Here is a 44,304-nt window from a genome sequence, read left to right as displayed (position 1 = left end):
GGGCGGGCGCCGCGCGGGGGGGGGCGGGGCGGGGGCGGGGGGCGGGGGGTTACTGCTGGTTGAGCGCGTTGGCGAAGGTGTCGTTCTCGGTCTTTTGCTCGCGGCGGCGGCGGATCGTCCAGACGATGAAGAGCACCCAGGCGATCCCGGCCACCACACCGGCGAGGGTCAGACCGGTGACGAGCAGCCAGGTGGAGCCGCCGGCGGTGGAGAAGACGCCCTTACGCGCGCCCGTGTCCCGTGCGGCGGCCGTCTCCCCCGTCGACAGGGCGTCCGGGGCGTCGTAGAGGATCACGTCCGTTCGCTTGGCCCCGCTGTCGGCCACGAAGTCGCCGTGCCAGGTGCAGTTCCGGCGGGAGCATTCCTCGGAGACGGCCGTGAAGGTGCCCGTCGTACCGCCGCCGCCCTTGGCCTGCCAAGCCGGTCCGAGGTCACCAACGCCCAGCATCAGCCCGATGCCGGCGATGACGGGCAGACCGATCCAGACGAACACCTTGGTCCGCCAGTCGTTGATCTTGTTGAAAATTTCCACGGCGGGAGACCCTAACGGCCGGAAGCCGGTCCCGCTGCCCCGTTTCGACAGGCCCTGCGGCAGGGCGCGTCCGCGGGACCTACGACTGCCGCCGCTCGCTCTCGTCGGACTGCTGGTCCTCGTCGGACTGCTTGTCCTCGCCGGCCAGGGCCGCGCGGAGGCGTTCCTTCTCCGCCTTACGCCGTTCCGTGGCCTCGGCCATTTCCTGGGCCATCTCGTCACGCCAGCCGCGCAGCAGGAAGAAGGAGAGCGCGGCGGAGAACGCCAGCGCCAGGATCAGCTTCAGGAAGACGTCCACGTCGACCAGCCAGAGGGCCGCCAGTACGGCGACGAACAGCCCGATCCGGCCCAGTGTGTACTTGAGCGCCGCGCTCACGTCTATTCTCCGTTCTCCGCGCCCGTGGGCGGGTCATTCAGCCGGTCCGGCGGGCCAGCCAACGGACGCCGGGGAACCAGATCGTCGCGTACGCCACGGTGAACGCCGCCGCCGCCAACGCGCCGGACAGCAGTAGCGGCAGCCCGGCGACCAGGCCGGCGACCAACAGCCCCACGAGCACCCCGACAGCCGCCGCGACGAGCGCCGCCACCACCCGGGCCGCACCGAACCCCCAGGCCCGGAAGTCGTCCCAGAACAGCCAGGCCGGCAGGATCACCGCCAACCAACCGTTGGTGTGCCCGAAGTCGCCGGCGCCGAACGAGGAGAACGCCCACTCGAACAGCACGAGCGCCAGCATGCCGATGACCAGGCCGGCCAGGCACACCCCGAGCAGGTCGCCCAGCGTACGGACGCGCCCCTCGGCGTCCCGCCGGGGGAAGCTGCCCTGCTGCTCGGCACCACGTTGCTCGGTCATCGACTGCGAGGGTACGTGGTGCCTCAGGCCCAGACCTGCTGCGGCTCGGCGCGGCGCTCGGCCAGCGACGGCGCCTTGTCGTACTCCCGGACGACGTTGTAACGGGTGTCCCGCTCGACCGGCTGGAAACCGGCGTCCCAGATGAGGTGCAGCAGGTCGTCCCGGTGCATGGTGTTCGGGGTGCCGTACGAGTCGGCGTCGTGGGTGATCTTGTATTCGACCACCGAGCCGTCCAGGTCGTCCACGCCGAAGTTCAGCGAGAGCTGTGCCACCGAGAGGCCGTGCATCACCCAGAAGTTCTTCAGGTGCGGCACGTTGTCGAAGAGCAGCCGGGACACCGCGAACGTCTTCAGCGACTCGGCCGGCGAGGCCATCGTCGTCCGCGCCTGGATCCGGTTACGGATCTTGCCGTCCGCCGAGTCCACGAAGTCGTGCTGGTAGCGCAGCGGGATGAAGACCGCGAAACCGCCTGTCTCGTCCTGCAACTCGCGCAGGCGCAGCACGTGGTCGACGCGGTGCCGGGGCTCCTCGATGTGGCCGTACAGCATGGTCGCGGGGGTCTTCATGCCCTTGCTGTGCGCCAGGGCGTGGATGCGCGACCAGTCCTCCCAGTGGCAGTTGTGGTCGACGATGTGCTGCCGGACCTCCCAGTCGAAGATCTCCGCGCCGCCACCCGTCAGTGACTCCAGGCCCGCGTCCATCAGCTCGTCGAGGATCTCGTCGGCGCTCAGGCCACTGATCTTCTCGAACCACTGCACCTCGGTCGCCGTGAAGCACTTGAGCTTGACGTTCGGCAGGGCGGCCTTCAGCTCGCGCAGCACCTTGGGGTAGTAGCGCCAGGGCAGCGTCGGGTGCAGACCGTTGACGATGTGCAGCTCGGTGAGCTGCTCGTCCTCCATCTCCTTGGCCTTGCGGACCGCCTCGTCGATGCGCATCGTGTACGCGTCCTTCTCGCCCGGCTTGCGCTGGAACGAGCAGTACGCACAGGACGCCGAGCAGACGTTGGTCAGGTTGAGGTGCCGGTTGACGTTGAACATCACCCGCTCACCGTTCAACTCGGTGCGCCGGTGGTGCGCCAGCCGCCCCAACCAGGTCAGGTCGTCGCTGTCGTAGAGGGCGATGCCGTCCTCCCGGGTCAGCCGCTCACCGGCGTACACCTTCGCTTCGAGCTCACGCTTGAGTCCGGCGTCCATGGCACGTCCCTTCCACCTGCGGTCCTCCCGAGGGTACGTCGGCCCTCCGGTGACCCCGGCGGCACGGTCCGCGACAGCGACCCACTTCACCGGACTCTCAGCCTCCCGTAACCCGCCGATGCATCGACATCACTGCCGTCGTGCGGTAAGACAAGGTGGGGCGGAACTCACACACTGGTACCGTCCCGACGGCCGCGCCCACCGAGCGCGGCGACGAGCACCGGACGGGGAGCGGAATGGTCGACAGCGGGCGCGGGCGACGGCAGCGACGACGGAGCCCGGTGATCTCGCCGGTGCTGCGCCCGAAGCTCTGGGCCGCCCTGCTCGGCGCGATCGCCGCCGCGGTACTGGCCACTCCCGCGTACGCCGAGCCGACAGTGCCCGCGACGGTGCCGGACACCGGTGCGCGCCCGCCGGCCATCGGCGCCCCGCAGGTGCCCGGCAACCCGCCTGGCGCTGGCGTCCTGGCACCGCCGGTGGTCAACCTTGGCAGCGGCCCGCTGGCCGCCCAGATCGCCGCCGCCGAAAGCCAGGTCGGCCTGCTCGGCGACCAACTACTGCTGACCCGTCAGAAACGGACCGACGCGCAGGCGCAGCTCGTCGCTGCGGGCAAGGTGCTGGCGGCCACGCAGGACGCCCTCCTCCGTGCCCAGCAGGCAGCCGACGCCGCAGCCTCGGACGCGGTGAAGGCAGCCGCCGCCCTGCCCCCGGGTGACTTCGTCGACGACATCCAGGGGTTGAGCCGGCTCCAGCGGATCAACCGGGGCGAGAAGGTCGAGGGCGCCAGCACCGCCGTGACCGGCGAGCTGGCTCGGGCCCGCGCCACCGAGCAGTCCGCCTACCAGGCACACACGGCGGCCAAGGCCGCCGTCGACGCCGCCGAGGCGGAGTTCACCACCGGTGCGAAGGCGCTGCAGACCGCCGAGGCCAGCCTGCTCAAGCTCCGCAGGGACAACGCCACCCAGCTGATCGCGCTCGAACGCCAGCAGGAGGCCGCCGATCAGCAGTTCGGATCGGGCTACGTCGCCGGCCAGAGCAGCAGCGGGATGTCCGCGCACCCGCGGGCGCTGGCTGCGGTCCGGTACGCGCTCGCCCAACTCGGTGACCCCTACAAGTGGTCCGAGGAGGGGCCGAACGAGTTCGACTGTTCGGGCCTGATGTGGGCCGCGTACCGGTCCCCGGGCGCCGACTACTTCGACCTGCCCCGGGTCTCCCGCGACCAGTACGCCGCCACCCGGGCACGCACCGTGCGGCCGACCGAGGCGCTCCCCGGCGACCTGCTGTTCTTTGCCTCCGGCAGCAGCTGGACCACGATCCACCACGTCGCCATGTACATCGGCAACGGCAAGATGGTGCAGGCGCCCACCACCGGTGACGTGGTCAAGATCTCGGTGGTCGGCTGGTCCCGGCTCTACGCCGTGACCCGGGTGATCGGCGCGGTGCCCACTCCGAACGTGCCGCTCCCGCCCGTGCCGCCGCCCGCCACCACCAAGCCGACGCCGCCCGCGAAGCCGACGCCCACCCCCAAGCCGAGCCCCACCGGCAAGCCGACCACGAAGCCGACGCCCCCGCCGACGGGAACGGGTACGCCGACGCCCACCGGCACACCGAAGCCGACCGCTACGCCGAAGCCGACCGGCGGCACCTCGCCAACTCCGACGGGCAACCCGACCAACACGCCGACGACGCTGCCGACGCCGCCGACCACGGCACCGGCCAGCTCGTCGGCATCCGCGGGGACCACGCCGTCCACCAGTCGGAGCGGGACGAGCAGCGACAGCCCGAGCGCGGGACGCTGATCCGCCACCCGGGCTCCGGCTGTCCGCCTGGGACGATCTGTGGCACGGTGACAACCAGGCACACCCGGTCCGATGTCACGGACCGGGTGCGAGCGTGGCGCGGAGGGCGGAGATGGCCGAGCAGAAAGATCCGGCGGAGAGTGTCGACCGTGACGTCGACCGGGCCGACGCGCCGAGGCTGACGACCTCGGATCCGGCGACCGGTGCCGATACCGGCTCGGCGGCCGTTGCCCCCGGCGCCGCACAGTCCAGCGCCGCGCAATCCAGCGCCGCACAGTCCAGCGCCGCACAGTCCAGCGCCGCACAGTCCAGCGCCGGCACGGACACCGCGTCAGCCGACGCTGCCGCGCCGGACACCGCGCCCAGCGACGCCGCGACGGACAAGGCCTCCTCCACGCTGCACACCGATGCCGTCACGCCGCAGACGGGAGCGGACGCCGCGCAGTTGCAGGACGCCGTCGCCGACTCGGCGGCCGCTCCGGTCCGGGCGCGGGCCAGCGTCGTGACAGCCCCGGCACGCCCCGATGATCTCCCGGCGAGCGCTCCGGCCACCGCGACCACCTACCGTGCGACCGGCTCGGCCAGCACGCTGCCCGCGCAGCGGGACGGCTCGACCGCCAGCGCCAGCGTTCCGGCCTCGACCAGCGCCTCGGCCTCGGCGCGAGCCAGTGCCACGGTGCCCGGCAGCAGCCGGGTCGCGGCCGGCGACGAGGCCACGCCGGAGTCCCGGGCCAGCACGTCGGCCGTCTACCGGTCGGGACCGGTGAGTCCCGAACCGCCCGAGCCGGCACAGCCCCCGGAGCCGACGCAGCCACCCGCGCCGCCGACCCCGGAGCCGACGCCGCCCGGGCCGGGCGAGCCGGAGCCCGCGCCGAGCCCAGGGCCGTACCCGCCTGGTCCGGCGCCGACGCCGAGCCCCTTCCCCACGCCGCCACCGGACCCGGTACCACCCGTGCCCGGGCCGCCCCTGCCACCACCCTCGCCGCTGCCGCCTGTCCCCGGACCCCCGACGCCACCGGTCCCCGGGCCGCCGATGCCGCCGCCCGGCCCGCCGGTGCCCGCGCCACCGCCGCCGCCCGGCCCGATGCCGGCACCACCGTTCCCGCCGCCTCCGGCGACGATCGGCACGCCGGGCGTACGGGCCAGCGCGTCGGTCTCCGCGCCGCCGGCCAACTCCGCCGGATGGACCGCCGCGTCGTCGGTGCGGGCCGACTCCGACGGGTACGCCCGCAGCACGTCGGCCGACCCGCAGGGGTGGGCCGCCGCCTCGGTCTCGGCACCGCCGTCCGGTTGGCCGTCCGCGACGGACGCGGCACCGCGAACCTCCGGTGCGTCCTTCTCTCCCCCGACCGCCACCCGGCGGACGTCGGATGTCGCACCGCCAGCGCCGGGCAGCGCCTCGACCGCCCCTCCGGTGGTGCCCGCGCCCGCGCTGCCGACCTGGCCCCCGTCCACCACCACCCCACTGACCGGCGGTACGGACCACCGGACGACCACGCCGCCTGGCGGCCCCGAACGGCGGGACACGGTGGCTGGCAGTCGCGCCGGCAGCCGGGCTGGTGGCACCGGCCTGTCGGGCACGGTCTACGCCGGCGGCGACGGCCCGGGCTACACCACGATCGCCCTGCCGCCCAACGCGGCGGTGGAGAACTCCGGCTCGCTGACCGGGCACATCCTCGCTCAGGGCTGGGCGGACACCCCGGCCGAAAGGTCCCGGAACACCCGCGTGGTGATCGTCCTGATCGCCGCGTTGGGGCTCCTGATCGGGATCAGCGTGCTGGTCGTCCTCCTCGCCAACAATGCCCTGGACGGTCTGATGGGCAGCGTGCTCAACGGCTGACCCGCCGGCCGGTTGCGATGGTGAGTCCGCCCACTACGGTCGGTCAACCGACTGGCGGCTCCGCCGAAGCGCCGTACACTGGTTGGGATCACTGACCTGGCGCGCCTGTGCGCGCCCATGGGCGATCTTGCGGGCGATCCGGCGGCACAGCCGCGGCAGGCCATCGCGAAGATGCGCCCCGCTCGAAAGGCATTTGTTGACCACCTCTGCTGACCACAGCACCGTTCCGTCCGTTTTCGATTCCGCCCCGGCGGCGATCGACGCCCCCGAGACGTCCGACGCCGCCCCGGCCGAGACCGCCGAGACGATCGGCTTCGCCGATCTGGGCCTGCCCGAGCCGTTGGTTCGCGCGCTGGCCCGACAGGGCATCGCCACTCCCTTCCCGATCCAGCAGGCAACCGTTCCGGACGCCCTCGCCGGCCGGGACGTGCTCGGTCGTGGGCAGACCGGGTCGGGCAAGACCCTCGCCTTCGGCCTTCCCCTGCTGGCCCGGGTCGCTGCCGGACGTCCGGCGCGGCCCCTGCGACCGCGCGCCCTGGTCCTCGTACCGACGCGCGAACTGGCCATGCAGGTCAACGACGCGCTCCTGCCGTTGGGCAAGTCGCTCAACGTGTTCCTGAAGACCACCGTCGGCGGCGTTCCGTACGACCGTCAGATCGACGCGCTCCGGCGCGGCGTGGAGATCATCGTGGCCACCCCGGGCCGGCTCGGCGACCTGATCGAGCGCGGCGTCTGCCAGCTCGACGACGTCGAGATCACAGTGCTCGACGAGGCCGACCAGATGGCCGACATGGGCTTCCTGCCCGAGGTGACCGAGCTGCTGTCGAAGACGCCGGCCGGCAGTCAGCGGCTGCTCTTCTCCGCCACTCTCGACGGCGACGTCGACTCGCTGGTCAAGCGCTTCATGAACGACCCGGTGACGCACTCCACCGCGCCGTCGACCGCCTCGGTGTCCACCATGGACCACCACATGCTGCTGATCCCGCCGCACGACAAGTTCCCGGTGGCCGCCTCGATCGCGGCTCGGGACGGGCGGACCATGGTCTTCGCGCGTACGCAGATGGGCGTCGACCGGCTGGTCGAGCAGCTGGCCGCGGTCGGTGTACGGGCCGGCGGGCTGCACGGCGGCAAGACCCAGCGGATGCGGACCAAGACCCTGGCCGAGTTCCGCGAGGGTCGGATGAACGTCCTGGTCGCCACGGATGTGGCGGCCCGGGGCATCCACGTCGACGGCGTCACCCTGGTGCTGCACGTCGACCCGCCGAAGGACCCGAAGGACTACCTGCACCGCGCCGGTCGCACGGCCCGGGCGGGCGAGTCCGGCGCGGTCGCCACGCTGGTGCTGCCCAAGCAGCGCCGCACCACCCTCGCGATGCTGGAGAAGGCCGGCGTGGCACCGGCCGAGACCCGCGTCCGGGTCGGCGACCCGGTGCTGGCCGAGCTGATCGGTGCCCGTGAGCCCAGTGGCGTCCCGGTGCGCGTCGAGGCGGAGCCCCGCGGGTTCGGTGACCGCGGCGGGCGACGGTTCGACGACCGCTCCGGCGGCCCGCGCCGGTTCGGCGACCGGCCCTCCGGCGAGCGACGCTACGGCGACCGCCCGCAGGGCGAGCGTCGGTACAGCGACCGGCCCACCGGCGAGCGACGCTACGGCGACCGCCCGCAGGGTGACCGGCAGTACGGCGACCGTCCGCAGGGCGAGCGCCGCTACGCCGACCGGGACAGTCGGGGTTACGGCGACCGGCCCACCGGGGAACGGCGCTACGGCGACCGGCCGCAGACCGACCGGGGTGACCGACCGGCTGGCGAGCGGCGCTACAGCGACCGGCCGCAGGGTGACCGGCAGCACGGCGACCGGCCGCAGGGCGACCGTCCGCGCTACGGGGACCGACCGACCGGTGAGCGCCGTTACGCCGACCGTCCGCAGGATGACCGGCAGTACGGCGACCGCCCCCAGGGCGAGCGGCGCTACGGCGACCGGCCGCAGGCCGACCGGGGTGACCGGCGCTTCGCGGACCGGGACACTCGGGGCGGCTACCGTTCCGAGGGCCGCGGTGGGGACGACCGGCCGCGTGACGACCGGCCGCGTGACGACCGACGGGGCTTCGGCGGGCGGCCGCCGGCGCGTACCCACTGATTCGGTGGTCCACTGATCGACCCGGAACGCCGTCGCGGAGCATGTGCTCCGCGGCGGCGTTCGCGCATGCCCTGCCGATGACGCGCGGGTCGCGTAACGTCCGGCTCATGGCGACCATGAGCAAGTCGATCTTCTGGTCCCGGACGGACACCGCTGGCAGCGAGCAGGCCCTGCTCGACGACGGCGACACGTTGACGGCGCGGGGCACACTTCTCGCCGTCGATCCGATTCCGTTCACCGCCCGCTATCGGCTGACGACAGCGCCCGACCGGAGCACCGCCCGCGTCGAGGTCGAGGTCGAGGGATCAGGTTGGCTTCGCCGGGTGACCCTGGAACGGGCCACGTCCCGGTGGCGGGTGACCACCGCCGAGCAGGGCGACCTGGACGCGGCGCTGATCGCGGCCGGACACCCCCGGGCCGGTCTTCCCGGCACCGACGACCCGGACCGCCTGGCCGACGCGCTCGACGTCGACCTGAGCGGTTCGCCGCTGTTCAACGCCCTCCCGGTACGCCGGCTCGGGCTGACCGGTGGGCCGGCCGACATGCCGCGCCGGATCACCGTGGCGTGGGTGCTGCTGCCCGGCCTGGAGGTGGTGCCGGCCGAGCAGATCTACACGGCGCTGGGGCCCGGCCGGGTCCGGTTCGCCAGCGGGACGTTCACGGCCGACATCGACCTGGACGCCGACGGGTACGTGGTGCGCTATCCCGGCCTGGCCGAACGGATCGACCCGCGCTGAGGTCACACCCGCTCAGGCGGGCCAGGCCCCGCTGGTCAGGAAGCGCTCGACGGTGGCGGTGTGAGCGGCCAGGTCCAGGCCCTGGGCGGCCACCCAGTCGTCGGAGTAGTACGTGTCGGCGTACCGGTCGCCCGCGTCACAGATCAGGCTGACCACCGAGCCGGTCCGACCCTGGGCCAGCATGTCGGCGATGAGGCCGAACGCGCCCCACAGGTTGGTGCCGGTGGAGCCGCCCACCCGACGGCCGAGCACCGCCGAGCCGGCGCGCATGGCGGCCAGCGAGGCCGCGTCCGGCACCTGGACCATCCGGTCCACGACCGAGGGCAGGAAGGACGCCTCGACGGTGGGACGGCCGATTCCCTCGATGCGGGAGCCCCTGCCGGTGCGTACGGACCAGTCCGCGGCCACCCAGGCGGGATAGAAGGCGGAGTTCTCCGGGTCCACGACGCAGAGCTTGGTGGACAGGCGGCGGTAGCGGGCGTACCGGCCGATGGTGGCGCTGGTGCCGCCGGTGCCGGCGCCGACCACGATCCAGGCCGGGATGGGGTGCCGTTCCAGCTCCAACTGGGCGTAGATCGACTCGGCGATGTTGTTGTTGCCCCGCCAGTCGGTGGCCCGCTCGGCGTACGTGAACTGGTCCATGAAGTGGCCGCCGGAGTCCTCGGCCAGCCAGCGGGCCTCGACGACGACACCGGCCGGGTCGTCCACCAGATGGCACCGGCCGCCCTGGAACTCGATCTGCGCGATCTTCTCGGGCGAGGTGGACGCGGGCATCACGGCGATGAACGGCAGTCCGAGCATGCGCGCGAAGTACGCCTCGGAGACCGCCGTGGAACCCGAGGACGCCTCGACGATCGTGGTGTGCGGCCCGATCCACCCGTTGCAGAGGCCGTAGAGGAACAGTGAGCGGGCCAGCCGGTGCTTCAGCGAGCCGGTCGGGTGCGACGACTCGTCCTTGAGGTAGAGGTCGATTCCCCAGGCCCGGGGCAGCGGAAAGGGCAGGAGGTGGGTGTCGGCCGAGCGGTTCGCGTCCGCCTCGACAGTGGCGATCGCCTCGGTCACCCAGCTACGGCTGGCCTCGTCGCACCGGTCGAGATGAGTCACGCTCGGAAACCTAGCAACCAGGTCAGGCGGGCTGCGGACCGACCGGCTGCGGGCGGTTCTCCCACTTGGTGGAGAGGGCGATGGCGGTACGGGTCGAGGCGACACCGGGTGTCCGGTTCAGCCGCACGATGAGCTGTTCCAGCTCGGCGATCGTGCCGACCCTGGCCTTGAGCAGGAACGACTCGACACCCGCCATGAAGTAGCAGGACTCGATCTCGGGCAGCACCCGCAGCGACTCCAGCATGTCGTCGGAGTCCGCGCCGGAGTCCTCGACGATGCCGATGAGCGCGGTGACGCCCAGCCCGATCGCCTCGGGCGCCACGTCCGCCCGGTAGCCCAACACGACGCCGCTGCTCTCCAGCTTGCCGACGCGTTCGTGCACGGCCGGGGCGGAGAGGCCCACCTGCCGGGCCAGCTCGGCGTACGACAGACGGGCGTTGCCGCGCAGCAGGTCGACGAGGCTCAGGTCGATGGCGTCCACGGAGAGTGACCTTAACGCGTTGGGCGTAACGCGAGACCTTCGGCATCCGTTGGTCAGGACAGTGAGTAACTGTTCACAAACGGTCCGTCTAGGTAGGGGTCGCACCAGTACCATTTACTAACTTCCCACTCAGTGCATTTTTCGCGTTTGGCGGACACGCCAGGTCCCTGGTGCTGTAATTGCCATACGTCCCTCATGACGGCTCTGGGCTCGCACCAGCCGGGGGCAGTGTGTTCAGCCAGGGGCTTCGTCGACGCGAGGAGGGGGCTGTGGACACTGGAGATCGCCTGCTGACACCGGGTGAGGTCGCCGCGCTGTTTCGGGTGGACCCGAAAACTGTGACGAGATGGGCGGCGGCCGGCCGGATAGGAAGCATCCGGACTCCAGGCGGGCATCGCCGGTTTCGGGAATCCGAGGTGCGAGCCCTGCTTGAGGGGGAGGGCATGCTGGACGAGGTGGACGAGGTCGGAAAGCCACGCAACGTGGGTCCGGCCGCCTCCACCGGGCCGGGTCCGGCCAACGCCGGCATGTACTGAACTGGTGCGGACAACGTCAGGCGGACCGGGCGACAGTCCGGTCCGCGCACCACTGGAACAATCCTGACCGTTCAGCGCCGGGCCGCTTGACCGTTCAGCGCCGGGCCGCGCCGAGCTGGCCGGACCAGCGGCGGAACAGGGTGTGTGGCACGCCGAGCGCGTCCAGCACCTTGCCGGCCACGAAGTCGACCAGTTGCTGCGCGCTGGCCGCCGCGCCCGCGCCGTAGAAGCCGGGGCTGGCCGGCAGCACCACCGCGCCGGCGTCGTGCAACGCGATGAGGTGCTCCAGGTGGCTGCGGGTCACCGGGGTCTCCCGGGGCACCACCACCACCGGTCGGCGCTCCTTGAGGTTGACCTCGGCGGCGCGTTGCAGCAGGTCCTTGGAGAGCCCGATCGCGATGCCCGCGCAGGCCGCCGTGCTGGCAGGCACCACCGCCATTCCGCGTACCCGGTAGGACCCGCTGCTGGGTCCGGCGGCCAGGTCGCCCGCCGGCCAGTGACGTACGTCCGCGTCGGTCAGGTCCCGGTCGAGCCACGTCGCCAGGTCCTCGGCCCAGTGCGCGTCGCGGAACGAGCGGCCGGTCTCGTCGAGCAGGGTGAGCCGCGCCGCGCGCGACACGATGAGGTCCACCGGCTCGCCCGCGTCGAGCAGCCCGCCAACGACGGCCGCCGCGTACGGCGTACCGGAGGCTCCGGATACGCCGACCACCCATGGTTCCCGCATGCCTCCAGCCTGCCTGGTCCGCGCCGCGGGCCGCTGGGCACCCCCGCAATCCGCCGCGCCGCGGCCGTCCGAGTTGTCCGGCCGGGTACGTGACTGTCCCGCCGACCTGACATGCTGCCGATGGCGATTTGCACCGGGAGCAGTTCGCACGGGAGGCATCGGTGACGACCGGCGAGGTCCTCTGGGCGCTGCGCGCCGAGTGCCCGATCCCACCCCGACTCTCGCCACACGCCGACCGGGTTCAGCAGTGGCTCGTCGACGTCCTGCCCGAGCTGGGTATGCCGCTGGACGACGCCGCGCTGCACCGGTTGGCCCGGGGAGGCTTCGCCCGGTACGCGGGGCGCCTCTACCCGGACGCCAGCGAGGCCGACCTGCGGGTGCTGACCGCCCTGTTCACCTGGTTCTTCCTCGTCGACGACGCCTGCGACGGCCCGAACCGGCTCCACCCGGAGCAGATCCGGGCGCTGCGCGACGGGACGCTGGCACTGCTGCACGACGGTCCCCGGCTCCGGCACGGCGGTTTGACCGGTCCGCTGCGGCGGCTGCTGGTGCTGGCCTGGCGGGAGCCGCGCAGGCGGATGCCGGCGCGGTGGCGGCTGCGCTTCGCCGACGCGGTGGCCCGGCACCTCGACGGCACCTGGCGGGAGGCGGTCAACAAGGAGGCCGCCGCCCGTCCCGGCGTCGACGAGTACGTCGAGTTGCGGCGGTCCACCTCGGCGGCCGAGGTGTCGTATCCGCTGGTGGAGTTCGTCAGCGGCCGGTCCCTGCCCGATCCGGTCTACCACCATCCGCTGCTGCGGCAGATCGCCCGCACCGGCAACGACCTGCTCTCCTGGTACAACGACCTGGCCTCGCTCGAGAAGGACCGGGCCACCTCGGGCGGGCACAACCTGGTCCTGGCGACGCAGGCCGAGTGGGGCGTCTCGTCGGAGGAGGCGGTGCAGCGGGTGGCCGAGCGCTGGCGCGAGTCGATGCGGCGGTTCGTGGCGCTCCGCGCCGCCGTGCCGTCGTTTGGGCCGGCGTTGGACGAGGCCGTCACCGACCATCTCGACGGAGTCGCGTACGCCGTGCGCGGCACCATCGACTGGACGCTGGAGAGCGCCCGCTACCCGACGGCCGCCCAACCTTAGGGCCGCAGGTCCAGGCGGATCACCAGGTCGAGCAGGGCGAACACGAACAGCGCGATGCCGACGAACCCGTTGGCGGTGAAGAACGCCCGGTTGACCTTGCTGAGATCGGTCGGGCTGACCACCAGGTGCTGGTAGGCGAACGCGACGGCCGTCAACGCCAGGCCGACCCACCACAGCCAGCCGAATCCGATCAGCGCCCCGAACCAGACGAAGAGCCCGAAGGTCACCACATGCGTCACGGTGGAGGCGTGCAGGGCGAAGCGACGGCCGTACCGGGCGGGCACGCTGTGCACGCCGATCTGCTGGTCGATCTCGGAGTCCTGGCAGGCGTAGATGAGGTCGAAGCCACCGATCCACAGCCCGACCGCCGCGCCGAGCACCCAGGCCGGCCCGGAGCCGTCCAGGGTGCCGGTGACCGCGAGCCAGGCGCCGACCGGGCCGACCGCCTGGGCGACAGCGAGGATGGCGTGCGGCCAGTTGGTGAACCGCTTGCCGTACGGGTAGACGACCAGCGGCACCACGGCGAGCGGCGCGAGCACCAGGCAGAGCGGGTTGAGCAGGGCGGCGGCGGCGAGGAACACCACGAGCGCGACGGCCGCGCCGGTCCAGGCCGTCCGCACGCTCACCGCCCCGGTGACCAGTTCCCGGCCGGCGGTACGCGGATTCCGCGCGTCGATCCGCCGGTCGAGAATGCGGTTGGCGGCCATCGCGAACGTCCGCGCCCCGACCATCGCCACGGTGATCAGCAACAGGTCGAGCCAGCGAACCCGCCCACCGCGAACCTGCATGGCGCTGAGCGCCGAGAGGAACGCGAACGGCAGAGCGAAGACGGAGTGCTCGATGGCGACAAGATCCAGGAAGGCACGCACCCTCCCCCGCGATCTTGCACTTTCTGCTGGGACATATGGGGACGAAGGGCGCGAATCGTCGACAGGAAGTGCAAGATCGCGAGGAGTGTCGGGGGTCGTCATCAGATCCCGTACTCCTTCCAGCGCTTGTCGACCAGGGCGGTGACCTCGGGGGCCATGGTCATCTCCTCCGGCCAGCCGCGGGTGTAGCCCTCGGCCGGGAGCTTGCGGGTCGCGTCGACGCCCACCTTGCCGCCCCAGAACTGCTGGTACGACGAGTGGTCGAGGTGGTCCACCGGCCCCTCGGTGAGCAGCAGGTCGCGGGCGTAGTCGACGTTGCCGAAGGCGCGGAACGCGACCTCGTTGTAGTCGTGCACGTCGCAGTCCTCGTCGACGATCACGATCAGCTTGGTGAGCGACATCAGGTGCGCGCCCCAGATCGCGTTCATCACCTTCTGCGCGTGCTTCGGGTAGCGCTTGCGGATCGACACGATCGCGCAGTTGTGGAACACCCCGGCGGCCGGCAGGTCGTAGTCGACGATGTCCGGGATCAGCAGCTTGAGCAGCGGCTGGAAGATCCGCTCGGTCGCCTTGCCGAGGCCGTGGTCCTCCTGCGGCGGCTTCGAGGTGATGATCGAGTGGTAGACCGGGTTCCGCTGCATGGTCATGGCCTCGATGTGCAGCACCGGGAACGGCTCGACCGGCGTGTAGAAGCCGGTGTGGTCGCCGAACGGGCCCTCGGGCAGCCGCTCGCCGGGCTCCAGGTAGCCCTCCAGCACGATCTGCGCGTGCGCCGGCACCTGCAACGGCACGGTGAGGCAGTCGACCATCTCCACCCGCTCGCCGCGCAGGAACCCCGCGAACAGGTACTCGTCGATGTCACTGGGCAGCGGCGCGCTGGCCGCGTACGAGACGACCGGGTCGCAGCCGATCGCGACCGCGACCGGCAGGCGCTGCCCGAGCCGCTCGGCGACCGCGTGGTGTGCGGTCGAGTCCTTGTGGATCTGCCAGTGCATGCCGAGGGTGTTGCGGCCGTGCTGCTGAAGCCGGTAGAGGCCCAGGTTGCGCTTGCCGGTCTCCGGGTGCTTGGTGTGGGTCAGCCCGTAGTTGTGGAAGATCCCGCCGTCGTCGGGCCAGACCTGCAACCCCGGCAGCCGGCCCAGGTCGACGTCGTCGCCCCGGTAGACGATCTCCTGGCAGGGCGCGGTCTTGACCTTGCGCGGGGGCACCGACTTGAGCTGCATGACCTTGCCCAGGCCCTCGCGGATGCCGGACCAGCCGACCGGCAGCTCCGGCTTGATCAACGCGCCGATCCGCGCGCCGACCTCGTCCAGCGAGTCGACGCCGAGGGCCATCGCCATCCGCTTCTCGGTGCCGAACAGGTTGATCGCCACCGGCATCTCGCCCCGGGTGGGGTGCTCGAACAGCAGGGCCGGACCACCGGCGCGCACCGTGCGGGTGACCACCTCGCTGATCTCCAGGGTCGGATCGACCGGGACGTCGACCCGACGCAACTCCCCCGCGCGCTCCAGCGCCGCGAGGAAGTCCTTGAGATCGGTGTACGGGAAGCCACGAGCCATGTCGCCCAGTCTCCCGCACCGGGTGCGGCGCGGCCCACGCCGGGTGGTGTGACGCCCGCGATGGCCCGCCGTCACCTCTAGGTCAACTCGGGTTCCGTGAAGCCGCGGTGTCCCCGGCTGCCGGACACGACGACTTCGAGGAAGGCGAGTGGATCAACGCGCCCCCGGGCATGGCGGGCCGTTCAGCGGGTAGCCGGGCAGGCGGCAGCGGGCGGGACGGCGGTCGGAGGCGGCGAATGGGTGGCGATCGGGTTCCGGCAGGGTTCACCGAGCAACGGGCACGGGTCGGTCGGATCACCATGAACTATGTCCGTGGCGGCGACGGTCCACCGCTGGTGCTGCTGCACGGGTACCCGCAGTGTTGGTACATGTGGCGGCACCTGCTGCCCGAGTTGGGGCGATCCTTCGAGGTGGTCGCGCCCGACCTGCGCGGATTCGGGAGCAGCGACGCTCCGGCCGACGGGTACGACAAGAAGACCGTCGCCGCCGACCTGCACGGCCTGCTCGACCAACTCGGCGTGACCGGTGACCTGCGAGTGGTCGGGCACGACCTGGGGACGATGGTGGCGTACGCCTACGCCGCTGCCCATCCACAGCGGGTGAGCCGGCTGGTGCTCAGCGAGGCGCCGATCCCGGACGAGAGCATCTACACCTTTCCCGCGCTCACCGCGGCCGGGCCGGCGGTGTGGAACTTCGGCTTCTTCACGCTCGACAACGGGCTGCCGGAGGAACTCGTCCGTGGGCGGGAGTCGCTCTGGGTGGACCGGTTCACCGACGCCCTGATGGTGCACAAGGGCAGCATCGCCGCGCCGGACATCGAGGAGTTCGCCAGCCACCTGCGCGACCCGGCGCACCTGCGGGCGAGCTTCGCCCACTTTCGGGCGTTCGATCGGGACGTCGCCGACAACGCGACGTACCGGACCACGACGTTGACGATGCCGGTGCTGGCCGTCGGCGCGTCGGCCAGCCTCGGCGGTCAGGTCGCCGAGCAGGTACGCCGGTACGCCGACACCGTTCGCGGCGAGGTGATCGACGACTGCGGGCACTGGCTGTACGAGGAGCGCCCGGACGAGATGCTCGCCCTGCTGCGCGACTTTCTCGGGGCGGCCTGAGCGGGAGCCCCCGGGGTCAGGGGGTGCGGGCCAGGTGGACGAAGGAGCGCCACGCGGCCGGGCTGAAGGTCAGCACGCCGCCGTCGGGGTCCTTCGAATCGCGGACGTGCACCCGGCCGGGCAGGTTGTCGGCGACCTCGACGCAGGCACCAGCGTCGTTGCCGCTGCGGGTGGACTTGCGCCACTGAGCTCCGGTCAGATCCATGGCTTCACGATCTCCTCGAGCAGGTCGATGGACTGCTGCCGGGGCAGCGCGTCGCTGCGCAGACTCTCCCACCTTCCGAGCAGGGTCGCCACCTCGTTGTTCTCGTCGACGGCGGTGCCGCCGGTCTGGTTGTCGAGGAAGCCGAGCCAACTGCCGTCGGCGGTGCGGCCCAGGATGAACGGCCCGAACAGGCCGGCGTGCAGCCCGACCTTCTGTGGCAACACATGCACCCGGATGTGGGAGCGGCGGGCGCACGCCACCAGATGCCGGAGCTGACCGGCCAGCACCTCGGCGTTGCTCTCCGCGAAGCGTTGCAGGGCGGCCTCGTCGATCACGACGGTGAGCTGCGGCGGGTGCTCCCGGTCGAGGATCGTCTGCCGTTCCAGCCGGGCGGCCACCAGCTCCTCCACCCGCTCGGCGGTGAGCCCCAGGTCGAGCCGGAACACCGCGCGGGCGTAGTCGGCGGTCTGCAACAGCCCGGGAACCATCGTCGCCCCGAAGGACCGCAACTGGGTGGCCACCCGCTCGACCTCCAACCAGGGGCGGAACCACACCGGCTCGCCGTCGCGGCGGCCCAGCTCGCGTAGCGAAACGAGCAGGCCGCCAGTGTCGAGCACCTCGTCGGCCCGGGTCAGATAGGCCAGGTTGGGCACCGTCTGGCCCACCTCGACCGAGGACACCATGGACGGTGAATAGTGCGCCCGTTTGCCGTACTCCTCCTGGCTGAGCCCGGCCGCGAGCCGTGACCGCCGGAGCTGGTCTCTGATCATTTCCGCCGTGGACACCGTCGTGGTCACCGCGCCTCACCTTCCGCTGCCGAGGAGGGCCGCATCGGCTCTCCTGGCGCAAGGTAGCGAAACAGCGACCCTGAGTCAGCCCTCTACCGGCATGTTGCGGTAACGCGGCTCGCTCAGGCGGCCGGCGTCCAGGCGTAAGCGGCCAGTTGCGGGTCGAGTGGCGCGCGGGTGAGCCGGTTGGCGAAGGTGGAGATGGTGTACGCCCCGACGCCGAGCACCACGTCCAGCGCCTGCCGGGGCTGGTAGCCGGCCCCCAGGAACGCGTCGAGCTGGTCGTCGGGCACCGCGCCCCGGTGTTTGAGCACGGCCAGCGTGAACTGGCGCAGCGCCTCCAGTCGCGGCTCGGCCAGCTCCTTGCCGGCGCGCAGCGCGCTGATCAACGGGGCGCTCGCGCCGATCTCAGTGATCTTGCCGGTGTGCAGGGCCACGCAGAAGTGGCATTCGTGGGAGGTGGAGATGGTCAGGATGACCACCTCCCGCTCGACGGGCGCGAGGCTGGTCTGTTCGAAGCCCGCGCTGGCGGCGAGGAAGCCGCTGAGCAGCTGCGGCGACTCGGCCATCAGCGCCACCGGAGTGGGAAGCCAGCCGAACCGGCTCTGTACGCCCTCGACGGCCCGGCGGGCGGCGGTGGGCGCGGTCTCGGCGGTGTGGGGGGTGAAGACGGACATCGGTGCCTGCCTTAAGATGGTCAACGTGGTTGACGAAATAGTAAACGAGGTTGTCGAACGTGGCAACCTCTGATCCCGCCCGGCCCGGCTTCCAGCTCCCGCTGTTGCTGCTGGCGGGCTTCCGCACCCTGATCGACGACCTGCACGCCGAACTGGCCCGGCAGGGGCACCCCGAGCTGCGCCCCCTGCACGGCTTCGTGTTGCAGGCCGTCGGAGTGCACGGCACCACCGCCACCGAGCTGGGCCAACGGCTGGGCATCTCCAAGCAGGCGGCCGGCAAGACGGTCGACCGGCTGGTCGCCGTCGGCTACCTGGAACGGGTCGACGATCCCTCCGACGCCCGCCGCCGGCTGGTCCGGGTGACGGAACACGGCGCCGACGGGCTACGCCGCTCGGCGGAAGTTTTCGACCGACTGCGCGAGCAGTGGGCCGACGCCTTGGGCGAGGAGCGCGTCGCCGCCCTTGAAGACGACCTGCGCACGATGGCCTCGGCCAACTGGTTCCGCCTCGACGTGCCGGGCTGGTTCGGCGGCTGACCAGGATCGACACCAGATCGCCGACGTGGTGCCCTGCAGGGCGAATGATGCCGCCAGATCGTCGACCTGGAGTGGATCAAGACCGCGGGTCGACGAGACCCTGCGACACCGCTGACCACGAGCCTGAACCGCCGGATGGGAGGTGGGCGTGATCCCGGGTGTCATTCCCCCTGATAGAGGCGCGCCGGATCGACCAGGACGACATCCTGATCGCCGCCAGCTCGCCGCTGGAGGTCGTCCGTGAAGCCCGACCCGCTTACGAGCACGAGCCGGACGTGTCGCGCGTCCAGGCCAGGACGGCTGGTGAGGAGATCCCGTGCCCTCGTGAGCCGCTCCAGGTCGACCATCCCTAATGTCCTACCCCACTTGACCTCGCCAATCGCGAGGAGCGGCCGAGGGCTGTCGCCCATCGGTGGCTCACCGAACGCGACCAGATCGAGTTCCACGCTGGTTCGGCTAGCGGGGTCGGTAAGGACGGCGGCACTGGCCTCCGCGACGATGCCGCCGAGCGTGTCCGGTGCGGCAAAGCGCAGCGCCCACTGGCGGACGATCTCTTCGAAGGCCGGCCCCAGCACCGCTGCCGCGTACCGTCGCTGGGATCGACGCCAGACGTCCGCGCCGCGTCGCTGCTCCAACGCCGTCCATGCGGGTCGCATGATCGCCTGGTAGAAGCTGATGAGGGGTTCGGCGATGAGGTACCGGCTCCGGCCACTGCGCAAGGGGTCTGGTTCCCTCGTGAGGAGACCGGCGTCCTCCAACACGGTGAGTGGATGCTGTAGGTCGGTGGCCTTACGACCGATGTAGCCCGCGATTCCACCTCGGGTGCCGTTGCCGTCGGCGACCGCCGCGAGCACCGAGTGGTAGAGGGCGGTGTCGCGAAGGTCCGGATCCTCGGCCAGCAGGTAACGAGCCTCGCGGAACAGCGGACGCGCCGGGTTCAGCACGGCACGCACGACCCAGTCGTCGAAATCGGTTGGCCCGTCGGGGGCGTCGTCCTGGACGTACTCGCGTCGGTAGGCGGGTGTACCTCCGACGATCGCGAACACCCGGGCTGCGAGCAACGGATCGTCGATCCCCCAGAATCTCGCCGCCGCTCGGTAGTCAAGCGGTGCGACGGGCAACTCCAGCCCGGCCCGTCCGCGGAGTGGGGCCGAACCTGCCAGAAGCCCTCCCATGAACGAGAGCGCCGAACCGCACAGCAACAGGCGAGTTCGAGAGCCGGTGCGCTCGATCCGGCCCGGGGTGAGCGCATGCTGGATGACCGATGGGAGGTCGCGACTGGCGCGCGCCAGGTACGGGAACTCGTCGATCACCACCGTGACCGGGCGGTCCCGGCCCAGCGCGAGCAACGCGTCGACCGCGCTCGGCCAGTCGGCAAGGTGCAGTGGGCTCGGGGCTGCGGTATACCGGCCGAGCGCTTCCCCCAGGCGACGGAGCGACTCCGCCGACGTCGCCTCGGTCGCGCCGAAGTAGAAGCCCTGGGTGCTGCGGGCCAGCTCGTACAGGAGCAGAGTCTTGCCCTGCCGGCGGCGGCCGCTGACCACGCCCAGCGTCGCGCCTTGTCGATCGTCCGAGGCGAACCGGACCAGCTCCGCCCACTCGACGTCTCGGTCGAAGATCTCCGCTGGCTTGGCGAATTCCACTGTCACATCCCCACAATGTAGAACTACACTTCTAAGAAGTGTAGTTCTACATTTGCCAACTGCAGTTCAGTTCAGCCCGCCGTACGAGTGCAGACCGGTGAAGAAGATGTTCACGCCGAACAGGTTCATCAGCATGGTGAGGAAGCCGAGCACCGCGATCCAGGTGGCCACGTTCCGCTTCACGCTGGGGGTGGCCCGGGCGTGCAGGTAGCCGGCGTAGACCACCCAGGAGATGAACGCCCAGGTCTCCTTCGGGTCCCAGCCCCACGGCCGACCCCAGGCCGCCTCGGCCCAGATCGCGCCGGCGATCACCGCGAACGTGAAGACCGGGAAGGCGAACGCGTGCAGCGCGAAGGTCAGCCGCTCCAGGCTGACCGCGCTGGGCAGCCGCTTCGCCAGGGTGTACGGGAAGCTCCGCTTGCCCTGCTCGTAGCCGTTGCGCATGAGGAAGCCGACGGCCGGCACCGCTCCGAGCAGGAAGATGCCGGACGCGAAGACGATCGTCGAGACGTGGATGACGAACCAGTACGAGTTCAGGGCCGGCACCAGCGGCACGATCGGCACGTAGAGCACCAGCTCGGCGGTGGCCACCAGCAGCACCATGACCAGCGTCAGGAACAGCCCGAGCTTGCGCAGGGACGGCCGCTTCCAGAGCACCACCAGCCAGGCCGCGACCCCGATGAACGTCACCGTGAGCACGAACTCGTACATGTTGCCCCACGGCATGCGGTCCGCCGCGAGACCGCGGGTGACAAGCGCCGCGAGGTGCAACACGGCGGCGAGCGCGGTGACGCCCACCGCGACCAGCCCGGCGAGACGCGCCCGGCGCGCCGAGCCGTCCACAGGCGGCGGGACCGAAGCGGGCGGCTCGTCGGCCACACCGCCGGCACCGCCGACCCCCGCGCCGACCAGCTCGCGGGCGGGCGACGCCACGGCCACCCGGGTACGCGCGTTGCCCAACGCGTACTCGACGGCGTGGCTGATCATCGCGATCAGGTACGTCAGGATCGCGAAGGTCACCAGATTGTCGGAGAGCGCGGACATCACTCGGTCCCTTCTCGCACACCGGCCCGCTCAGCCGCCCGTTCGTCACCGTTCACAGCGGCGATCAACTGGGCGAACTCGTCGGCGAACCCTGGATAGTCGGTGCGCGGCAACCCACCGGCCTCCACCAAGCTACTACCGCCCGTCGGAGATCCATTCGCGGGGTCGGCCGGCAGCACTCGGAACCAGACCCGGCGACGCCGGCCGAACAGCGAGCCCATCAGCCCGACCAGCAGCACACCGCAGCTCACCAGCAGCGGCGTCGAGCCGGGGTCGTGCCGGACGGAGAGCGTCACGTACCGCTCGGTGCCCAGGAACTCGACGGTCGTGCCGTCGTCCAGCGTCCACTTCTCGCCCTTGCGGAGCAGCTTGCTGCCGATCTCCTTGACCTTGCCGGCGCGCACCTGCCGCTGGTCGAGCTGGTAGACCGAGCCGGGGATGCCGGCGTCCATGCCGAGGTTGCCCCGGTAGGCGACCAGGTTCAGCGCCGGGTTGCGCTCGGTCGGGTACTCGGAGCGGACGAACGGGGCCTGCTGCGGCGCGGTGGGCAGGTAGATGCCGGTGAACGCCACCTGCTCACCCGGCACCCGCTTGCCGGTGGCCGGGTCGACGTTCGCGTCCGGGAAGGCCGCCAGGCCCTCGCTGGTCAGGCCCATGTCACCGGTGGTCAGGAACGGTTCGTCACTGACCTGGCTGTTGCCGTACCGGTCGGTGTAGCGGATCACCGGTGCGTACCCGTGGCCGAGCAGGTAGACGCTCGCGTCGGCGAGGCGCAGCGGCGAGTTGACCGAGAAGTCCGCGCTGCGGGTCGGCTCGTCGGGGCCGTCCACCGTCACCCGGGCGTTGAAGAACTCCGGCTGACCGGACGGCAGGAACCGGGCCTGGAAGTCGTCCAGCCGCAGGCAGAAGCGGGGCAGGTCGGCGGTGTCCACGCGAGGGCCGAGCTTGGCCTCGGCGTACTGCTGGCGGGTGTTGCAGAACGCGTTGTCCGCGCCTGCCACCAGCAGACGGTTGCCGCTCCACCCGTACCAGGAGCCGAGCGCGACGCCGATCAGCACCGCGATGAGCGAGGTGTGGAACAGCAGGTTGCCGGTCTCCTTGAGGTAGCCCTTCTCGGCGGAGACCTCGTTTCCGCGTACCTCGACCCGCCAGCGGCGCTTGCGCAGCACCGCGGCGACGGCGTCCACGCCACCGTCCGGCGCCGGCAGCACGGTGTGCTGCGGCAGCCGCTCCATCCGCTTCGGCGCGACGGGTGGGCGGGACCGCAGCGCCCGGAAGTGGTCGCGCAGCCGGGGCGTGATGCAGCCGATCAGCGACGTGAACAGCAGTAGGTAGATGGCGGAGAACCAGACCGAGCCGAAGACCGCGAACGCGCCGATCCGGTCCAGCCGGGGCGCCCAGTCGGGGTGGTCGACGAAGTACTGGTTGACCTTCTCCGGACTGATCCCGCGCTGCGGCAGCACCGATCCGGGGATCGCGGCGATCGCCAGCAGGAAGAGCAGGATCAGGGCCGTACGCATGCTGGTGAGCTGCCGCCACGAGTTGCGCAGCAGGGCCAGCAGCCGGCTGGGCCGGTGGCGGGGCGCCGGGGCCTCGGCCTCCGGCCGCTCGTCGACGACCGTCATATGCTCACCTCGCCCACCCCGACGGTGGTCTGCAACCAGATCACGAAGCTCTGCCATCCGCCGGTGACCAGCGCAAGGCCGATCAGGATGAGCAGCGCGCCGCCGATCCGGGTGACCCAACGGCTGTTGCGCCGGATGGCGCGGAACACCCCGAGCAGGCGCTGGAAGCCCAGCCCGAAGACGACGAACGGTATCCCCAACCCGAGGCAGTACGCCACGGCGAGCACCACCGCGCGGTCGCTCTGACCACTGGTGGCGGCCATGCCCATCACCGCGCCGAGGGTCGGACCGGTGCACGGCACCCAACTGAGCGCGAAGACCGCCCCGAACACGGGTGCGCCGAGCAGGCCCGCCGACGGCAGCCGGGAGATGCGGAACTCACGTTGCAGGGCTGGAATCATGCCGAGGTAGCCCAGGCCGAGCACGATGATCAACGCGCCGACGACGATCTCCAATTGCCGCTCGTAGTCGAAGAAGACCCGACCGATGCCGGCAAACAGGATCGCGGTGGCGACGAAGACCACTGTGAAACCGGCGACGAAGAGCAGCGTCCCGGCGAGCACCCGACCCTTGACCGCCGCCGCCGCCGGTGCCGTCCGCTCACGCAGCGCGACCCCGCCGCCCGCCTCAGCGCCGTCGGGTGCCGGCGTCGCCGCAGGCCGCCGGCCCTCGAGGTCGGCACCGGCCAGACCGGTGACGTACGACAGGTAGCCGGGGACGAGTGGGAGCACGCACGGGGAGAGGAAGCTGACCAGGCCGGCGAGCGCCGCCGCGCCGATGGCGAGCACCAGCGGCCCGCTCCGGGCCAGCTCCTCGAACGTCTCGCCCATCAGTTCGACGCCGGCTTCTCGGCCGCGATCCGCTCGACGATCGGTCGCAGGCCCTCCTGCGTGACCGCCGCCCGGATCACCACGGCGACCCGGCCCTCCCGGTCCAGCACGACTGTCGCCGGGACGGTGTTCGGCGGGATGTCCAGGGCCAGCGCCAGCTTGCTCGGCGGGTCGAACAGGCTCGGATAGGTGACCCGCCCCTGCTCGAACGCCTTGGCCTTGTCCCGCGAATCCTGCACGTTGACGCCGAGGAAGCTCACGCCGGAACCCTTGGTGGCCTGGTAGACCGATTCCAGGTCGTCGGCCTCGGCCCGGCAGGGCGGGCACCAGGAGCCCCAGAAGTTGACGACGACAACCTGGCCGCGGGCCTCGCTGACGTCGTAGGTGCCGCCGGTCAGCAGCTCACCGGCGAGCTTCGGAGGCGCGGAGCGCTGGTCCGGCGCGCATTCGATGATGCCGTCGGAGGTGGTCGAGCAGGTCTTCTCCTGGCTCTTCGACGCCGTACAGCCGACCAGCGCCACCGTGGCGACGGCGGCGAGCAGACCGGCGGTCCACCTCCGGGCGGTCATCAGGCCCCCTTGGCCGTCCGGGCGGTAGCGGAGAGAGCGACGAGGTGCGCGGCCGGCTCGCTGTAACCGATGCCCACCACCTTCGCGCCGTCGAAGTGGAACGAGGTGAGGCTCGCCAGCCCGCACTGGCGCTTGCGCGGGTCGTGCCAGAGCCGCTTGCGCTCGACGTGGCGGCGCAGCGTCCAGATGGGGAGCTGATGAGACACCAGCACCGCCTCGCGGCCCTCGGCGGCGACCCGGGCGGCGTGCACGGCGGCGAACATCCGCTCGGCGATCACCCGGTACGCCTCGCCCCAGGACGGCGTCACGGGGTCGCGCAGCACCCACCAGTTGCGCGGGTCACGGAACGACCCGTCGCCCGGCGACACCTTCTTGCCCTCGAACCAGTTGGCGCTCTCGATCAGCCGCTCGTCCACCCCGACCGGGAGCCCGAACTGGGCGGCGATCGGCTCGGCGGTCTGCTGCGCGCGTTCCAACGGGCTCGCCACGACGTGCACGATCTCCCGGTCGGCGAGGCCCTCCGCAGCGGCCTTGGCCATTTGCATGCCCAGCTCGGAGAGGCGGAAACCGGGCAGCCGCCCGTACAGGATCTGGTCGGGGTTGTGCACCTCGCCGTGCCGGAGCACGTGGACCACCGTCTTCGCCACCTGTATTACCCCCCGTGACCAGCCGCTGCTGCCGCGTTCGCCGCCGTCGGCAGCGCGGCGGCGATGTGCTCCAGAGCGGCGTCGTCGATCGCCGCCGACACGAACCACGACTCGAACGCGCTCGGCGGCAGGTAGACGCCGGCGGCGAGCATCGCGTGGAAGAACGCCTTGAACGCCGGCACCTGCTGGGTGCGCGCGCTGTCGTAGTCGACCACGTCGGCGTCGGTGAAGAAGATGGAGAACATGCTGCCCGCGTACGACAAACGGTGCGGGACCCCGGCGGCGGCCAGCGCGTCGGACGCGAGCTTGCCCACGACGGCGGCCGTGTCGTCGAGCTTGCGGTAGAGCGCGTCGTCGGCGAGCCGCAGGGTCGCCAGACCGGCGGCGCAGGCCAGCGGGTTACCGGACAGCGTGCCGGCCTGGTAGACCGGGCCGGCCGGCGCGAGACGCGCCATGATGTCCGCGCGCCCGCCGAACGCCGCGGCGGGCAGGCCACCACCCATGACCTTGCCGTACGTCCACAGGTCCGCGTCGGAGGCGTCGAGGCCGTGCCACCCGGCGCGGGAGACCCGGAACCCGGTCATCACCTCGTCCACGACGAGCAGTGCGCCGTGCGCGTGCGCGATCCGGGCGAGCTGCTGGTTGAAGCCGTCGCGGGGCGCGACCACGCCCATGTTGCCGGCGGCAGCCTCGGTGATCACGGCGGCGATGTGCGGGCCCTCGGCGGCGAACGCCTCCTCGACGGCCCGGATGTCGTTGTACGGCAGGACGATCGTCTCGCTGGCCGCCGCGCCGGTGACACCTGGCGAGTCGGGCAGGCCGAGGGTCGCCACACCGGAACCGGCGGAGGCGAGCAGCGCGTCGACGTGCCCGTGGTAGCAACCCGCGAACTTGACGATCTTGGAGCGGCCGGTGAAGCCCCGCGCCAGCCGGATCGCCGACATGGTGGCCTCGGTGCCGGAGTTGACCAGGCGGACCTGCTCCATCGGCGTCCGGTCGACCAGCTCGGCGGCCAGCTCCACCTCACCCGGGGTGGGCGTGCCGAAGCTGGTGCCCCGGGCGGCAGCCGCCCGCACGGCGTCCACCACCTCCGGGTGGGCGTGCCCGAGGATCAGCGGTCCCCAGGAGCACACCAGGTCGACGTAGCGACGACCGTCGGCGTCGTACAGCCACGGGCCCTCGCCACGGACCATGAAGCGTGGGGTGCCGCCGACCGCCTGGAAGGCGCGCACGGGGGAGTTGACCCCGCCCGGCACGATGGCGCGGGCGCGGTCGAACAGGGCCTCGGAGGCCGGCGCGTCGGCCGGGTAGCGGCCAGATCCGGCGGAAACGATGTCGGTCACGATGCCGCCATTGTGTCAGCGCCGGACGCCCAACCAGCAGCCACCCCGGGTTGGGGTTACCGGGCTCACCTGGCTCCGGTGCCCGATCGGGCCGGCTGAGAGGGCGGCTCACCGCCTCGACAGGCCGGGTCGGCGGGATCGCGCTAGGCTGACCGGGTGGATCGTGCCGAACTGTCCATCACGCTACACCGGACGGGCGACGAAGCAGTGCTGCGCCTGGCCGGTGAGATCGACATGCTCACGGCGGCCCAGCTCTCCACCGTCGTCAACGAGGTGCTGGCCGACCCACCCCCGAAGATCATCCTCGACCTCGGCGGCGTCACCTTCTGCGACTCGCAGGGTCTGGGCACCCTCGTCGTACTCAGCCGCAAGGCCAGCCACGCGCAGAGCCTGCTGATGCTGACCCACGTGGGCGACTTCCTCATCCGGGTCCTGGACATCACCGGCCTGCGCAGCGCCCTGATGATCCGCAACGACCAACCCACCGGCTGACACCCCCCTCCCGGTCCCGGGCGCCCGCCCGCAGCCGTTGATCATGAAGTTATTGCCAAATTCCGTCCGATTTGTCGGCAATAACTTCATGATCACCGGCGGGCCCTGCTTCAGGAGGTGGGGACGTCTCGGGAATTGACGGCGCGCAGGGCCAGGGTCAGGAGGGCGGCTGACACCGCGGTCAGGGTGGCCAGGGGGGTTATCGTCCAGTTGTCGCTCAGCACCTGCGGGGTGTGCGCGAACGGGGAGACGTCCAGCACCCACTGGCTCAGCTCCAGCACCGCGCCGAGTTGACCCAGCAGCAGACAGCCGGCGAGCACCGCCCAGGCAGCCCACGAGAAGCGGGGCAGCCAGCCCACCAGCAGCGCCGCGAGCCCGGCGAGCACCCACGCCGCCGGCACCTGGGCCAGACCCACGCCGAGCAGCCGGGGCACCTCACCGCCGATGTCACCGACGCTGAGGCCGTACGACAGTCCCGTCGCCACCCCTGTCACGGCCAGCACCACCACGGGGCCGAGCAGTGCGAAGAGCAGATGCGCCGCCAGCCAGCGGGATCTGCTCACCGCCGTGGCGAGCAACGGTTCGGCCCGGCCGGCGGTCTCCTCCGCTCGCGCCCGCAGCGCGGCCTGGATGCCGTAACCGGCGGCGGCCAGCGCGGTCAGGCTCAATGTGCTGCCGAGGTACGCCTCCGCCAGTGTCGACGAGCCACCCAGCCGTTCCAGGAGGTCGGCCATCTGCTCGTTGCCCTGCACCGCGTCGCCGGCCGCGTCCGCCGCGCCACCCAACACCAGACCGAGCAGCCCGAAGCCGACGGTCCAGCCGAGCAACTGGCCGCGGTGCAGCCGCCAGGCCAGGCCGAGCGGGCCGGCCAGCCCGCCGCCCGCGGTGGCCGGGCCGAGCCGGGGTGGCAGGAGGCCGGCGCCCACGTCGCGACGCACCGAGACGGGGTACGCGACGAGCGCCACCACCACGCTGAACAGCACCGGCAGCAGCAGCACCCACCAGCGCTCACCGGCGAAGGCACGCGCCCGGGGCACCCAGCCGAGCGGAGAGATCCAGCTCAACCACTCGGCGCTGCCGCCACTGCCACCGGACCCTCCGGCGTCGCCGCCGAGCCGCAGCGCGAACGCCAACCCGAGCACGCCCAGCCCGATGCCGCGCGCCCCGCTGGCGCTCTGGGTGAGCTGCGCCGCCAGGCCGCCGACCGTGGCGAACGCGATGCCGGTCAGGGCGACGCCGGCGCCGAAGAGCAACGAGCCCGCCCCCGGCAGACCCGCGGCGACCAGGCCGCCGGCGATGAGCAGGCCGAGCAGCACATTCGCGGCGTACGTGGCAAGCAGCGCCGCGGTCAGCCCGGCGTACCGGCCGAGGACCGTCGCGCCGAGCAACTCCCGCCGGCCGGCCTCCTCCTCGGTACGGGTGTGCCGTACCACCGTCAGCACGCTCACCAGGGCGGCGACCAACGCGAACAGGCCGGCCCGCTGGACGGTGAGCGCGCCGATGCTGTCGCCGTAGACCGGGCCGAGCAGCGCCACGATCGACGGGTTGCTCGCCGTACCGGCCAGGTAGGCGGCCCGCTCGGCTTCGGTCGGGTAGAGGCCGGCGTACACGCTGGCATAGCTGGCTGGGAGCACGGCCAGCAGCAGGATCCAGATCGGCAGCACGATCCGGTCCCGGCGCAGGATCAGCCGCACCAGGTGCCGGGTGCCGGTGATCGCGGTCGCCGAGTTTCGTTCCGATCGCGACTGCGGGGCTCGCAAACCCGGCTCACTCCTCGCGCTCACGAGCGCACCTGCTCGGCCTGGTAGTGCCGCAGGAACAGTTCCTCCAGCGTCGGCGGTTGGCTGACCAGGCTGCGTACGCCGATCTCGGTGAGCCGACGCAGGGCGACGTCCAGCGCGGCGTCCTCCACGTCGAAGCGCACCCGCTGCCCGTCCACCCGCAGGTCGTGTACGCCGGTGAGCTGCCCCAGCCCGTCGACCGGGCCGGTCAGCTCGGCCTCGATGGAGGTACGCCGCAGGTGCCGCAGCTCGCTGAGGGTGCCGGTCTCCACGTCCCGCCCGTTGCGGATGATCGTCACCCGGTCGCAGAGCGCCTCCACCTCGGCCAGGATGTGGCTGGAGAGCAGCACGGTGCGGCCGTCGGCCTTCGCCCGGCGTACCCAGTGTTGGAAGACCTCTTCCATGAGGGGGTCCAGGCCGGAGGTCGGCTCGTCCAGGATGAGGAGTTCGGCGTCCGACGCGAGGGCGGCCACCAGGCCGACCTTCTGCCGGTTGCCCTTGGAGTACGTCCGGCCCTTCTTGCGGGGGTCCAGCTCGAAGGAGTCGAGCAGTTCGGCCCGGCGGGCCGGGTCGAGGCCGCCGCGCATCCGGCCGAGCAGGTCGATGACCTCTCCGCCGGAGAGGTTGGGCCAGAGCGTGACGTCGCCCGGCACGTACGCCAGCCGTCGGTGCAGGGCCACCGCGTCGCGCCACGGATCGCCACCGAGCAGGCGGACGGCCCCCGCGTCCGTCCGCAGCAGCCCGAGGAGCGCCCGAATGGTCGTCGACTTGCCGGCGCCGTTCGGGCCGAGGAAGCCGTGCACCTCGCCGGCGTGGACGGTCAGGTCCAGACCGTCGAGCGCCCGGGTCCGGCCGAAGGTCTTGACCAGGCCGGACACCTCAATCGGAATTTCCATATATCGGAAGCTACACTCGTTTCACAAAGTTGTGAAGACAGTGAGAGTCGGGGCACCATCGATGCCCACGAGACGCGTAGGAGGGACCAGAGATGGCAGCCGCCGACGGCCATGACCCGGTGCACCTCTTCGTCGAACGGATGGCTCTCACGTTCGCCGAGGTGGGCTTCCCGAGGATGGCCGCCCGAGTGCTGTTCACCGTGATGACCGCGGACGACCCGCTGACGGCCGCCGAGATCGGCGAACGACTCGGGGTGAGCGCGGCGGCGGTCAGCGGCGCGGTCCGCTACCTCACCCAGTTCGGCATGCTGGTCCGCGAGCCGGTCCCCCGCTCGCGCCGCGACCGCTACCGGATGCCGGAGGACCCCTGGTACGAGGGGACCATCACCAAGACCGCGATCTACAAGACGTTCATCGACGCGGCCGAGGGCGGCGTGGTCGCCCTCAACGGCCCGGACACGCCGGCCGGCGAACGGGTGGCCGAGATGCGCGACTTCTTCATCTTCGTGCAGGAAGAGATCGACTCACTGGGCGAGCGGTGGCGCGTCCGCCGGGCCCAGACCGGCCACCTGCGCCCCGGTGAGAGCGCAGCCGCCCCGTCAGGCTGAGCTGCCCCAGCGGGCCTGCTCCAGCAGCTCCACCGCACGGTCCCGCGCCGCAAGGTCGTCGGAACGCAGCAGGGTGGTGGCCTCGTCCACCGCGTCGGTGAGTCGCCGCCACTGCGCGTCGCGCTCCCGCACCAGGTCCGACTGGGCGGCCAACTGCCGGGTCTTGACCCACAGCTCGACGAAGACCGACACCTTGGCCCGCAGCACCCACGGGTCGAACGGCTTGGTCAGGTAGTCGACGGCACCCACCTGGTAGCCCCGAAGGGCGAGCTGGGCGTCCCGGTCGGCGGCGGTGAGGAAGATGATCGGCACGTGCCGGGTGCGCTCCCGGCGCTTGATGTGGCTGGCCGTCTCGAAGCCGTCCATGTCCGGCATCTGCGCGTCCAACAGGATCACCGCGAAGTCGTCCACCAGCAACTGCTTGAGTGCCGCCTCGCCGCTCTCCACGGCGACCGACTGGACCGGCAGGCCCTGGAGGATCGCCTCCAGGGCCATCAGGTTCTCCCGGCGGTCGTCCACGAGCAGCGCCTTGGCCATCTGGGTCACGAAGTCTCCTCGGTACGGCTGCCACTGATCCAGGACGACATCAGCTCGATCAGGTCGTCCAGGTCGACCGGCTTGGTGATGTAGTCGCTTCCGCCGGCGGCGAGCGCCGACTCGCGGTCACCCGGCATCGCCTTCGCGGTCAGGAAGACCACGGGAAGGTCGGCGAACCGGTGGTTACGCCGGATCTGGCGGGTCGTCTCGTATCCGTCCTGGTCCGGCATCATGGCGTCCATCAGCACGATGTCCACCTCCGGGTGCTCGGCCAGCAGGCGGACGCCGTCCGCCCCGTTGTCCGAGTACAGCACGGTCATGCCGTGCAGCTCCAACGCGCTGGTCAGAGCGAAGACGTTGCGTACGTCGTCGTCCACGATCAGCACGGTGGCACCGTCCAACTGGCGCATGGCCGGTGCCTCCGACCGCTCCGGCAACAGCTCCAGCGGCGGCATGAGCAGTGACGACGGCAGCCCGGCGCGCTGTGGCGACGGCGGCTGCGGTGCGACCACCGCGTCCGGGGCGAGGACCTGCGGCACGAACAACGTGAACGTCGAACCCTGACCGGGCGCCGATGAGACCGTGATGGTGCCACCGATCAGTCGCGCCAGGTCGCGGCTGATCGACAGGCCCAGTCCGGTGCCGCCGTAGCGACGGCTGGTCGTGCCGTCCGCCTGCTGGAACGCCTCGAAGATGATCGACAACTTGTCGTCGGAGATGCCGATCCCGGTGTCGATGACCGTGAACGCGATCACCTGCTGGGCGTTCGTCAGCGCGGGCACGTCGAACACCGCGTTCTCCGCCGCCGGGGCGATCCGCAGGGTCACCGCGCCGTTGTCGGTGAACTTCACCGCGTTGGAGAGCAGGTTGCGCAGGATCTGCTGCAACCGCTGCGCGTCGGTCACCAGGGCGGGCGGCAGATCCTTGCTCACGCGTACCTGGAAGTCGAGGTTCTTCTCCTCGGCCTGCGGCGCGAACGCCTGCTCGACGAACCCGCGCAGCTCGGTGAAGCGGATCTCGGTGGGCTCGACGTCCATCCGGCCCGCCTCGATCTTGGAGAGGTCGAGGATGTCGTCGATCAGGCGCAGCAGATCCGAGCCCGAGCCGTGGATGGTCCGGGCGAACTCGATCTGCTTCGGGCTGAGGTTCTGCTCCGAGTTCTCCGCGAGCAGGCGGGCCAGCAGGAGCAACGAGTTCAGCGGCGTACGCAGCTCGTGGCTCATGTTGGCCAGGAACTCCGACTTGTACGCCGACGCCCGGGTGAGCTGCTGCGCCTTCTCCTCCAGCCCGAGACGGGCCAGCTCGATCTCCCGGTTCTTGGTCTCGATGTTGCCCTTCTGCTCGGAGAGCAGGGTGGCCTTCTCCTCCAGTTCGGCGTTGGTGCGCTGCAACTCCGCCGACTGCTCCTGCATCTCGTGGGCCAGCCGCTGCGACTGGGCCAGCAGCTCCTCCGTACGCCGGTTGGCCTGGATGGTGTTGACGGCGATGCCGATGGTGAGCACCAGCCGCTCCAGGAACGACAGGTGCAGCTCGGAGAAGGCGGACACGCTGGCGAACTCGATCACCCCGAGCAGCTCCCCCTCGAACAGCACGGGGAGCACCACCAGGTCGGTCGGCGGTGTCTCGGCCAGGCCGGAGCGAAGTGTGAGGCGGCTGTTCGGCGGGGCGCTGACCCGGATCGTCCGGCGCGAGAGGGCGGTCTGCCCGACCAGCCCCTCGCCCGGCCCGAAGGTCACGTCGTGCCCCCGCGCCACATAGCCGTACGACGAGGTCAACCGCAGCCGCATGCTGCCGTCGGTGTCGTCGGCGAGGAAGAACGCGCCGAGCTGGGCGTCGACCAGCGGAGTCACCTCCGTCATGATCATGCGGCAGACCTCGCCGAGGTCACGCTGACCCTGCAACAGGCCACCGATGCGAGCCAGGTTGGAGTCCAACCAGCCCTGCTCGGCGTTCTTCTTGGTCGTCTCCCGGAGGGTGACGATCATCTGGTTGATGTTGTCCTTCAGCTCGGCGACCTCGCCCTGCGCCTTGACCGCGATCCGCTGGGTCAGGTCGCCCCGGGTCACCGACGTGGACACCTGGGCGATGGCCCGTAGCTGGGTGGTCAACGTCGAGGCGAGCTGGTTGACGTTCTCGGTCAGGTCCCGCCAGGTGCCGGAGACCCCCTTGACCTGCGCCTGACCACCGAGCTTGCCCTCGATACCGACCTCGCGGGCGACCCGGGTCACCTCGTCGGCGAACGACGAGAGCTGGTCCACCATCGTGTTGACAGTCGACTTCAGCTCCAGGATCTCGCCCTGGGCGTCCACGGTGATCTTCTGGCTCAGGTCGCCCTTCGCCACCGCCGTCGTCACCGAGGCGATGTTGCGGACCTGGCTGGTCAGGTTCGACGCCATCGAGTTCACGTTGTCGGTCAGGTCCCGCCAGGTGCCGGAGACCCCCTTGACCTGCGCCTGACCACCGAGCTTGCCCTCGGTACCCACCTCGCGGGCCACCCGCGTCACCTCGTCGGCGAACGACGAGAGCTGGTCCACCATCGTGTTGACAGTCGACTTCAGCTCCAGGATCTCGCCCCGCGCGTCCACAGTGATCTTCTGGCTCAGGTCGCCCTTCGCCACCGCCGTCGAGACCTGGGCGATGTTGCGGACCTGGGCGGTCAGGTTCGACGCCATCGAGTTCACGTTGTCGGTCAGGTCGCGCCAGGTGCCAGCGACGCCGCGTACCTGCGCCTGACCACCGAGCTTGCCCTCGGTACCCACCTCGCGGGCCACCCGCGTCACCTCGTCGGCGAACGACGAGAGCTGGTCCACCATCGTGTTGACGGTCGACTTCAGCTCCAGGATCTCACCCCGCGCGTCCACAGTGATCTTCTGCGACAGGTCGCCCTTCGCCACCGCCGTCGTCACCGAGGCGATGTTGCGGACCTGGCTGGTCAGGTTCGACGCCATCGAGTTCACGTTGTCGGTCAGGTCCCGCCACGTACCGGACACGCCCTTGACCTGCGCCTGACCGCCCAGGTTGCCCTCGGTGCCCACCTCGCGCGCGACCCGCGTCACCTCGTCGGCGAACGACGAGAGCTGGTCCACCATCGTGTTGACGGTGTTCTTCAGCTCTAGGATCTCGCCCTGGGCGTCGACGGTGATCTTCTGCGACAGGTCACCCTTGGCCACCGCCGTCGACACCTGGGAGATGTTCCGGACCTGGCTGGTCAGGTTGCCGGCCAACTGGTTGACGTTCTCGGTGAGGTCACGCCAGGTGCCCGAGACGCCGCGTACCTGCGCCTGCCCACCCAGCTTGCCCTCGATGCCCACCTCGCGGGCCACCCGCGTCACCTCGTCGGCGAACGACGACAACTGGTCCACCATCGTGTTGACGGTGTCCTTCAGCTCCAGGATCTCGCCCTGCGCCGCCACGGTGATCTTCTGCGACAGGTCACCGCGGGCCACCGCCGTCGAGACCTGCGCGATGTTGCGGACCTGGGCGGTCAGGTTCGACGCCATCGAGTTGACGCTGTCGGTCAGGTCCTTCCAGGTGCCCGCCACGTTCGGCACCTCGGCCTGGCCACCCAACTTGCCCTCGGTGCCCACCTCACGGGCCACCCGCGTCACCTGCTCGGCGAAGAGCCGCAACGTGTCCGTGAGGTAGTTCATCGTGGCGGCCAGCTCGGCCACCTCACCGCGTGCGCTGACCGTGATCTTCTGCGACAGATCGCCCTTGGCCACCGCCGTCGCGACCTGCGAGATCGACCGCACCTGGCCGGTCAGGTTGGACGCCATGGTGTTGACCGAGTCGGTGAGGTCCTTCCACGTGCCGGCGACACCCCGCACGTCGGCCTGGCCACCCAGCTTGCCCTCGGTGCCCACCTCACGGGCCACCCGGGTCACCTCGTTGGAGAACGACGACAACTGGTCGACCATCGTGTTCACGGTGCGGCCGATGCGCAGGTACTCACCGCGCAGCGGCCGACCGTCGATCTCCAGCGCCATGTGCTGGGACAGGTCGCCGTCGGCGACCGCCACGATGACCCGGGCGATCTCGGTCGTCGGCCGACCCAGGTCGTCGATTAGCGAGTTGATCGCCCGCTGCCCCTCCGCCCAGGAGCCGTCCAGCCCCTCGTCGTCCAGTCGTTCGGTGAGCCGGCCGTCCCGACCGACGATCCGGCTGATCCGCCGCAGGTCCAGGTACTGCCGCTCCTGGAGCGAGACCACCTCGTTGAAGGCGTCCGCCACCTCACCGGCCTTACCGGCGCGGCGGGGCAACCGGACTTTCAGATCACCGCGACGAACCCGTCGCAGCGCCTCGGTCAGCTCACCGAGGAGCGCGTCCTGGTCGGGCGCGGACGGATCCGCGTACGACTGCTTCGCCGTGGTCATGATGCCTCGCTCACCTGGGGGGGTCCGTGCCCGTACAGACACACCGGCACCCCATATTGTGCCCGCGCCGGCCGTAGTGCCAGGGTGCGCGACCCGCCGATCGGGCCCGGTCGGCCCGGCGATCCTCGCGCCGGGTGCCAACCCGACACAGACCTCGTCGAGTGGCGTTCGTCACGCGTCACGACGCTGTGCCGCACGCACTGGTCACCACACGGTAGCGCCGAGCGGCTCCGCGCCCCGTCGATCACGGATCGGCTTGGCACCCGGCGGGGCGACGGTGGAGGATACGGGGGTGTCAGCCGAGGCGGGGCCCGCGACGGCCGGGGCCCGGGGCGGGGCCGTCCGGCGCGTCCGCCTGCCCGCCGATCGTCGTACGCCCGCCGCCGCCCGGGCGGTCGTCCGCTCGGTCCTCGCCGAGGCCCACCTCGACGACCTGGTCAACGAGGCGCTGCTGCTCACCACCGAGCTGACCACCAACGCCGTCGAGCACGCCGGCACCGAACTGGACATCGAGGTCGTGGCGGACGGTGTCGGACTCTCCGTGACCGTCTCCGACTTCGCGCCCAGCTCCGGCAACGACGAGCTGACCGTCGGCACCCGCAACGACACGAGCGAGATCGACGAGGTCTCCGAGCGCGGTCGCGGGCTGTTGCTCGTCGACCACTTCGCCAGCCGCTGGGGCACCACGTACCTGCCGACCGGCAAGGGCGTCTGGTTTCGCCTGGACCGGGCCGGGACCGAGCCGGGGGCCGGCTCCAGCGCGGGCGGCACGTCGATGGCGGGCAACCCCGGGGCCGTCGACGGCTCGGCGCCGAGCGCCGGCGCGATGAGCGAGCTCATGCAGACCGCCCCCGACATGTACGCGGACGACCCGCTGCCCGACTTCGCCACCAGCCTGCTCAACCGGGTCGCCGAGATGGTCGGCGCGGCCGGTGGAGCGGTACGCCTGGACCGGGGCGACGGGCAGGGCCGACAGTTGTTGGCCCGGTTCGGGCGGCAGCCCCGCCCCGACAGCGAGCTGCTGCGGGTGCCGCTGACGGTGCACCGCCCGTACGCCGGGGAGTTGGAGCTGGACGCCGCACCGTCGGCGTACGCCCGGCCGCTGGCGGTGCTCACCGCCGAGCGGCTGTCGCTGCACCTGGAGAACGACCGGCTGCGTCGGGCGGACGTCCGCCGGCAGGCGTGGCTGACGTTCCTCGCCGAGGCGAGCGAGCTGCTGGCCCAGTCGCTGGACGTCGAGCTGACGATGGCGCTGATCCCGCAGTTGGTGGTGCCCCGGCTGGGCCAGTGGTGCGCCGTGCACACCACCGACGAGTGGGGTCGGCTGCGGCTGGCGGCGGCCAGCCACGCCGACGAGTCGGTGCTGCCCCACCTGCACCGGGTGCTGGCGGAGACCGGCCCCGATTCCATCCAGGCCCGGCTGCGCGAGGCGTCCCGCAGCGCGGCGCAGATCCCGCTCGGCGGGCCGATGGAAGGCTTCGCGGTCCCGCTGATCGCGCGCGGGCAGCGGCTCGGCACCCTCGCGGTGGGCCGGCACCAGCGGCACCGGCACGACCCGGACGAGGTGGCCGTCCTGGAGGACGTCGCGCGGCGGGCCGCGCTGGCGATCGAGAACGCCCGGATCCACGCCGAGCGCCGACGGGTCGCGCAGACGCTCCAACAGTCCCTGCTGCCGCCCGTCCTGCCGGTGGTGGAGGGCATCGGGTTCGCCGCCGAGTACGTGCCCACCGGTGACGACGCCGAGGTGGGTGGCGACTTCTACGACGTGGTGCCGCTGCCCGACGGGCGCTGGCTCGTGGTGATCGGCGACGTCTCGGGTAAGGGCGTCCAGGCGGCGGCGGTCACCGGGCTGGTACGCGACGTGATCCGGGTGTTGGTCGGCGACGGCAAGCCGCTGCCGGAGGCGCTGGCCCGGCTCAACGAGACGCTTGTCGAGCGGGGCGGTGGCCGATACTGCACGTTGGCCCTGGCAGCGGTCGGGCCGGGCGACGGCGACCACCTCGACGTCTCGCTGCACCTGGCCGGGCACGACCGGCCGGTGCTGCTGGCCAATGGAGGCGGCGCCCGGTTCGTCGGCGCCGGGGGCACTGCGCTGGGGCTGCTCGACACCATCACCTCACCGACGACGGAGATCACGCTCACCCCGGGCGACTCGCTGATCTTCTATACCGACGGGGTCACCGAGCGGCGGCGCGGCCGGGAGCTGTTCGGCACCGACCGGCTGCGGGACGCGGCAGCACCGCTGGCCGGCTACTCCGCCGACGTGGTCGCCGCGCGCCTGCGCGCCGCCACGATCAATTTCTCGGTCGAGCCACCCCGGGACGACATCGCCGTGCTGGTGCTCCGCAACGACGTGATCTGACCGGCGCAGCCTCTCGCGCCGGCGCGAGTCACAGGCCGCCGGGGAGGCGGCCGGGGGCGAGGCGTCGCTCCGGGTCGAGGTGCTCCTTCGCGGCGCGGAGCTGGACCAGGCCGGCCAGCTCGCCCCACAGGTCGACGGCCTGGCGGACCGCCGCCGGCGCGGAGACGACCACGCAGCGGCCCTGCCGGGCCAGCAGCACCCCGCGGACGGCAGCCAGGATGGACGCCACCCGATCGGGTGGCACGGCACCGGGCAGAGCCGCGTGCACCACGCCCAGACCGGCCGACCCCCGCACCGGCACCGGAGCGCCGGCCGCGTCGCGCAGCGCGTACACGGCGGCGTGCAGATCGCTGATCGGCACTTCGAGCCGTAGCGCGGTGTCGCCGGGCGCGAAGGGGTAACGGCGCCACCACGGCGGTGCCGAGTGAGCGACGGTCGCGTCGCCGTGCAGCAGGCCGACCAGCCGCTCGGCACGTTCGTTGACCTCGGCCGGGCCGCCTTCGAGCAGCACGACGAGGCTGCCCGCCCGGGACGGCGCGCCGGACCGGCCCGACATCGACGGGTGGCGCTCGCGGGCGGTGGCGGACGGATGGCCCGGCGGGTACACGGTGCGCGGCCGGGGCAGCCCACCGGGCAGGTCCAGCTCGATGGCCGCCGGGTCGAGGCGGGCGGCGAGGATCGCCCGGATCAGCTCGTGGACCTCCAGCGGAGTCCACACCGGCCGGGACACCCAGAGCCGACTGGCTGGGACGGGCTGCACCCGCAGGCTCGCCGAGACCAGCACGCCGAGCGCCCCCTGCGATCCACAGAGCAGCCGGGCCAAGTCGAGCCCCGGCGCGCCGCCGCCGGCACTGACCAGCTCACCGTCGGCGGCCAGATAGCGGACGCCGACGAGCTGGTCGCACGGGCTGCCGTGGCGGTGTCGCAGTGGCCCCGCCTCCCCGGCGGCGAGCACCCCGCCGAGTGTCGCGCCCGGCGAGGGGGCGTCCATCGCGAGCCGCTGCCCGGTGCGCTCCAGAGTGGCCTGTACGGCGCGCAGCGGAGTGCCCGCACCCACCTCGGCCAGCGGGGCACCCACCGGCTCGTGGCCGATGCCGGCGAGTCGACCGGTGTCGAGCATGATGTCGACCTGCGTCGGGGTCGCACCCCAGTCGATCTTCGTGCCAGCGCCGCGAGGCACCACCGCCAGGTCGTGTACGGCGGCCAGCCGCAGCACCTCGGCCGCGGCATGCGGACCTCCCGGTACCGCAACCCAACGGGCGGGCCGCCCGGCCACCTCGTCGGCCGGGCCGGCGAGTCGGGCGAACGGCGGACCGCAGATCGCGGTCAATCGTCGGGTGATCTCGAGGGCTCCGGACCGGCCGAGGGAACTCGCTGCTGCCGCCATGGCGGCTATCGTACATGTGTTCGAAGGGCGAGGTGGCGCTATTCGGGATGCCACTGGTCCGGCACGTAGGGTGAGCCGGCCGGTAACGTGGCCGCCGTGACCACCGAGACTGCCCCGCCCGCGGCGAAGCGGGTGCCCACCGAGCGCACCCACCACGGCGACACCGTCGTCGACGAGTACACCTGGCTCGCCGCCAAGGACGACCCGGAGACGATCGCCTACCTGACCGCCGAGAACGCGTACACCGAGGAGCGCACCGCGCACCTGGCCGCCCTCCGCGCGGACCTGTTCGAGGAGACCCGCCAGCGCACCCGGGAGACGGACCTCTCGGTGCCCACCCGCAAGGGTGGGTACTGGTACTACACCCGGACGATCGAGGGTCAGCAGTACGGGGTGCACTGCCGGCGCGCGGTCCGCGACGGCGAGTCCGACCCGCCGGTCAGCGCGGACGGCGCTCCCCTCGACGGCGAGGAGGTGCTGCTCGACGGCAACCTGCTGGCCGAGGGGCACGACTTCTTCTCGCTGGGCGCGTTCGACGTCAGCCCCGACGGACGCTGGCTGGCGTACTCGACGGACTTTTCCGGCGACGAGCGCTTCACGCTGCGCGTCAAGGACCTGACCACCGGCGAGCTGCTGCCCGACGAGGTACCCGACACGTTCTACGGCACCGCCTGGTCGGCCGACGCGTCGGTGCTGTTCTACGTGACGGTCGACGACGCCTGGCGGCCGAACCGGGTCTGGCGGCACACGATCGGCGCCGCGGCGGCCGACGACGTGGTGGTGCACCAGGAGGACGACGAGCGGTTCTGGGTGGGCGTCGAGCTGACCCGGTCGGAGAAGTTCATCCTCGTCGACATCCACAGCAAGGTCACCAGCGAGGTGCTGGTGATCCCGGCGGGCAATCCCACCGGCGCCCCGGCCGTGATCGCGCCACGCCGGCAGGGCGTCGAGTACGCGGTGGAGCACCACGGCCACCGATTCCTGATCCTGCACAACGACGGCGCGGAGGACTTCGCGCTGGCGTTCACCTCGGCGGACACCCCTGGCGACTGGGTGCCGCTGATCGACCACACTCCGGGCACCCGCCTGGAGGCGGTGGACGCGTTCGCGAACCACCTGGTGGTGTCCCTGCGCACCGACGGGCTCACCGGCCTGCGGGTACTGCCGGTCGGCAGCGACGACGGGTACGACATCGACTTCCCCGAGCCGCTCTACAGCGTCGGGCTGGACGCGAACCCGGAGTACCGCACCGGGCAGGTCCGCCTGCGCTACTCCTCGCTGGTCACCCCCGACTCGGTGTACGACTACGACCTGGTGACCCGGCAGATGGTGCTGCGTAAGCAGAAGCCGGTGCTGCCCGGCCCGGACGGCCGACCGTACGACCCGGCCGAGTACGAGCAGCACCGCGACTGGGCGCTCGCCGACGACGGCACCCGCGTACCGATCTCGCTGGTCTGCCGCGTCGGTACGCCCCGCGACGGCTCGGCCCCCTGCGAGCTGTACGGCTACGGCTCGTACGAGGCCAGCATGGACCCGTGGTTCTCGGTGGCCCGCCTGTCCCTGCTGGACCGGGGCGTGGTCTTCGCCGTGGCGCACACCCGCGGTGGTGGCGAGATGGGCCGGCGCTGGTACGACCAGGGCAAGATGCTGGCGAAGAAGAACACGTTCACCGACTTCGTCGCCTGCGCCCGGCACCTGGTCAAGGCTGGTTGGACGGCAAGCGACCGGCTGGTTGCCCGGGGCGCGTCGGCCGGTGGTCTGCTGATGGGAGCGGTCGCCAACCTCGCCCCGGACGCGTTCACCGGGATCGTCGCGCAGGTGCCGTTCGTGGACGCGCTCACCTCGATCCTCGACCCGTCGCTGCCGCTGACCGTCACCGAGTGGGAGGAGTGGGGCAACCCCCTCGAAGACCCCGAGGTGTACGCGTACATGAAGTCGTACACGCCGTACGAGAACGTCGCGGCGGTCGACTACCCGGCGATCCTCGCGGTGACCAGCCTCAACGACACGCGGGTCCTCTACTCCGAGCCGGCGAAGTGGATCGCGCGGCTGCGGGCGACCGCGCCGCAGGGCGACTACCTGCTCAAGACCGAGATGGGCGCCGGGCACGGTGGCCCGAGCGGTCGCTACGACGCCTGGCGTGAGGAGGCGTTCATCAACGCCTGGATCCTGGACCGGCTGGGCCGCGCCTGACTGACGCCGCGTCCCCCTGATCACGCTCGATCCTGGATGTAGTGGTCTCGCCGACCATCGAGCCCACTACATCCAGGAAACTGCGCGATCAAGCCCGCCTAGACTCGCCGACGTGAGCGACGAGCGCGATGAGGGCGGTCTGGGCGACGACGCGGGCGGCACGGGTGCGGCCCGGCGCATGTCCGCGTGGATGATCCTCGCCGTGGTCGCCGCCGCCCTGCTCGTCTGCTGCTGCTCGGCCGCCGTCGGCCTGCTGATCTCCTGGTCCGCCGGCCTCTTCCACGCCCCGACCTGACCGGCCGGGCGGCCTTCCTCAGGCCGTGCGCAGCTCGTCCACCGCGGTGCTCACCCGCAGGAAGAGCAGGCCGACGCCGACCGTCACCAGCACCGCCGCCAGGGTGCCGGCGCCGAGCCAGGCCAGCTGTTCCAGGGGTACGGCGACAGCCCGCTCCCCGCCGGTCTGCACGACCCTCGTGTACTGGTCACGAGTGGCCGGGTCGTCGCAGAGTGCCGCGGTGGCGTCGCACACCGTCGTCAATGATCCAGTCGTGGTGACGTTGGGGAAGAGCCCTCGGCCGAGCAGAGTTCCCACGGTGAGCGCCAGCAGGATCGCCGGCACGGCCGGGGTGAGCGCCTGCCAGGCCACCGATGCGCTGAGCGTGCTGCGGGGCACGCCGGTGGCGACCAGCGCGGCGTACGCGCGTCGACGGGCGACGATTCCCTCGACCAGCGCGACGATCAGGCCGCCCGCCGCGATCAGCACCGCCACGGCCACCGCGGCGTCGACCAGGTCCATGGTCGACAGGTAGAACGGGTTGGTGCCGCCGTCGTCCACCCCGGCGAGGCGGTTCTGCTCCCGTTCCAGCGCGTCCTGGGCGACGAAGTAGGCGCGCTGGGCCGCCGCGCCGGCACCGAAGATCACGGCGGCCAGCAAGGCGGCGAAGGTCCGGCTGCCCGCCCACGGGTCGGCCATCAGCCGGCCCGCCGCGAGCAGCGCCGACGCGCCGCGGGCGTGCCGGCGCAGCAACCGTCCGCAGGTGTGCGAGATCCAGCCGGTGCCGATGACCACCCCGATCATCGCGGTGAGCCCACCGACCAGGAACAGCAGCGGCACCAGCCAGCCCAGCACCACGCCGTTGCCCTCGAACCGGTACACCACCGGGCGCACGGCGACGAAGGAGGCCAGGCCCAGGCCGATCAGCAGCCCGGCCCAGGGGCGCGGGCCCCGTTCGCGGGCAGCCTTGCGACTGACCCCGAGTGGGCTGGTCGTGACCGTCCGCAGCATCAGGGCGGTAGCCAGCGCCGCGATGACCGGCAGGCCCAGCACCACCGCGACCAGCGCGCCGACCGGAGGCAGCACGTCGGTGGGTAGGGCCAGCCGACCCTGGCCGTCGGGCCGGTGCAGCAGCTCACGGCCGACCAGGTAGACACCCAGCCCCGCGAGGGTGCCGAGCAGGCTGGCCAGGCCGGTCTCCAGCACCGCCAGGCGGGTGACCTGACCGGGGGTGGCGCCGGCCAGCCGGAGCGCGGCGAGCCGCCGGTCCCGGGCGGGCGCGCCGAGCCGGGCGCACTGGCCGGCCAGCGCCAGCACCGGGACGGCCAGCATCAGCAGCGCGAACGCCGTCCCGCCGCGCAGTCCCGGCTCCCGCAGCAGCGCGTTGCGGTACTGCTCGGACTCCGCCCAGGCGTCACCGGCCGGTTTCTGAATGGCCAGCACGGTGAGCGCCGCCAGCCCGGCCAGCATCGCCAGCAGGGCACTGAGCGCGGTCAGCACCACCCGCGCCGTGTCGGTCCGGTTACCGGCCAGCGCGAGCCGCACCAGCGTCGCCGGCCTCACCGGGCGCCGCCCGCCAACGGCACGTCGAGCCCCAGGCCGGTGTGGTCCACCAGGCCGTCGCGCAGCACGATCTCCCGATCGGCGTACGCGGCGATCCGCGGCTCGTGCGTGACCAGTACGACGGAGGTCCGTTGCTCACGTGCGAGCCGGACGAGTTGGGTGAGGACCTGCTCGCCGGTGAGCGTGTCCAGCGCGCCGGTCGGCTCATCCGCGAAGAGCACCCGTGGCTCGGTGACCAGGGCCCGTGCCGTTGCGCACCGCTGCTGCTGACCGCCGGACATTCCACCGGGCCGGAGGTCGGCCATGTCGGCCACCCCGAACCGTTCCAGCCAGGTGAGCGCCGCCGTCCGTGCCTCTCGCCGCCCCGTGCCGGCGAGGAGCAGGGGCAGGGCCACGTTCTCGGCGGCGGTCAGCTCGGCGACCAACTGCCCGAACTGGAACAGCACGCCGAACTCGGTGCGTCGTAGCCGGGACCGGGCCGTCTCCGACCAGGTGTCGATCCGGTTGCCGCGCCAGGTGACCTCGCCCGCGTCGGGCCGGAGGATCCCGGCCAGGCAGTGCAGCAGGGTCGACTTGCCGCAGCCACTCGGGCCGGTGACCGCGACGATCTCGCCCTCGGCCACGTCGAACGTCACACCGCGCAGGGCGGGCGTCTGGCCGTACGCCCGGACCACGCCGCGAGCCTGGAGTTGCGTCACGCGTGCACCTCCCGGTGCCAGTCGGCGACCCGGCCCAGGGTGGTGTGCAACCACCGCAGGTCCGCGTCGAGGTGGGAGATCGCGAAGTCGGCCGCGACCACGTCGTTGAGGGTGGCGGCCGGGTCGGTCTTGACCGCCGTCAGCTCCCGCAGCCGCGCGGTGTGTGCGGCGCGTTGGGCGACCAGGTACGACCGGGCCCGGTCGACGTCGGCGACCAGCAGCGCCACCACGACCTTGGCGAACAGGGTGCTGGCCACGTACGGCATCGGTGCTTCCACAGCCGACAGCCAGCGATCCAACGTGGACCGGCCCTCGTCGGTCAGCGCGTACGCCGTGCGGTCCGGACCGGAGGCGCGGTCCTGACCCGCAGTGGCCACCAGGCCGTCCCGCTCAAGGCGACCAAGGGTCGCGTAGACCTGCCCGAAGGCCAACGGTCGAGCCCGTGGCAGCCGCTGGTCATGCGCACGCTTGAGCTCGTATCCGTGCCGACTCCCCCCGGCAAGCAGCCCGAGCAGAACATGCGGCGTGGACACCCGCCCCACTATTCACCCAGCGAATACCCAAGTCAACAACCCACCCCACCCACCGGTCCGGCTCGGCGTAGAAGTGGAACTCGTCCATGATCACCTGGC

Annotated in this window: 40 protein-coding genes; 13 read left to right on the top strand and 27 right to left on the bottom strand. The window is 71.6% G+C overall.

The window, feature by feature from the left end:
- Positions 1-49: 49 nt before the first annotated feature.
- From ABZU91_RS30450 to mqnE, 4 genes are all read right to left on the bottom strand, one after another.
- Positions 50-532 (bottom strand): hypothetical protein, encoded by a 483-nt coding sequence (locus ABZU91_RS30450; RefSeq protein WP_355247974.1) that lies wholly within the window; start codon positions 530-532, stop codon positions 50-52.
- Positions 533-611: 79 nt separating this feature from the next.
- Entirely contained in the window at positions 612-908 is a 297-nt protein-coding gene (locus ABZU91_RS30445; protein ID WP_355247971.1) for a DUF4229 domain-containing protein, read from the bottom strand.
- A gap of 37 nt (positions 909-945) precedes the next feature.
- Complete coding sequence (locus ABZU91_RS30440; RefSeq protein WP_355247968.1) at positions 946-1,383, bottom strand: hypothetical protein; 438 nt, start codon at positions 1,381-1,383, stop codon at positions 946-948.
- 23 nt (positions 1,384-1,406) lie between these two features.
- Entirely contained in the window at positions 1,407-2,576 is a 1,170-nt protein-coding gene (mqnE, locus tag ABZU91_RS30435) for an aminofutalosine synthase MqnE (RefSeq protein WP_355247966.1), read from the bottom strand.
- A 236-nt stretch (positions 2,577-2,812) separates the two neighbouring features.
- On the opposite strand from mqnE, the gene ABZU91_RS30430 reads away from it, so the two are divergent.
- The 4 genes from ABZU91_RS30430 to ABZU91_RS30415 all read left to right on the top strand — a co-directional run bounded on the left by ABZU91_RS30430 (position 2,813) and on the right by ABZU91_RS30415 (position 9,086).
- Positions 2,813-4,375 carry a C40 family peptidase gene (locus ABZU91_RS30430; protein ID WP_355247963.1) on the top strand — a complete coding sequence of 521 codons (1,563 nt, stop codon included), beginning with the start codon at positions 2,813-2,815 and terminating at the stop codon, positions 4,373-4,375.
- A gap of 112 nt (positions 4,376-4,487) precedes the next feature.
- The gene (locus ABZU91_RS30425; protein ID WP_355247960.1) at positions 4,488-6,215 is read left to right on the top strand and encodes a hypothetical protein; all 1,728 of its coding nucleotides are present in this window, start codon (positions 4,488-4,490) and stop codon (positions 6,213-6,215) included.
- A gap of 256 nt (positions 6,216-6,471) precedes the next feature.
- Entirely contained in the window at positions 6,472-8,349 is a 1,878-nt protein-coding gene (locus tag ABZU91_RS30420; protein WP_355247985.1) for a DEAD/DEAH box helicase, read from the top strand.
- Between the two features lie 116 nt (positions 8,350-8,465).
- Complete coding sequence (locus ABZU91_RS30415) at positions 8,466-9,086, top strand: putative glycolipid-binding domain-containing protein (protein ID WP_355247982.1); 621 nt, start codon at positions 8,466-8,468, stop codon at positions 9,084-9,086.
- 12 nt (positions 9,087-9,098) lie between these two features.
- Here ABZU91_RS30415 and ABZU91_RS30410 read toward each other — a convergent pair whose 3' ends face one another.
- Positions 9,099-10,190 carry a PLP-dependent cysteine synthase family protein gene (locus ABZU91_RS30410; protein ID WP_355247957.1) on the bottom strand — a complete coding sequence of 364 codons (1,092 nt, stop codon included), beginning with the start codon at positions 10,188-10,190 and terminating at the stop codon, positions 9,099-9,101.
- Between the two features lie 22 nt (positions 10,191-10,212).
- Positions 10,213-10,671: an Lrp/AsnC family transcriptional regulator gene (locus tag ABZU91_RS30405; protein ID WP_355247954.1), complete on the bottom strand. Its 459-nt coding sequence runs from the start codon at positions 10,669-10,671 to the stop codon at positions 10,213-10,215.
- Between the two features lie 269 nt (positions 10,672-10,940).
- Between ABZU91_RS30405 and ABZU91_RS30400 the strand changes: the two genes are divergently transcribed.
- Positions 10,941-11,207 carry a BldC family transcriptional regulator gene (locus tag ABZU91_RS30400; RefSeq protein WP_007454516.1) on the top strand — a complete coding sequence of 89 codons (267 nt, stop codon included), beginning with the start codon at positions 10,941-10,943 and terminating at the stop codon, positions 11,205-11,207.
- A gap of 94 nt (positions 11,208-11,301) precedes the next feature.
- Here ABZU91_RS30400 and ABZU91_RS30395 read toward each other — a convergent pair whose 3' ends face one another.
- Positions 11,302-11,931 carry a UbiX family flavin prenyltransferase gene (locus ABZU91_RS30395; RefSeq protein WP_355247951.1) on the bottom strand — a complete coding sequence of 210 codons (630 nt, stop codon included), beginning with the start codon at positions 11,929-11,931 and terminating at the stop codon, positions 11,302-11,304.
- 161 nt (positions 11,932-12,092) lie between these two features.
- Between ABZU91_RS30395 and ABZU91_RS30390 the strand changes: the two genes are divergently transcribed.
- Complete coding sequence (locus ABZU91_RS30390) at positions 12,093-13,061, top strand: terpene synthase (protein ID WP_355247948.1); 969 nt, start codon at positions 12,093-12,095, stop codon at positions 13,059-13,061.
- Here ABZU91_RS30390 and mqnP read toward each other — a convergent pair.
- Together mqnP and ABZU91_RS30380 are read right to left on the bottom strand one after the other, a co-directional pair.
- Complete coding sequence (gene mqnP / locus ABZU91_RS30385; protein ID WP_355247946.1) at positions 13,058-14,032, bottom strand: menaquinone biosynthesis prenyltransferase MqnP; 975 nt, start codon at positions 14,030-14,032, stop codon at positions 13,058-13,060. The two genes, ABZU91_RS30390 and mqnP, sit on opposite strands and share 4 nt — an antisense overlap.
- Positions 14,032-15,489 carry a menaquinone biosynthesis decarboxylase gene (locus ABZU91_RS30380; protein WP_355247943.1) on the bottom strand — a complete coding sequence of 486 codons (1,458 nt, stop codon included), beginning with the start codon at positions 15,487-15,489 and terminating at the stop codon, positions 14,032-14,034. The genes mqnP and ABZU91_RS30380 overlap by 1 nt, the downstream gene beginning before the upstream one ends.
- Positions 15,490-15,725: 236 nt before the next feature.
- On the opposite strand from ABZU91_RS30380, the gene ABZU91_RS30375 reads away from it, so the two are divergent.
- Positions 15,726-16,601, top strand: coding sequence for an alpha/beta hydrolase (locus ABZU91_RS30375; RefSeq protein WP_355247940.1), 876 nt, complete (start codon positions 15,726-15,728; stop codon positions 16,599-16,601).
- 16 nt (positions 16,602-16,617) lie between these two features.
- Here the strand turns inward: ABZU91_RS30375 and ABZU91_RS30370 are convergent, their stop codons facing one another.
- From ABZU91_RS30370 to ABZU91_RS30360, 3 genes are all read right to left on the bottom strand, one after another.
- Complete coding sequence (locus ABZU91_RS30370; RefSeq protein ID WP_355247937.1) at positions 16,618-16,806, bottom strand: DUF397 domain-containing protein; 189 nt, start codon at positions 16,804-16,806, stop codon at positions 16,618-16,620.
- Positions 16,797-17,576 (bottom strand): helix-turn-helix transcriptional regulator, encoded by a 780-nt coding sequence (locus tag ABZU91_RS30365; protein WP_355247979.1) that lies wholly within the window; start codon positions 17,574-17,576, stop codon positions 16,797-16,799. The genes ABZU91_RS30370 and ABZU91_RS30365 overlap by 10 nt, the downstream gene beginning before the upstream one ends.
- Positions 17,577-17,716: 140 nt before the next feature.
- Positions 17,717-18,271: a carboxymuconolactone decarboxylase family protein gene (locus ABZU91_RS30360; protein ID WP_355247934.1), complete on the bottom strand. Its 555-nt coding sequence runs from the start codon at positions 18,269-18,271 to the stop codon at positions 17,717-17,719.
- Between the two features lie 59 nt (positions 18,272-18,330).
- Between ABZU91_RS30360 and ABZU91_RS30355 the strand changes: the two genes are divergently transcribed.
- Positions 18,331-18,807, top strand: a complete 477-nt coding sequence (locus ABZU91_RS30355; protein WP_355247931.1) for a MarR family winged helix-turn-helix transcriptional regulator — start codon at positions 18,331-18,333, stop codon at positions 18,805-18,807.
- A 161-nt stretch (positions 18,808-18,968) separates the two neighbouring features.
- On the opposite strand, the gene ABZU91_RS30350 is transcribed toward ABZU91_RS30355, so the two are convergent.
- Genes ABZU91_RS30350 through hemL form a run of 7 tightly spaced genes read right to left on the bottom strand, consistent with a single transcriptional unit; the run spans position 18,969 to position 26,508 of the window.
- Positions 18,969-20,456 (bottom strand): ATP-binding protein, encoded by a 1,488-nt coding sequence (locus ABZU91_RS30350; protein ID WP_355247928.1) that lies wholly within the window; start codon positions 20,454-20,456, stop codon positions 18,969-18,971.
- Positions 20,457-20,516: 60 nt separating this feature from the next.
- The gene (ccsB, locus tag ABZU91_RS30345) at positions 20,517-21,494 is read right to left on the bottom strand and encodes a c-type cytochrome biogenesis protein CcsB (protein ID WP_355247925.1); all 978 of its coding nucleotides are present in this window, start codon (positions 21,492-21,494) and stop codon (positions 20,517-20,519) included.
- Entirely contained in the window at positions 21,494-23,119 is a 1,626-nt protein-coding gene (locus ABZU91_RS30340) for a cytochrome c biogenesis protein ResB (protein ID WP_355247922.1), read from the bottom strand. Before ABZU91_RS30340 ends, ccsB begins: the two co-directional genes overlap by 1 nt.
- Positions 23,116-23,949: a cytochrome c biogenesis protein CcdA gene (locus tag ABZU91_RS30335; RefSeq protein ID WP_355247919.1), complete on the bottom strand. Its 834-nt coding sequence runs from the start codon at positions 23,947-23,949 to the stop codon at positions 23,116-23,118. The genes ABZU91_RS30340 and ABZU91_RS30335 overlap by 4 nt, the downstream gene beginning before the upstream one ends.
- On the bottom strand, positions 23,949-24,518 hold the full coding sequence (locus tag ABZU91_RS30330) for a TlpA disulfide reductase family protein (protein WP_355247916.1): 570 nt from the start codon (positions 24,516-24,518) through the stop codon (positions 23,949-23,951). Before ABZU91_RS30330 ends, ABZU91_RS30335 begins: the two co-directional genes overlap by 1 nt.
- Positions 24,518-25,171: a histidine phosphatase family protein gene (locus tag ABZU91_RS30325; RefSeq protein WP_355247977.1), complete on the bottom strand. Its 654-nt coding sequence runs from the start codon at positions 25,169-25,171 to the stop codon at positions 24,518-24,520. The genes ABZU91_RS30330 and ABZU91_RS30325 overlap by 1 nt, the downstream gene beginning before the upstream one ends.
- Complete coding sequence (gene hemL / locus ABZU91_RS30320; RefSeq protein WP_355247913.1) at positions 25,171-26,508, bottom strand: glutamate-1-semialdehyde 2,1-aminomutase; 1,338 nt, start codon at positions 26,506-26,508, stop codon at positions 25,171-25,173. The genes ABZU91_RS30325 and hemL overlap by 1 nt, the downstream gene beginning before the upstream one ends.
- 156 nt (positions 26,509-26,664) lie before the next feature.
- On the opposite strand from hemL, the gene ABZU91_RS30315 reads away from it, so the two are divergent.
- The gene (locus ABZU91_RS30315; protein ID WP_355004798.1) at positions 26,665-27,000 is read left to right on the top strand and encodes an STAS domain-containing protein; all 336 of its coding nucleotides are present in this window, start codon (positions 26,665-26,667) and stop codon (positions 26,998-27,000) included.
- 110 nt (positions 27,001-27,110) lie between these two features.
- Here the strand turns inward: ABZU91_RS30315 and ABZU91_RS30310 are convergent, their stop codons facing one another.
- Both ABZU91_RS30310 and ABZU91_RS30305 read right to left on the bottom strand, forming a co-directional pair.
- Positions 27,111-28,784, bottom strand: coding sequence for an ABC transporter permease (locus ABZU91_RS30310; protein WP_355247910.1), 1,674 nt, complete (start codon positions 28,782-28,784; stop codon positions 27,111-27,113).
- Positions 28,781-29,677: an ABC transporter ATP-binding protein gene (locus ABZU91_RS30305; RefSeq protein ID WP_355247907.1), complete on the bottom strand. Its 897-nt coding sequence runs from the start codon at positions 29,675-29,677 to the stop codon at positions 28,781-28,783. Before ABZU91_RS30305 ends, ABZU91_RS30310 begins: the two co-directional genes overlap by 4 nt.
- A gap of 92 nt (positions 29,678-29,769) precedes the next feature.
- On the opposite strand from ABZU91_RS30305, the gene ABZU91_RS30300 reads away from it, so the two are divergent.
- Positions 29,770-30,285: a helix-turn-helix domain-containing protein gene (locus ABZU91_RS30300; RefSeq protein ID WP_355247904.1), complete on the top strand. Its 516-nt coding sequence runs from the start codon at positions 29,770-29,772 to the stop codon at positions 30,283-30,285.
- On the opposite strand, the gene ABZU91_RS30295 is transcribed toward ABZU91_RS30300, so the two are convergent.
- Both ABZU91_RS30295 and ABZU91_RS30290 read right to left on the bottom strand, forming a co-directional pair.
- Positions 30,277-30,831, bottom strand: coding sequence for a response regulator (locus ABZU91_RS30295; protein ID WP_355247901.1), 555 nt, complete (start codon positions 30,829-30,831; stop codon positions 30,277-30,279). The two genes, ABZU91_RS30300 and ABZU91_RS30295, sit on opposite strands and share 9 nt — an antisense overlap.
- Positions 30,828-35,195, bottom strand: a complete 4,368-nt coding sequence (locus ABZU91_RS30290) for a HAMP domain-containing protein (RefSeq protein ID WP_355247898.1) — start codon at positions 35,193-35,195, stop codon at positions 30,828-30,830. Before ABZU91_RS30290 ends, ABZU91_RS30295 begins: the two co-directional genes overlap by 4 nt.
- Positions 35,196-35,487: 292 nt before the next feature.
- Here ABZU91_RS30290 and ABZU91_RS30285 point away from each other — a divergent pair, with 292 nt between their 5' ends.
- Positions 35,488-37,557 carry a SpoIIE family protein phosphatase gene (locus tag ABZU91_RS30285; protein WP_355247895.1) on the top strand — a complete coding sequence of 690 codons (2,070 nt, stop codon included), beginning with the start codon at positions 35,488-35,490 and terminating at the stop codon, positions 37,555-37,557.
- A 28-nt stretch (positions 37,558-37,585) separates the two neighbouring features.
- On the opposite strand, the gene ABZU91_RS30280 is transcribed toward ABZU91_RS30285, so the two are convergent.
- Complete coding sequence (locus ABZU91_RS30280; protein WP_355247893.1) at positions 37,586-38,944, bottom strand: FAD-binding oxidoreductase; 1,359 nt, start codon at positions 38,942-38,944, stop codon at positions 37,586-37,588.
- 96 nt (positions 38,945-39,040) lie between these two features.
- Here ABZU91_RS30280 and ABZU91_RS30275 point away from each other — a divergent pair, with 96 nt between their 5' ends.
- Positions 39,041-41,137, top strand: a complete 2,097-nt coding sequence (locus ABZU91_RS30275; RefSeq protein ID WP_355247890.1) for a S9 family peptidase — start codon at positions 39,041-39,043, stop codon at positions 41,135-41,137.
- 112 nt (positions 41,138-41,249) lie between these two features.
- The gene (locus ABZU91_RS30270) at positions 41,250-41,432 is read left to right on the top strand and encodes a hypothetical protein (RefSeq protein WP_355247887.1); all 183 of its coding nucleotides are present in this window, start codon (positions 41,250-41,252) and stop codon (positions 41,430-41,432) included.
- An 18-nt stretch (positions 41,433-41,450) separates the two neighbouring features.
- Here the strand turns inward: ABZU91_RS30270 and ABZU91_RS30265 are convergent, their stop codons facing one another.
- Genes ABZU91_RS30265 through ABZU91_RS30255 form a run of 3 tightly spaced genes read right to left on the bottom strand, consistent with a single transcriptional unit; the run spans position 41,451 to position 44,205 of the window.
- Positions 41,451-42,974, bottom strand: a complete 1,524-nt coding sequence (locus tag ABZU91_RS30265; RefSeq protein ID WP_355247884.1) for an FtsX-like permease family protein — start codon at positions 42,972-42,974, stop codon at positions 41,451-41,453.
- Positions 42,971-43,672, bottom strand: coding sequence for an ABC transporter ATP-binding protein (locus tag ABZU91_RS30260; protein ID WP_355247881.1), 702 nt, complete (start codon positions 43,670-43,672; stop codon positions 42,971-42,973). The genes ABZU91_RS30265 and ABZU91_RS30260 overlap by 4 nt, the downstream gene beginning before the upstream one ends.
- Positions 43,669-44,205, bottom strand: a complete 537-nt coding sequence (locus tag ABZU91_RS30255; RefSeq protein WP_355247878.1) for a PadR family transcriptional regulator — start codon at positions 44,203-44,205, stop codon at positions 43,669-43,671. Before ABZU91_RS30255 ends, ABZU91_RS30260 begins: the two co-directional genes overlap by 4 nt.
- Between the last annotated feature and the right edge of the window lie 99 nt (positions 44,206-44,304).

Source organism: Micromonospora sp. NPDC005174, assembly GCF_040608495.1.
Classification (GTDB): Bacteria; Actinomycetota; Actinomycetes; order Mycobacteriales; family Micromonosporaceae; genus Micromonospora.
Note: the sequence above shows the minus strand (reverse complement) of the source record. Positions and strands in the feature narration are given on the sequence as shown.

Bases quoted from the DNA above. Each gene is read 5' to 3' on its own strand.
- ABZU91_RS30440 (WP_355247968.1), bottom strand. From the start codon at position 1,383: ATGACCGAGCAACGTGGTGCCGAGCAGCAGGGCAGCTTCCCCCGGCGG.
- mqnE (WP_355247966.1), bottom strand. From the start codon at position 2,576: ATGGACGCCGGACTCAAGCGTGAGCTCGAAGCGAAGGTGTACGCCGGT.
- ABZU91_RS30430 (WP_355247963.1), top strand. From the start codon at position 2,813: ATGGTCGACAGCGGGCGCGGGCGACGGCAGCGACGACGGAGCCCGGTG.
- ABZU91_RS30425 (WP_355247960.1), top strand. From the start codon at position 4,488: ATGGCCGAGCAGAAAGATCCGGCGGAGAGTGTCGACCGTGACGTCGAC.
- ABZU91_RS30415 (WP_355247982.1), top strand. From the start codon at position 8,466: ATGAGCAAGTCGATCTTCTGGTCCCGGACGGACACCGCTGGCAGCGAG.
- ABZU91_RS30395 (WP_355247951.1), bottom strand. From the start codon at position 11,931: ATGCGGGAACCATGGGTGGTCGGCGTATCCGGAGCCTCCGGTACGCCG.
- mqnP (WP_355247946.1), bottom strand. From the start codon at position 14,032: ATGACGACCCCCGACACTCCTCGCGATCTTGCACTTCCTGTCGACGAT.
- ABZU91_RS30380 (WP_355247943.1), bottom strand. From the start codon at position 15,489: ATGGCTCGTGGCTTCCCGTACACCGATCTCAAGGACTTCCTCGCGGCG.
- ABZU91_RS30375 (WP_355247940.1), top strand. From the start codon at position 15,726: ATGGGTGGCGATCGGGTTCCGGCAGGGTTCACCGAGCAACGGGCACGG.
- ABZU91_RS30370 (WP_355247937.1), bottom strand. From the start codon at position 16,806: ATGGATCTGACCGGAGCTCAGTGGCGCAAGTCCACCCGCAGCGGCAAC.
- ABZU91_RS30365 (WP_355247979.1), bottom strand. From the start codon at position 17,576: ATGATCAGAGACCAGCTCCGGCGGTCACGGCTCGCGGCCGGGCTCAGC.
- ABZU91_RS30360 (WP_355247934.1), bottom strand. From the start codon at position 18,271: ATGTCCGTCTTCACCCCCCACACCGCCGAGACCGCGCCCACCGCCGCC.
- ccsB (WP_355247925.1), bottom strand. From the start codon at position 21,494: ATGTCCGCGCTCTCCGACAATCTGGTGACCTTCGCGATCCTGACGTAC.
- ABZU91_RS30340 (WP_355247922.1), bottom strand. From the start codon at position 23,119: ATGACGGTCGTCGACGAGCGGCCGGAGGCCGAGGCCCCGGCGCCCCGC.
- ABZU91_RS30335 (WP_355247919.1), bottom strand. From the start codon at position 23,949: ATGGGCGAGACGTTCGAGGAGCTGGCCCGGAGCGGGCCGCTGGTGCTC.
- ABZU91_RS30330 (WP_355247916.1), bottom strand. From the start codon at position 24,518: ATGACCGCCCGGAGGTGGACCGCCGGTCTGCTCGCCGCCGTCGCCACG.
- ABZU91_RS30305 (WP_355247907.1), bottom strand. From the start codon at position 29,677: ATGGAAATTCCGATTGAGGTGTCCGGCCTGGTCAAGACCTTCGGCCGG.
- ABZU91_RS30300 (WP_355247904.1), top strand. From the start codon at position 29,770: ATGGCAGCCGCCGACGGCCATGACCCGGTGCACCTCTTCGTCGAACGG.
- ABZU91_RS30290 (WP_355247898.1), bottom strand. From the start codon at position 35,195: ATGACCACGGCGAAGCAGTCGTACGCGGATCCGTCCGCGCCCGACCAG.
- ABZU91_RS30280 (WP_355247893.1), bottom strand. From the start codon at position 38,944: ATGGCGGCAGCAGCGAGTTCCCTCGGCCGGTCCGGAGCCCTCGAGATC.